This window comes from Magnetospirillum sp. LM-5 (genome assembly GCF_902729445.1).
Lineage (GTDB): Bacteria > Pseudomonadota > Alphaproteobacteria > Rhodospirillales > Magnetospirillaceae > Magnetospirillum.
In genome coordinates this window covers 1-56049 of the sequence record NZ_CACVCE010000007.1, presented here as the reverse complement: position 1 = coordinate 56049, position 56049 = coordinate 1, and the positions used below count along the sequence as shown (strand labels likewise).

The following is a 56049-nucleotide window of genomic DNA, read 5'->3' as shown; positions in this document are numbered from 1 at the left end:
GGATGACCAGATCGATCAGACCATCGCCGTGGCCTTCCTGTGGCATTGGTTCAACAAGCTGGCCAAGCCGGAAGACCGCATCGAAGGCGACGTGGTGCTGATCGAGGACGAGGACGGTTCGGGCGTCACCATCCTGCCGGCCAGCGACGTCATCGAGGAAGAGGGCTGAGCCCGTCTTTTCCCGACACAACGAAAAACGGCGGAAAGGGGCAACCCTTTCCGCCGTTGTCGTTGGTGGCGGAGCAGCGCGCCTCATACATGACGCGCGCTGCCTTGTCTTGATATCGGCCCCTCGCCCTATTCCTCGACGGTGTTGCCGTCCAGGTCACCGGGGGCGCCCGACAGGGCGTCGGCGACCAGGCCGGCATTGGCGCGGATGGTGTTCTCGATCTCGGCGGCCATGGCCGGATTGTCACGCATGAACTGCTTGGCGTTCTCGCGGCCCTGGCCGATGCGGGTCGAGTTGTAGCTGAACCAGGCGCCCGATTTCTCGACCACCCCGGCCTTGACGCCCAGATCGATCAATTCGCCGCTTTTCGACACGCCCTCGCCATACATGATGTCGAAATCGACCACCTTGAACGGCGGGGCCAGCTTGTTCTTCACCACCTTGACGCGGGTCTGGTTGCCCACCACCTCGTCACGGTCCTTGATGGCGCCGACGCGGCGGATTTCCAGGCGGACCGAGGCGTAGAACTTCAAGGCGTTGCCGCCGGTGGTGGTTTCGGGGTTGCCGAACATCACGCCGATCTTCATGCGGATCTGGTTGATGAAGATGACGATGGTTTTCGACTTGGACACCGAACCGGTCAGCTTGCGCAGCGCCTGGCTCATCAGGCGGGCATGCAGGCCGACATGGGAATCGCCCATCTCGCCTTCCAGTTCGGCGCGCGGCACCAGGGCCGCCACCGAATCGACCACCAGCACATCGACCGCCCCCGAGCGGACCAGGGTGTCGGCGATTTCCAGCGCCTGCTCGCCGGCATCGGGCTGGCTGAGCAGCAATTCGTCGATATTGACGCCCAGCTTGCGGGCGTAGATCGGGTCCAGCGCGTGCTCGGCGTCGATGAAGGCGCAGGCGCCGCCCTTCTTCTGCGCCTCGGCGATGACATGCAGCGCCAGCGTGGTCTTGCCCGAGCTTTCCGGGCCGTAAATCTCGATGATGCGCCCGCGCGGCAGGCCGCCGATGCCCAGCCCGATATCCAGGCCCAGCGACCCCGACGAGACCACTTCGGTCTCGACGATGTCGCGGCTGCCCATCTTCATGATGGAGCCCTTGCCGAACGCCCGCTCGATCTGGCTGACGGCGGCTTCCAATGCCTTTTGCTTGTCCATGGTGTCCTTGTCCACGAGGCGCAATACGGTCTGCGACATGGCAGTTTCCCCTTCATCTATCCCGAGACGGGCGGGTGATGCAACGCGGTTCCTTCAGGACAGAGTACACGATGTGTTCCGGAACGCAACATGAATGTTCGCGTTTGTTCCCGTCAGGTTCGCTCGGAGTTCTGGAATTTTCCATGCCCGAGCGCTTTGGTCGGGGGGGCGGCCCGCCTAAAAAAGCGCGCCCTCAGCCTTCCATCACCTGTTTGACCGCGCCGGCCAGCTGTTTCAGCGAGAACGGCTTGGGCAGGAAGGTGACCCCCGAATCGGGGTCGATGCCGTTCCTGGCGACATCTTCGGAATAGCCCGAGATCAGGATGATGCGGATCATCGGGCGTTCCATCGCCACCAACTTGGCCAGGGTGACGCCGTCCATGCCGGGCATCACCACGTCCGAGATCAGCACGTCGATGGCATCCTCGGCCCTGAGCACGTCCAGCGCCTGCTCGCCCGAGCGGGCCTCCAGCACCTTGTAGCCCTTGTTCTTGAGGGCGCGTCCGGCGAACATCCGCACCGCGTCCTCGTCCTCGACCAGCAAGATGGTGCCCGATCCGGTCAGGTCGGTGGTCGAGGTGTCGGAATCGGCGGCGGCGGGGCTGGCCGGCTTTCTGGTTTCATGGGCCGGTTCGGCCTCGATGCGCGGCAGGTAGATCGCGAAGGCGGCCCCTTGGCCGATCTCGCTTTCCACCACCACGAAGCCGTCGGTCTGGCGCAGGATGCCATAGACCGTCGACAGGCCCAGCCCGGTGCCGGCGCCCACTTCCTTGGTCGAGAAGAACGGCTCGAAGATGCGGCTTAGATGTTCCTTGGGGATGCCGGTGCCGGTATCGACGACTTCGATCTGGACGTAATCGCCGGCCGGCATGGTTTCCGGCCCGCGCTGGATGGGGGCGTCGAAGGTGGCGATGCCGGTGCGGATGGTCAGCGTGCCGCCGCCGGGCATGGCGTCGCGGGCATTGACCGCCAGATTGATGATGACCTGGTCGAACTGGCCGGGATCGACGCGGACCAGGCCCAACTGGCGGCCATGCACCATTTTCAGCTCGATGGTCTCGCCCAGCAGGCGGCGCAGCAGGTTGTGCAGGTCGGCCAGGGCGTCGGTGACGTTCAACAGGCGCGGCTGCAGGGCTTGGCGGCGCGAGAAGGCCAGCAACTGGCGCACCAGCGAGGCGGCCCGGTTGGCGTTCTGCTTGATCTGCATGATGTCGGCGAAGCTGGGGTCGCCGGCACCGTGGCGCTGCAGCAGCAGGTCGCAGAAGCCGATCATGGCGGTCAGCAGATTGTTGAAATCGTGGGCGACGCCGCCGGCCAACTGGCCCATGGCCTGCATCTTCTGGCTTTGGGCGAACTGGACTTCCAGGTTTCTTTGGTCGGTGGCGTCGATGAAATGGACGATCAGGCCCGAGATGGCGCCATCCTCGTGAGTCGGGCTGACGAAAAGCTGGGCGATCAGTTCGCGCTTGCCCTTCAGGCGGACTTCCAGATGGGTGCCGGTGACCGAACCCTGCAGCACCTTGGCCAATTGCTCGGCGGCGCTGGTCCGGTGGTCCTCGGCGATGATGGCGGTGAGCGCCCGGCCGCTGATGCCGTCATGGTCGATGCCCAGCATCGATTGAAGGGCCAGGTTGCAGGTGCCGATCGAGCCGTCCAGCTCGACCAGGGCGATGCCGACGGGGGCGTCGTCGAACAGCCAGCGGAAGCGGCGTTCGGCGGCGCGCAGCGCGCGCTCCCATTGATGTTCGGGCACCATGTCGCGCACCACCACCGAGCGGGTGCGGATCTCGCCGCCATCGTCGAACACCGTGTGGGCGACCATGGCCTGGAACACCTCGCCGCCGCGCCCCATCAGACGCAGCTCGACCCGTTCCTCTTCCGGGTCGGGCACGCTGCCCAGCACATCTTCCAGGCTGTGACCGATCAGTTCCGACGGCGTGCCGCCCAGCCACTCGGCCAGGCGGTGGTTGGCCGAGCGGATGATGCCGTCGGAATCGGCCGAATAACAGCCGACCGGCAGGAAATCGACGAAATCGGCCAGCCACTCATTCTCGCGCCGAAGGGTTTCTTCGATGGCGCGCCGGGCGGTGACGTCCTCGACGAACCAGACGACGGCATCGCGGCCAGCCGGGCGGACCTCGGCCGACAGCCATTCGCGCGAGCCGTCGGGTGCGGTCAGGGCGATCTCGGTCTTGCGGGCGGCGCCGACGGCCGCCGCGGCTTCCAGCCGTTCCAGTTCGGTCAGGGCGCGGTCGTCGCTGGCGGCGCGGTCCAGCAATGGCGCCAGTGGGCGCTGGGCCGGACCCAGCAGTCGCCGCGCCGCTTTGTTGCGGTGAATTTCCTGGCCGTCGCGGTGGACCAGCACGCAGGCACGGGTTTCCGATTCCAGGGCGCCGGCCAGATGATCGACATGACCGGCAGCGGCCCGGGCCTGATCCCAGCGCCGGGCCAGCACCCAGGCCGAGGCACAGGCCACCACGGCCGCCGAGGTGGCGGCCACGGTCAGCAGGCCGCCCTCGGCGGCGACCAGGCCGGCCGCGCCCAGCGTCGAAGCCGCCAGGACCCACGGCAGCCCGCCGGTGGTGCGATCAGTGCGCAATGTTGCCCTTCAGACGCATGACGTAGCCGATGACTTCGGCGACCGCCTTATAATGCTCGGGTGGGACTTCCTGGTCCAGTTCGACCGTGGCGTAAAGGGCGCGGGCGAGCGGCGGGTTCTCGACGATGGGGACGTCGTGCTCGGTGCCCAGATCGCGGATGCGCTTGGCCACCAGGTCGGCGCCCTTGGCCACCAGCACCGGCGCGTTCATCGCCTCGGGATCGTATTTCAGCGCCACGGCGTAGTGGGTCGGGTTGGTGACGATGACGTCGGACATCGGCACCGCCGCCATCATGCGCTTCCTGGCGCGCTGCATGCGCAAGGACCGCAGGCGAGCCTTGATCTGCGGGTCGCCTTCCTGGTTCTTGTGCTCGTCCTTCACCTCCTGCTTGGACATCTTCATCTTCATCATCCAGCGCCAGTACTGGAACAGATAGTCGGCCAGGGCCAGCACGACCATCATCAGGACGGTGACGAAGATCATCCAATAGACCTTGTCATGGATGTATTCCATGAGCGCCATCAGGTCGAGGTCGGCCAGGTTCTCGAATTCCCCGACGCTTTTCCAGATCATCCAGCCCAGCACGATGCCCAGCACGATCAGCTTGAACAACTGTTTGACGAATTCGACCAGCTGGTTGGGCGAGAACAGTCGTTTGACGCCTTCCGCCGGGCTGAGCTTGCTGAACTTGGGGATCATGTTCTTGGGGACCCACATGAGTCCCTTGGTCTGGGCGACCTGGATGGCGATCCCCAACACCACCACCACCGCCATCGGCACCAGCAGGACCTTGCCCATGGCCAGGCCCAGCGTGATCATCAGGGGGGGGATGGCATTGCTGTCGAGCGCGATCTCTTGCGGGCGGTCCAGGAACGGGGTCAAGGAAGCCTTGAGGTCCGATGCCATGCCCGGCGCCAGATAGCCGATGATGATCAGCGCCGCGACCAGCGAGGCCACGCCTTTGGCCTCGGATGTTTGGGCGATGTTGCCCTCTTCGCGGGCTTCCGAGAGGCGTTTGCCTGTTGGTTCTTCTGTCTTGTCTTCGGACATCGCTCAAGCCCCGCCGACGAAGGGCAGAAGGCCAGCCTCGAACCAGCGCAGGAACAGGAAGATCATCAGTGGAATGGCCACCATCAGCATCCACAGCCCGCCCAGCAATTGCAGCGGCAAGGCGACGAAGAACACCTGGATCTGCGGCGACAGGCGGCTCATCAGGCCCATCGCCACATAAAAGAACAGGCCGAAGGCCAGGACCGGCGCCGACAGCTTGACCGCAAAGCCGAAACTGTCGGCCATCATGTGCGCCAGGGTCTCGGTGAAGTCGCCCAGCGGCATCGCCATGCCCGGTTGGAAGGTGGCGTAGGATTCGAACATCGCCTGGATCATCAGATGATGCAGGTCGGTGGCGAAGATCGCCACCAGCGCCATGTTGGTCAACAGCGCGGTCAGGGTCGCACTTTGCTGCTCGGCGACGAAATCGAAGGAAAAGGCGTTGGTCAGGCCGACCTGGGTGCCGATGAAGGTGCCGGCCACATGCAGCGAGCTCATCAGGACCTGGGTCACGGTTCCGATATAGATGCCGATCAAGGCTTCCGAGCCGACCATCATCAGCAACGCCCCCAGGTCACGCGGCCTGGGCGGATACATGCCGCCGGCCAAGGGCAGCAGCAGCAGGGTCATGGCCAGGGCCAGCAGGATCTTGACCCGCGCGGGGATCATCTTTCCCGAAAAACCCGGCAGCATCATCATCGCCGCGCCGAGGCGCGAGAAGATCATGAAGAAACGGTAGATGTCGAACGTCAGGATGTCGTTGAGCACCCGGCCCCTCTTCGTTCAATTGCCGCCGGCAATGACGCGGTCGAGGATGGTCTTCCAGAATTCGTTCATGGTGTTCAGCATGAAGGGGAAGAACAAGATCAGCGACCCGAACACCAGCAGGACCTTCGGCACGAAGGTCAGGGTCATTTCCTGGATCTGGGTGATGGTCTGGATGATCGAGATGGCCAGGCCGACCACCAGCCCGGTCAGCAGGGGCGGCGCGGCCACGATCACCAGGGTCATGATGGTTTCGCGGGCGACGTCGATCAGGTCGGCTTCGGTCATGGATGGCGACCGGCGATCAGATCGGCATGCGCATGATTTCGTTATAGGCGTTGATCACCTTGTCACGCACCGTGACCACGGTGTCCAAGGTCATCTGGGCGTTGGCGACGGCGGCCACCACCTCGCGGATGTCGGCCTTGCCGGCGATGGCCGCCGCCGAGGCCTGTTCGCCCTCTTTCAGGGAGCCGACCGCGACCTTGGCGGCATCCTTCAGTACGCTGGAAAAATCGCTGCCCGGCATCGGCGCCGGGGCATCGCGGGCTTCCATCCCACTCTCGCCCAAGGGCTTCGAGAAGGCGGCATAGGCATTCAAGGCGTCGGAGATGCGGGTCATGATCTGTCTTCCCTATGGCTACTGGCGCAGCATATCGACGGTGCGCGACAGCAACTGGCGCGACGAGTTGATGACGGCCATGTTGGCTTCGTACGAGCGCTGGGCTTCCCGCATGTCCATCATCTCGATCAGCGGATTGACGTTGGGGGCCAGCACATAGCCGTCGCGGTCGGCGGCCGGGTGCTTGGGATCGAAGCGGCGCAGGAACTCGGCCGAGTCGGGCCGGACCTTGGCGACCTTGACCCCGGTGACGCCGTTGGCCCGGTCCAGTTCGCTCTTGAACGACACCACCTTGCGGCGATAGGGGCTGGCGTCGGGGGTCTGGGCCAGGGAATCGGCGTTGGCCAGGTTCTCCGAGATCACCCGCAGCCGCTCGGCCTGGGCCTTCATGCCCGTCGTAGCGATGCGCGTGGCTTTTTGCAGTTCGTCCATGGTTCGCGGGCTCCGGCTTACTGACCCTTGGACAGGGCGGTACGCAGCAACTTGAATTGCTTCTCGAACAGGCCGGCCGCCACTTCGTAGGAAGATTTGGCCTGGCCCATCTTGGCCATCTGCTCTTCCAGGACCACGGCGTTGCCGTCGGCCGAGGATTCGAACGTCTTCTTGGTCGAGATCACCTTGGTCGGGTCCTGCATCGGCGGCGAGATGTGGCGCGGGTCGGTGGCCTTGATGCCCACCGACGGCACGCTTTGACCCAGGACGTCCTTGAAATTCCATTCCTTCAGGTCGCGCGGCACGTATTTGGGGGTGTTGGCGTTGGCGATGTTCTCGGCCAGCACTTCCTGGCGCTTGGCGATCCAGTCCATGCGGCCTTTGGTCAGCGAAACCAGGGTCAGTTTATCGAACATCGACGGCCGTTCCCTACGAGAACCCGCGCGGGCGGGCGGTCTAAACCATTGGCCATTGTCGGACCAACCCCTTTAACAAAGGGTGAATCCGATTCGCGATCAAGCACTTAACCGTTCTTTAAGCGCGCGCGGACAGACTCGGGCGACAAGATACGCCCTGGTGGCGCGACAGCTCAATCGGGAACGAAGACAGCATGGGACAGGGGCACGACCTCTGGGACGAACGGGCCGAGGCCGAGGCTGCCCTGCCGGTGGGGCCGGCGGGCGGGCGAACGGTTGCCGTGGCGCTGTCCTACGATCCCGCCGAATCCGATGCACCCAAGGTGGTGGCGTCGGGCAAGGGGGCCATCGCCGAACAAATCCTGCAACTGGCCTTCGCCCACGGGGTCAAGGTCCGCACCGATCCCGACCTGGCCCAGGTCCTGGCGGCGGTTGAAATCGACACGGTGATCCCGCTGGAAGCCTTTGCCGCCGTGGCCGAGATTCTGGCCTATGTCTATCGGGCCAACGGCCACGTGCCGGCCATCGCCAGCGGAGAGACCGCATGACCGACGTGCGCGAGGAACTGGAAAAGGCGGTGTCGCTGGTGACGGCGGCCCGGCGCCTGCTGGTCGGCGGCACCATGGTCGATCTGGCGGCGCTGGAAGGCAAGGTCCAGGGGATTTGTGCCGGCATCGCCGACATGGCGCGTGAGGACGGCCGCACCTTGTTGCCGCTGGTCGAGAAGCTGCTGAACGACCTGGACCGCCTGGCCGAGGCAATCGGCGAGCGGATGGACCCTCCGCCGGCCGACCTGGGGGCTGGCTGAATGGAGCTCGACGCCGCGTCCTATTTGCGCTTCATCGCCGCGCTGGCTTTCGTCGTCGGGCTGATGCTGGCGTTGCTGTGGGCATTGCGCCGGTTCGGTCCGGCCGGCATGGTGACGCGCGCCGGCGCCAAGCGGCGTCTGGGGGTGGTCGAAACCGCGGCTTTGGACGGCCGGCGCCGGCTGGTCCTGATTCGTCGCGACGACACCGAACATTTGCTGCTGGTGGGCGGCGGCAACGATATGCTGATCGAAAGCCGGGTCGCCCCCGCGGCCCAGGAGGACAAGGCATGAGGATGGCTCGCCGAGCCCTGATTTTCACCGTGGCGACCCTCGGCGCCGTGGTCTTTGGCGTCACCTTCGCCGATCCGGCGCTGGCCCAGCAATTCACCCTGGACCTGGGCGCTGGCGGCGGCGGCAACAACCCCAACAGCACGACGCTCAGGGTCCTGCAATTGCTGGCCCTGACCACCGTTTTGTCGGTGGCGCCCTCGATCCTGATGATGGTGACGTCGTTCACCCGCATCGTCATCGTCCTGGGCTTCCTGCGCCAGGCCTTGGGCACCATGCAAAGCCCGCCCAACATGGTGATGATGAGCCTGGCGATGTTCCTGACCGCGTTCGTCATGGCGCCCACGTTCGAGCAATCGTGGAACCAGGGGGTGCAGCCTTATATCGACGGCCAACTGGACGAGGTCGAGGCGTTCGACCGCACCGCCAAGCCGTTTCACTCCTTCATGACCCGCCTGGCGCGCGAGCAGGACGTGCAATTGTTCATGAGCCTGTCGCGGACCCAGCAGGTGAGCAAGTCCGAGGACGTGCCGCTGAAGGTGCTGGTTCCGGCCTTCATGATCAGCGAACTGCGCCGGGCTTTCGAAATCGGCTTCCTGATCTTCCTGCCATTCATCGTCATCGACATGGTGGTCGCCTCGGTGCTGATGAGCATGGGCATGATGATGATTCCACCGGCGATGATCGCGCTGCCGTTCAAGCTGATCTTCTTCGTGCTGGTGGACGGCTGGTTCATGGTGGTGGGCTCGCTGGTGCAAAGCTTCGGCGCGGGCTGATCCCGCCATTTGCGGCGGGTCTGGCATGCATTGAGCACACAGAGGGCGCGCGCCGGGGGGTGGTATAATGCCCCCAAAGGCCGAGCGGTCTTCGGTCTTTGCCCATCGAAGTGAGGAGGGGGCCATGACCGGCAGGGTCATCCGGCGTCCACCCAGGTCCGACAGCCCGGCCGAGTCCACACCCAGCCACCCGCTTCAAGGCTGGCATGGCGAGGTCGATCGCTTGTTCGAAGGGTTCTTTCCGGCCGCCCTCGGCGGCTCGTCCCAGACGGCTTTCGGCCGCGCCCTGCACGAGCTTGATTCCTGGTTGTGCCGGCCGCTCCAGGGCTTCGATCAGCCGGTTCCCAGCGTTGACATCCGGGAACTGGCCGATTGCTACCAGATCACCACAGAACTGCCGGGGCTGGATGCCCAGGATGTCGATGTCACCGTCAAGGACGGTGTATTGATGATCCATGGTGAAAAGACGGTCGAGCGCGGCATCGATCGGTTCGAGCGCTTATTCCGCCTGCCCGAGGATGCCGACGCCGAAGGGATCGGCGCCGAATTCGCCACGGGCATTCTGACGATCACCGTTCCCAAACACGAAAAAGACGCTGTCCGCGACCGCAAGATCGCGGTCAAGCCGCACTGAGTTTCTTCTTGCCGGGCGGCATTCGCCCCCCCAACAGCAGGCCGCCTGGCAAGGCCCCCTCCCGCTTCGGCAATAGCCGGGCGGGAGGGGTTCTTGTCTTCGGGTGTGGGATCGAATCGGTGTTGAATTTCGAATTCGCCCGGCCCATGCTGGCTGGGACGCGATGGCGTCCGGTGCCGTCGAGAATACCAAGAAGAAGGGGGGACAGATGTCCGTCGAAGCCATTTTGAAGACCAAGGGTCATAACATCTTCACCATCCGACCGGAGCATTCGGTGTCCGAGGCGGCCGCGCTGATGGCCTCCAAGCGGGTCGGCGTCGCCATCGTCTGCGACGCCAAGGGGCGCCTGATGGGGGTGGTGTCGGAACGCGATATCGTCTCGGGGATCACCCAATACGGTAAGGGCCTGCTGGAAATGCCGGTTCGCAACATCATGACCAGCCCGGTGGTCACCTGCGCCCCGAACGATTCCATCAAGAAGGTGATGGAAGTGATGACCGAGCGCCGCATCCGCCATCTTCCGGTGCTGGAAGGCGAGGAACTGGTCGGCATGATCTCGATCGGCGACGCCGTCAATTTCCGCCTGCACGAGGCGCAGATGGAAACCGCGGTCCTGCGCGATTTCGCCGCGACCCGCTGATTGCGGTCAAGACCATGCATGGGGCGCCGTCCGCAAGGGCGGCGCCCTTAACTTTTTAAAACGCGCGGCGCCCTTATCTTTTCCAATCGCGCGGCGCCCTGTTTGTTTTAAGAGCGACGCCCCATCAATCTGATGGGGTGTCGCTCCTGCGGCCATTGCGGACGCGCCCGCCCGGCGAGGGCCAACATTAAGATGGCGCGGCGCCCTGTTTGTTGCAGGTGCGAGAAAAAATGGTGCAGTGCAAAATAAGTCTTGGAAAAGCCGTTCGGGATCGGTATGGTGTGCCTATGTTGCATTGCACAACGGTCGCCGTGGGGGTGATCGGGTGCCGATAGAAAGGGTTCCGCCATGAAGATCGATGGTTTCGACAAGTTCGTTTCGCTGGGCAAGGAAAACGCCGACGCGGTGGTCAAGAGCAGCACCGTCGCCATGAAGGGCTTCGAAGAGCTGGCCAAGGCCTCGCAGGCCTATGTCACCACCTCGACCGAGAAGGCCGACGCCATCATGAAGGCGCTGTTCGCCGTCAAGACCCCGGCCGAGTTCTTCGACCTGCAGGGCAAGCTGGCCCGCGAGTCGGTCGAGACCGCCATCTCGGACAGCCGCAAGTTCGCCGAGCTGACCCAGACCGTCGTGACCGCCGCCCTGGAGCCGATCAACGCCCGCGTTGCCGCCTTCCAGTCGCTGGTCAAGCAGGCTGCGTAACAAGACTCGCGCAGTCGCCTTCGGGTGACGCGCCAGCCGGCCGGAACCGGGTCCCTCCTCCCTCCCTGTTCCGGCCGCTCAATGAACGCCCGACCTCTCCCCCCGAGGTCGGGCGTTTTTTTTGAAGATTCCCCCTTTTCTTTCCAATAATTCAAATCTGAGCGGCAGATTCCACCCGGTCGGGCGGGTGGTCTGTACCCACCCGGGCGGCAATATTCCTACATCCTGATACTATTTTATAAGTAACGACTCATTATCCTTTAAATTGCGCTGCAGCATGCGCTAGCCTTTTTCTTGCGCGGACGATGAAGCCGCCAAGCAGGGAGGCGTTCATGACTGTTGGGAGAATTCTAAAGTACAAAGGCGGCGACGTCTTTTCGGTGCGTCCCGACCATACGGTGGCCGAAGCCGCCCAGGTCCTGCATAACCGGCGCATTGGTGCGGCGGTGGTGTGCGACGGCCAGTCTTGTGTCGGCGTCCTGTCCGAGCGCGACATCGTCCGCGGCCTGGTCAGCCATGGCGGCAAGGCCCTGACCATGCCGGTCAAGGCGCTGATGTCCAGCCCGGTGGTGACCTGCGCCCCCAAGGATCGCGTCAAGGACGTGATGGATGTGATGAACACCCGGCGCATTCGCCATCTGCCGGTGGTACGCGACGACACCATCATCGGCATGGTCTCGATCGGCGACGTGGTCGAGCGTCGGTTGGCGGAAAAGCAGTTGGAAGCGGCCGTGCTGCGCGACTTCGCCTTGGCGGCATCCGCCTAACCCATCTTGCCATCGGCGGCCTCCTCCCGCACAGTTCGTGTGAGGAGGCCGTAAGCCGATGACATTCAAGGGAACCGACACCTACATCGCCACCGACGACCTGATGGTCGCGGTCAACGCCGCCCTGGCGCTGGAGCGCCCCTTGCTGATCAAGGGCGAACCCGGCACCGGCAAGACCGTCTTGGCCCAAGAGGTGGCCAAGGCGCTGGGCCGGCCGCTGATCGCCTGGCACATCAAATCGACCACCAAGGCCCAGCAGGGTCTTTACGAGTATGATGCGGTGGCAAGGCTGCGCGATTCCCAGCTGGGCGACGCCCGGGTCCATGACATCGCCAACTACATCGTGCGCGGCAAGCTGTGGGAAGCCTTCGAGGCCGAGGCCACGCCGATCTTGCTGATCGACGAGATCGACAAGGCCGACATCGAATTTCCCAACGATCTGCTGCTGGAACTCGACCGCATGGAATTCCATGTCTACGAGACGCAGCAGGTGGTCAAGGCGGCCAGGCGGCCTTTGGTCATCATCACCTCGAACAACGAGAAGGAACTGCCCGACGCCTTCCTGCGCCGCTGTTTCTTCCACTACATCCGCTTTCCCGACCGCGAGACCATGGAGCGCATCGTCGGGGTTCACTTTCCCGGCATCAAGGCCAACCTGCTGCACGAGGCGCTGACCATCTTCTTCGAATTGCGCGACGTGCCGGGCTTGAAGAAGAAGCCGTCGACCTCGGAGTTGCTGGACTGGATCAAGCTGCTGGTCGCCGAGGATCTGGCCCCCGAGGATCTGCGCGCCAAGGATGCCAAGACCTTGATCCCGCGCCTGCATGGCGCGCTTTTGAAGAACGAGCAGGATGTCCATCTGTTCGAACGCCTGGCGTTCATGCACCGACGCGGGGGCTGATGTTCCTTGACCTGTTCCTCGAGCTGAAGGCTGCCAAGGTTCCCGTATCCTTGCGGGAATATCTGACGCTGCTGGACGCCTTGGACCGGGGTGTCGCCGGCCATAGCCCGGAAACCTTCTACTATCTGGCTCGCGCCGCTCTGGTGAAGGACGAACGCAACCTCGACAAGTTCGACCAGGTGTTCGGCCGGGTGTTCGACGGCATCGTCGGCGCCGACGCCCAAGCCGGCGAGGGTGTCGGCGCCGAGATTCCCGACGAATGGCTGCGCGCCCTGGCGGAAAAGCTGCTCAGCCCCGAGGAGATGGCCGCCATCAAGGCGGCCGGCGGCTTCGACGAATTGATGGAGATGCTGAAGAAGCGCCTGACCGAGCAGAACGAGCGGCACCAGGGCGGCAGCAAATGGATCGGCACCGGCGGCACCTCGCCGTTCGGGGCGTTCGGCTATAATCCGGCCGGGGTGCGTATCGGCCAGCCGACCAACCGCCATAACCGCGCGGTCAAGGTTTGGGATCGCCGCGACTTCAAGAATCTTGATGACGGGCTGGAACTGGGGACCCGCAATTTCCGCCTGGCCCTGCGGCGCCTGCGCCGCTTCGCCCGCGAAGGGGCGGCCACCGAGTTGGATCTCGACCAGACCATCACCCACACCGCCCGCCAGGCCGGCATGCTGGATGTGCGCTTCCGGCCCGAGCGGCACAACAAGATCAAGGTGCTGCTGCTGCTTGATGTCGGCGGTTCGATGGACGCCCACGTCGCCGCCTGCGAGGAATTGTTCTCGGCGGCCCGCTCCGAGTTCAAGCATCTCGAACATTACTATTTCCACAATTGCCCTTACGGCCATCTGTGGCGCGACAACCAGCGGCGCTGGGACGAACGGGTCGCGACCCTGGACGTGCTGCACACCTATCCCCACGACTGGAAGCTGGTGATCATCGGCGACGCGGCCATGAGCCCGTGGGAAATCACCGTGCCGGGTGCCGCCGTCGAGGAATGGAACGAAGAGCCCGGCCAGGTGTGGCTCGAGCGCGTGCTGGCCAACTGGCCCAACGCGGTGTGGCTGAACCCGGCGGCCGAGCGCATGTGGGGCTGGACCGAATCGACCCAGCTGCTGCAGCGGATGATGGGGGGGCGGATGTATCCGCTGACCCTGGACGGATTGGACCAGGCGATGCGCGAGTTGAACAAGGGCGCGGCAGCCGGGGGAGGCACCTCATGGCGGCCTCGGCCCTAGGCAACCTGAAGGACCGCCTGCTGGCGCTGGTGTTGCTGGGGGTGGCCCCGGCGATGATGGGGGTGGCGATCCTGGTGGTGGCGGTGATGTCCCGCGACGCCCGGCACGACATGGCCCAGGCCAACGTCGCCAATCTGGTGCGGATGGTGACCGAACTGCACGATACCGCCCTTGAATCGACTCGGGTCATGTTGGCGTCGCTGGTTACCGAACATGATTTCTACCCCGACCGTTGTGCGGACCATCTGTCGCGCGTCGTCCGCGAGGGTAACGGCATCGAGGGGCTGGTGGTGATCCGGGCCAATGGCTCGGTGCTGTGCGGCAGCGGGCGCGGTGCGGATATCGGCTGGATGACCCGGCTGCCGGCGGTGTTGTCGGCACGGGAAAGCGGCCAGCCGGCGGTCGGTCCCTATCTGGTGTCGGCCGACCAGGGATTGTCCGTGCCGATGGCCATGCCAGTCGATGATCAGGACGGGAAAGGCGGCGCCATCCTGGTGGGCGTGCGCGAATTCCCGTGGTCGACGCACCCTTTGATCGGCGACATCCTGCCCGCCAGCGCGCACATGCTGATCCTCGACCAATCGGGCACGGTGCGTCATGCCCAGGGCGGCGACGCCAGGATCGGCGTGCCGGCTCCGGTCGAGGCCCTGGCCCGCGCGGTGCGGGAAGGCCGATCGGGTGTCCTTTTCGCCGAGGGCGAGGATGGCCGGAGCCGTATTTTCGCCTTCGACCGGCTCAGTCGGTCCATCCCCGACCTGTTCGTCGTGGTCAGCGTTCCCGAGGACGTGGTGGTCGGCCCGATCCGCGACTTCTTCCTGCTGGTGGTCGGCGCCATGGCTTTGGTCGCCGGAACCATGGTGGTGGTTTTGATGGTGGCCGGCCGCCAACTGGTCTTCGCGCCGACCGCCCGGCTGCTGGCGGTGATCCGCGAGGTCCAAGCCGGCAATCGCCAGGCCCGGGCCGGTTCGGTGCGGGCGTTTGGCGAATTGAACCAGATCGCCAATGCCTTCGACGATCTGCTGGACGAACTCGACCAGCGCGAGGCCCGTTTCCGCGACCTATTCGATCAGTCCCCCGACGCCATCTTGGTGCACGACCTTTCCGGAAACTTCGTCGATGCCAACACGTCGGCCTGCCGCCTGACCGGCTTCAGCCGCGCGGCCCTGCTGACGATGGACGTGTTCGCCCTGGTGCCTGCCGCCGACCGCGAGCGTCTTTTTCAGACATGGTCGGCCCTGCAGCCTGGGCGCCCGGTCACCGTGACCGGCGAGCTTCGCCGCGAGGATGGCGTGCTGCTGCCGACCGAAACCTTCCTGGCCCCGCTGGGTAGCGGCGTGGCCCGGCAGGTGGTGGCGGTGGTGCGCGACGTCTCGGCCCAGGCCCGGGCCCGCCGCGCCCTGGAACAGGCCCGAGACCAGGCCGAGCAAGCCAGCCGCGCCAAAAGCGACTTCCTGGCCAACATGAGCCACGAATTGCGCACGCCCCTGAACGCGGTGATCGGTTTCGGCGAGACCATGCGGATGGAAATGTTCGGGCCGCTGGCGCCGAAATACCGCGAATATGCCCAAGACATCGTCGAATCCGGCACCCACCTGTTGGAACTGATCACCGACATCCTGGACCTGGCCAAGATCGAGGCCGGCCGGATGGACCTGGCCGAGGAGCCGGTCAGGCTGGGCCAGGTGGTCGGCGCCGCCGTCAAGCTGTTGCGGGGCCGGGCCGATGCCGGTGCCGTCACCATGGAGGTCCGGCTGCCGGCGACCGAGTTGGTGGTGATGGGCGATCCGCGCCGTCTGAAGCAGGTCCTGATCAACCTGATCAGCAACGCCGTCAAGTTCACGCCATCCGAGGGCTGCGTGACGGTGGCGGTCGGTTTCGACGCCAAGCAGGGAATCGAGATCACTGTGACCGACACCGGCATCGGCATGGCGCCCGAGGACATCCCGCGGGCGATGGAACCGTTCGGTCAGGTTGGGCGCAACGTCACCAGCCCGACCGAGGGCACCGGCCTGGGCCTGGCCCTGGTGCGCGGCATCGTCGAGACCCATGGCGGCTCGATCGCCATCGACAGCGAACCGGGACGCGGCACCGCCGTCACCGTCCGCCTGCCGGCGGCGCGGGTGATCGCCAGTTAGAGCCGCGAGCATAAAATCCGGATCAGCCTTTCTTGGTCGTCATTGCCGGGCTTGACCCGGCAATCCATGGTGGCGAAGCTGCCTCCGGTAGCATGGACCCCCGGATCAAGTCCGGGGGTGACGGCAGAGGGTATGAACCAGATTAAAGGCTCGATGGTCTAAGGCGAAAAAACCTTATGCCGGCCGCGCCGCAAGCGACCAGCGATTGTCGTCGAAACCCAGATTGTGGCGCAGCACTTCGGCTTGCCAGCCCGACTGGCGCAGCAGCGTCACCAATTCGTCCTTGCCATAGGCGGTCAGCCCGAACCGGCGCCGCAGCAAGCCGTATTGGGAAAAGGTGGTGCGGACCAGCCCGAACAGGGCGCCAACCAGAAAGCCGTTGGCGGCGGCGAAGCGCAGCATCGCCGACACGTCCTTGACGACGGAGCCGTCGGGCGAGATGACGTCGCCCAGGATCAGACGGCCGCTGGGCGATAGCAGCGGGGCCAGCCGGCCGAGCAGGGCCGGCAGTTCAGCGCGCGGAATATATTGCAGGACCGACACCATCAAGACGACGTCGCAACTGCCGGGCGCCAACTCGTCCAGCTGGCAATCATCCAGCACCGTGATGCGGTCGGACCCGACATGGCGCCGGTTCAGAACGTCGCGGCGGAAGGGGGCGGCGTCATACAGAAGCACCGATCCGCCTTGGGCGGCGATGTCGTCCGCCATCAGCGCGTCGCCGCAGCCGTAATCAAGCAAGGTGAAGTCGTGCTGCGGCAGCAATGGCCTGACCCGCGCCAGCAGGTGTCTGTAATGCGCCTCGAGGTGGCGGCGATTGACATAGATGGAATTGTCCTGGTTCCAGAAATCAAGCCAGCCCAAGACGCCCCCCAAATCCCAGAGGAAGTTGAGTAAGACCGTAACAAGAGTCTGGTCTTTCGCGATATAGGTGATTACCGCTAGCTATCTTATCCGGATGGTTTCATCTATTTCCCGGCCAGGGCCTCGCCCAGGGCTTCCCGCATCTTGCTGCCTTCCTCGACCCAGTGGCGGATGGCCGGGTCGGCGCTGTCGGGCCAGCGTTCGGCCAGCCGGTCCAGGGTGGCGAAGGTCGCCTCGACCTGGTCCTGGTACAATTGGGCCACCGCCAGTTTGACGTGGGCGGCGGCCAGGATGTGCAAGATCGCCGCCGGTTCGTCGCCCTGGGCCTGGTCGATGGCGAAGGCGAAGCCGTCGGCGGCCTGGGCGTGCTCGTCGCGCGCGCCCAGCAGCTGCGCCGCTTCGTAAGCGGCGACGATGCGCAGTTCGCGGAACACCATGCCGGCATGGCCGCGCACGCGGCTCAGCAGAATGTCCAGCGCCTCCAGCGCCTCGTCTTCCGCCTCGCTGTCGATCAGGGCCATGGCGCGGCCCATCATCGCCCGGCTGACCGCCTCGAAATGGGCGGGGTCCTCGGAATCCTGGAAATGATCGACGATCAGGCTCAGCACCTCCAGCGCGCCGTCGGAAACGCCGGCCCGGCGCAGCGCCAGACCTTGTTCAAGGGCGTCCAGAATCATCGTCTGGTCGGGGCTGGCGTCACTCATGTCGGGCTCCATCAGAAAAGGCTTATCCATGAATAGCATGGCTGATCGCTTTCGGCACGAACCTGTTGGCCCGGTTCGGCATGAACCTGTTGACAACACAGGGCAAGTCGGCCTTCCTAGCGTGCCAAAAGCCCAGCCAACCCTGCGGGACCGTATGGACAACAATCGCGTCATCATCTTCGACACCACGCTGCGCGACGGCGAGCAATCCCCCGGCGCCTCGATGAATCTGGAGGAAAAGGTCAAGATCGCCCTGGTCCTCGAGGAAATGGGCGTCGATGTGATCGAGGCCGGCTTCCCGATCGCGTCCAACGGCGATTTCGAGGCGGTCCACGCCGTGGCCAAGGCGGTCAAGAACGCCACCATCGCCGGCCTGGCCCGCGCCACCAAGGGCGATATCTCGCGCTGCGCCGAGGCGGTCAAGGCCGCACCCCGCCACCGCATCCACACCTTCCTGTCCACCAGCCCGCTGCACATGAAGCACAAGCTGCAGATGGAGCCCGAGGCGGTGCTGGAAAAGGTCAAGGAATCGGTGACCTTCGCCCGGTCGCTGGTGGAAGACGTCGAATGGTCGGCCGAGGACGGCTCGCGCACCGAGCACGATTTCCTGTGCCGCTGCGTCGAGGCGGCCATCGATGCCGGTGCCCGCACCATCAACATTCCCGACACCGTCGGCTATGCGGTGCCCGACGAATACGCCGCCCTGATCGCCATGCTGGTGAACCGGGTGCCCAATATCGACAAGGCCATCTTGTCGGTGCATTGCCACAATGACCTGGGTCTGGCGGTGGCCAACTCGCTGGCGGCGGTCGGTGCCGGCGCCCGCCAGATCGAATGCACCGTCAACGGGCTGGGCGAGCGGGCCGGCAATGCCGCCATGGAAGAGATCGTCATGGCGCTTCGCACGCGCCCCGACCGCATGCCCTTCACCACCGGCATCAAGACCGAGCACATCACCCGGGCCTCGCGCCTGGTCTCGGGCATCACCGGCTTCGTGGTCCAGCCCAACAAGGCGATCGTCGGCAAGAACGCCTTCGCCCATGAATCGGGCATCCATCAGGACGGCATGCTGAAGTGCGCCCAGACCTACGAGATCATGACCCCGGAATCGGTCGGTCTCAACCGTTCGACCCTGGTGATGGGCAAGCATTCCGGCCGCGCCGCCTTCAAGTCGAAGCTGAAGGATCTGGGCTACGAGCTGGGCGACAACGCCATCGAGGACGCCTTCGTCCGCTTCAAGGAACTGGCCGACCGTAAAAAGGACGTGTTCGACGAGGATATCATTGCTTTGGTCGATGAAGCGGTCCATCGTGATAACGACCGCATCCGCCTCAAGTCGCTGGAGGTGCTGTGCGGCACCCGCCACAATCCGCCCAAGGCCGAGCTGGAGCTCGAGATCGACGGCGAGACCCGAAGCGTCAAGGCGGTGGGCGACGGCCCGGTGGATGCGATCTTCAACGCCATCAAGGCCCTTGTCCCGCACGAGACGCGACTGCAGCTCTATCAAGTCCATGCCGTGACGCAAGGAACCGACGCCCAGGCCGAGGTGACCGTGCGGCTGGAAGAAGACGGCAAGACCGTGAACGGGCAGGGCGCCGACACCGATACGATGGTGGCGTCGGCCAGGGCTTACGTGAATGCGCTCAACAAACTTTTCGTCAAGCGGCAAAAAACCGCTCCCGATGCGCGCGCGGGCTGATATAAGACGCGCACATCTTGACCGACGTGACGGACATTGAAGGTGAGAAGCCATGTTTTCTAAGCTGACGGGGTGGATGAGCGCCGACATGGCGATCGATCTGGGGACCGCCAACACCCTGGTCTACGTCAAGGGCCGCGGGATCGTCCTGAACGAGCCGTCGGTGGTGGCCATCGCCGAGGAAAAGGGCAAGAAGAAGGTCCTGGCCGTCGGTGACGAAGCCAAGATGATGCTGGGCCGCACGCCGGGCTACATCCAGGCCATCCGCCCGCTCAGGGACGGCGTCATCGCCGATTTCGAAGTCGCGGAAGAGATGATCAAGCACTTCATCCGCAAGGTGCACAACCGCCGTTCGTTCGCCAGCCCGCTGGTGATCGTCTGCGTGCCGTCGGGCTCGACCGCGGTCGAGCGTCGCGCCATTCAGGAATCGGCCGAAAGCGCCGGAGCGCGGCGGGTGTTCCTGATCGAGGAACCCATGGCCGCCGCCATCGGTGCCGGCCTGCCGGTGACCGAGCCGACCGGCTCGATGGTCGTCGATATCGGCGGCGGCACCACCGAGGTCGCGGTGCTGTCCCTGGGCGGCATCGTCTATTCGCGCTCGGTGCGCGTCGGCGGCGACAAGATGGACGAGGCGATCATCGCCTATATCCGCCGCAATCATAACCTGCTGATCGGCGAAGGCTCGGCCGAGCGGATCAAGAAGGAAATCGGCTCGGCCTGCCCGCCGGAAGACGGCGAGGGCCGGACCATGGAAATCAAGGGCCGCGACCTGATGAACGGCGTGCCCAAGGAATTGCTGGTGAGCGAGCGCCAGATCGCCGAAAGCCTGGCCGAGCCGGTCGGCGCCATCATCGAGGCGGTCAAGGTGGCACTTGAACACACCGCGCCGGAACTGGCCGCCGACATCGTCGACAAGGGTATCGTGCTGACCGGCGGCGGCGCGCTTTTGTCGAACCTGGATTACGTTCTGCGCCACGCCACCGGCCTGCCGGTGTCGATCGCCGACGATCCGCTGTCCTGTGTCGCCCTGGGTACCGGCCGCGCGCTTGAGGAAATGCCCAAGCTGAAGAACGTTCTGACCAGCATGTACTAGTTTTTCGTGCCCCACATGGTGTAGGTTGACGCAGATTCAGCCGCCACACCATGGGGAGAGGCGGAACGTGCTCGTTCAAAGGGGATCCGCGTGAAGCAGTCCGGTGCGGTCGGACGCCTGGCGACCTTGCGGCTTTTGGCCCAGCGCTTCGCGTTCGTGTCGCTGATCGTCGCCGCCGTTGCCCTGATGATCCTGGGCAAGGCCGACATCGTGCTGGTCGAGCGTACCCGCAGCCTGGTGGCCGATGCGGTGGCGCCGATTCTGGACGCCATCAGCCGGCCTGCCGCCACCATCAACGAATTCACCGAAAGCGTGCGCGAACTGGCCTCGTTGCGGGCCGAGAACGCCCGTCTGAAGCTGGAAAACCAGCGGCTTTTGCATTGGCAGATGGTGGCGCGCCGCCTGGATGCCGACAATTCCGTCCTGCATGAACAGCTGAACGTGGTGCCCGGCCCCGATCCGGCCTTCATCACCGCGCGGGTCATCGGCGATCTGGGTTCGGCCTATGGCCATTCGATGCTGCTGGGCGCGGGCGCCCGCGACGGCGTGCGCAAGGGCCAGGCGGTCCTGTCGGGCGAGGTGCTGGTCGGCCACATCGCCGAGGTCGGCGAACGCTCCAGCCGCCTGCTGCTGCTGACCGACCTCAATGCCAAGATTCCGGTGGTCGTCGAGGCGTCTCGCACCCGCGCCATCCTGGCCGGCGACAACAAGGACCGGCCGAAGCTCAGCTATATCGCCGGTTCCGCCTCGGTATCGGTGGGCGACCGGGTGGTGACCTCGGCATCGGGCGCCGCCTTCCCGCCGGGTCTGCCGATCGGAGTGGTCGCCTCGACCCATGACGGCATCGCCCGCGTGCAGCCCTTCGTGCGCCGGCACGAGTTGGAATTCGTCGCCATCGTCGATTACGGCCTGGGCGGCGTCTTGCCGTTCGAGCGCCCGCCGATGCCGGAAAAGCGCCGTCGCGGAGGCGACAATTAATGGCCTCGCGCGGAGCCTTCACGTGAAGCCATCGCTGTGGGTTCAGATGGACGGCTGGGTCCGGCACATCGTGCCGACCGGCGTCACGCTGTTCCTGTTGTTCCTGACCGCCATCCCCACCCATATCCCCGGGCTGGCCGGCATCACCCCGATGCTGCCGATGATAGGGGTCTATTACTGGGCGATCTATCGGCCCGATTTGTTGCCGGCCTGGGCCGCCTTCCTGATCGGCCTGCTGCATGACATCATCGCCGGCACGCCGTTCGGGGTGAACGCCCTGGTGATGGTGCTGGTGCAAGGCGTGTCGGCGTCGCAGCGCAAGTTCTTCCTGGGCAAGTCCTTCATGGTGGCGTGGTGGGCGTTCAGCCTGCTGGCCGGCGGGGCGTCGGCGCTGTCTTGGCTGATGACCTCGATCCTGAGCGGGCGGTTGATCGATCCCGGTCCGGCCTTCTTCCAGTATTTCCTGACGCTTGGCCTGTTCCCGCTGCTGACCCGGGTGCTGGCCCGGACCCAGATGGCCTTCCTGAAAGAGGCCTGAGCGGCGCGATGTATCACGACAGCGATCGCTCGAAGATGTTCACCCGCCGTGCCGCCATGCTGGCGGGCGGCAAGACCGCGTTGTTCGGCGCCCTCGTGGCGCGGATGTATTACCTGCAGGTGATCGAGGCCGACAAATACGAGATGGCGGCGCGCGACAACCGCATCTCGATGCGTCTGCTGGCGCCGCCGCGCGGGCTGATCCTTGACCGCAACGGCGTGGCCATGGCGGTCAACCAGCACAATTATCAGGTCCGCGTCATCGCCGAGCAGGCGCCGTCGCTGGACTATACCCTGGACGCCCTGTCGCAGATCATCACGCTGACCGACCACGACCGCGCCCGCATCCACAAGGAAGCCAAGCGGCGCCGTTCCTTCGTGCCGATCACCGTGCGCGAGAACCTGTCGTGGGAGGAAGTCGCCCGAATCGAGGTCAACGCCCCCGATCTGCCCGGCGTGTTGATCGAAGTCGGCCAAAGCCGGTTCTATCCGCTGGAAAGCCTGGGCGCCCACATCCTGGGCTATGTCGCCGCGGTGTCCGAGGCCGACATGACCGGCGACCCGCTCGAGGAACTGCCCGGCTTCAGGATCGGCAAGGCCGGGGTCGAGCGCATCTACGACCTGGCCATGCGCGGGCAGGCCGGAGCCAGCTCGGTCGAGGTCAACGCCGTCGGCCGCGTCATCAACGAGCTTGAGCGCAAGGAAGGCGAGCCCGGCGTCGACCTGGCCCTGACCCTGGACATCCGCCTGCAGGAATACGCCGCCCAGCGCCTGGGCGAGGAATCCGCCTCGGTGGTGGTGATGGACATCCATACCGGCGACCTGCTGGTGATGGCCTCGACGCCGTCCTTCGACCCCAACGCCTTCAATCGCGGCCTGACCCACGACGAGTGGAAGGAATTGTCGACCAATCCGCGCTCGCCTCTGCAGAACAAGGCGATTTCCGGCACCTTCGCGCCCGGCTCGACCTTCAAGCTGGTGGTCGCCCTGGCGGCGCTGGAGGCCGGCGTCATTACCCCAGACCAGACCGTCTTGTGCAAGGGCCACATGGAACTGGGGCCGATCAAGTTCCATTGCTGGAAGAAGGGCGGCCACGGCTCGGTCGATCTGCACAATGCCATCAAGGGCTCGTGCGACGTCTATTTCTATGAAATCGCCCGCCGCGTCGGCATCGACAAGATCGCCGAGGTGGCCAATCGCTTCGGCCTGGGCACGCCCACCGGCGTCGATCTGCCCAACGAGCGGCCGGGCCTGGTGCCCAACCGCGCCTGGAAGCGCAAGTCGCTGAAGCAGCCGTGGCACCCCGGCGAGACCTTGATCAACGGCATCGGCCAGGGTTATTGCCTGACCACCCCGCTGCAATTGGCGGTGATGACCGCGCGGCTGGCCAATGGCGGTTTCCAGGTGGTTCCCCATGTCGCCCGCGACCTGATCGTCGAGAAAAGCGCCTCGGCCCGGCCCGAGCCGGCCTGGCCCAGTTGCGGCGTGTCGCAGAAGAATCTGGCCCTGGTCAGGAAGGGCATGTTCGCCGTGTCCAACGAACCGGGCGGCACCGCGTTCCGCGCCCGCATCGAGCAGGACGGCATGTGGCTGTCGGGCAAGACCGGAACGGCCCAGGTCCGCCGCATCACCTTGCGCGAACGTGAGCAGGGCGTGAAGAAGAACGAGGAATTGCCGTGGAAGGAGCGCGACCACGCCCTGTTCGTCGCCTACGCCCCGGAAGAGAAGCCGCGTTATGCCATCGCCGTGGTGGTCGAACATGGCGGCGGCGGTTCGGCGGTGGCCGCGCCGATCGCGCGCGACATCATGATCGAAGTGCAAAAGCGTGAACGGGCGCGTGCCGCGGCCCCGACGCAAGGCGGTGCCGGATGATGCGGCCGGCACCAAGATTGTCGTTGCAGCTCAACCGCGCCGAATTGTCGTGGCGCGAGAAGCTGTGGCACATCAACTGGACCCTGATCTCGTTGTTGACCACCATTTCCTCGGTGGGCTTCCTGACCCTTTACTCGGCGGCGGGCGGCTCGCTGGAGCCGTGGGCGGTCAAGCAGATGATCCGCTTCGCCATGGGCATCGGCCTGATGGTGGGCGTGGCGGTGATCGACATCCGGGTGTGGATCCGCCACGCCTATGTCTTCTATGCGGTGTCGCTGGTCTTGCTGGTGGCGGTCGAGATCAAGGGCACCATCGGCATGGGGGCGCAGCGCTGGATCGACCTGGGCTTCATCCAGCTGCAGCCGTCGGAACTGACGAAGATCGCCTTGATCCTGACGCTGGCCCGCTATTTTCACGGCGCGGCGATGCAAGATATCGGCCGGCCGACCTTCCTGATCATTCCGCTGCTCTTGGTATTCGCGCCGATCGCCCTGGTGCTGAAGCAGCCCGACCTGGGAACGGCGATGATGCTGTTGATGAGTTCGGGCGCCATCTTCTTCATGGCCGGGGTCAGGATGTGGAAGTTCGGGCTGGTCCTGGCCGGCGGCCTGGGCAGCATCCCGGTCGCCTGGCAGTTCCTGCGCGAGTACCAGAAGAAGCGGGTGATCATCTTCATGAACCCCGAACAGGACCCGCTGGGCGCCGGCTACCACATCACCCAGTCGAAGATCGCGCTGGGCTCGGGAGGCGTGTTCGGCAAGGGCTATATGAGCGGCACCCAAAGCAAGCTCAACTTCCTGCCGGAAAAGCAGACCGACTTCATCTTCACCATGTTCGCCGAGGAATGGGGGCTGATCGGCGGCTTGGTCCTGTTGTTCCTTTATGGGCTGCTGATCGCCTACGGCTATGCCATCGCGCTTCGCTGCCGCAGCCAGTTCGGGCGTCTGGTGGCGCTGGGCATCACCACCACCTTCTTCCTGTACGTCTTCATCAACACCGCCATGGTGATGGGGCTGGTTCCGGTGGTCGGCGTGCCGCTGCCGCTGATCAGCTATGGCGGCACCGCCATGCTGTCCCTGCTGTTCGGCTGGGGCCTGGTGATGAGCGCCTATATCCATCGAGACACCCCGATCGGACGGCGCGGCGCTCTGGACGATTAGGGGCCGGGACAGGCTATACTGTGCGCACGCGCGGATTTTCGGAGAAGGACGAATGGAGGAGACCAAGACGGTCCGGGTGGTGGTCGAAGGCCGGGTGCAGGGCGTGTGGTATCGCGGCTGGACGGTCCAGGAAGCCAACGCCCATGGACTGGACGGTTGGGTGCGCAATCTGTCGGACGGCCGTGTCGAGGCGATCTTCCACGGCCCGGCCGATCGCGTCGATCGCATGATCCAGGCCTGCCGGGCTGGCCCGCCCTCGGCATCGGTTTCGCGCGTGCTGGCCGAGCCGTGGTCGGAACATCCCGGCCATGGCTTCCATCAACGGCCGACGGCCTGAGATTGCAGCGGCCCGGCAGCCACCGGATGCCAGAAAAATCTTGTTTCACGGGGGGCGTAAATTCCCTTTGCAGGGGCGAACGGTTGGCGCTATAAGGACGCCTCCAAGGCGGACGGAGTGTAGCTCAGCCTGGTAGAGCACTGTCTTCGGGAGGCAGGGGCCGGAGGTTCGAATCCTCTCACTCCGACCATTCTTGGATACCCAAAATCCCAATCAACCCTTCGGGTTGGTTGGGATTTTCGTTTCTGGCCTGGCCATGCGGAGCCGGTCGCAGAAGTGCCTACTCCAAAAGTATTGGGCGAAGGGCGGGGTGCTTCATTCGAACGGGGAAAAGTACCCGTCCGGTCAATATGCACAGGGTGGAGGATGCGCTAGGATCGGATCGTTGAAAAGGTCTGGCGCTCATTCCCCACACCCCATGCGCGCCGGATCGGAAATCGGGTCATCCTTGGCGGTTCGTCATCATCCCCCCCCGACGACGCTCCGCCGATACCGGCCGCCGTTCGCACCCCTCCCCCCCCCACTGGCGAACGGCGGCCACCCCTCCCGCCTTTTTTGCATGGTTTCCAGGCAGATCGCGCATTTGCCTAAAGGCTGTGCGGCTGGCTATGATGTCCGCGCTTCCGCCGAAGCTCCGCATGGGGGAACCATGAGCGACATCGAGACCTTGAAGGCCGAAATCAAGAAGCTGTCGACCCAGGCCGTTCAGGCCAAGATGGATCTGCACGATCTGTCCGAGGAATTGCCAACCAACTGGCAGGCGATCCCCGAGGTGGCGAAGAAGTGCTTCGACCTGCACGCCCGCCTGGACGAGGCCCGTAAGACCCTGAAGTCCCTGGTGCCGTGATTTCGAAGTTCGCATCACCATGCGGACATCGAAATCACGACACGATTCAATAAATGGGCGGCGTGCTCACCCACGAATTTCGCGGTGCAAACTTCGTGGGCAGGGCGCCCGCCGGCTAAACCTTAACCCAGTTCGACCATCTCGACGGTGGCGGCGGCGATGGCCCATGGCACGAAGATGCCGGCGACCCGGGCGAAGCGCTCGGGGGCGTCGGTGGCGAGATAGCGCACGCGCGCCTGCTCGGGCGTGCGGGTGGTGGCCAGGCCGCGATTGTCCAGCAGGTCCTCGACCGCGCGCGCCGTGGTGGTGGCCGAATCGATGATGGCGACGTTGGGGCCGACTACCCGGCGCAGCAGCGGCACCAGGGCGGGAAAGTGGGTGCAGCCCAACAGCAGGCAGTCGCCGGCTTCGCCGTCGCCGGCTTCGGCGAACAGCGGGTCCAGGTAATGCCGGGCCATCTGTTCGGCGATCGGTCCGTCGGTCATGCCTTCCTCGACCATCGAAACGAACAGCGGACAGGCCTTCGAGGTCACCCGTGCCCCCGGCCGGGTGTTGTGGATGGCGCGCGGATAGGTGCCGGCCTGCACCGTGCTTTCGGTGGCGATCACCACGATGCGCCCAGCGGCGCTGGCGACACCGGCGGCGGCGGCACCCGGTTCGACCACGCCCATCACCGGCAGCCCGGGATATCTGGCGCGCAGCGCCTCGAGCGCGTGGGCCGACGAGGTGTTGTCGGCCACCACCAGCGCCTTGATGCCCATCGACACCAAAGCCTGGGCCGCCTGCAGGGCGTAATGGCTGACGGCGGCGGCACTTTTGGTGCCATAGGGCAGGCGCGCGGTGTCGCCCAGATAGACCAGGCTTTCCGCCGGCAACCGCTCGCGCAGCGCCTTCAGCACGGTCAGGCCGCCGACCCCGGAATCGAAAACGCCGATCGGCAAATCGCGGTGCGGGCTCATGATCCTTCCTGTCGCCAGTCTGCCTTTGGCCGGCATCATCGGCAAAAGCGGCCTCAATGCAAGGGCTCACGTGAATGGGGTTGGCGCAAGCCCGCAACTCGTCTACCGTCTGGCTCAGGGAGAAGACGAGGGACCGATGACGGACGGTGAGTCCCAGACGTTCGGCAAGGACGTTCTGTTCCAACTGCAGTTCACGCCGATGTTCTCGGGCCTGAAAGAGGCCGACATCCGCAGCCTGACCGAGGGCGCGCGGGTGGTGACGTTCGGTCATGAACATCACCTTTATGGTGAAGGCGACGCGGTGATCGACGTCTATGTCATCCTGGACGGCCATGTCGAATTGTCGACCGAGGTGGACGGCCGGCGCAGCGTCATCGAGGTGGCCCGCAAGGGCACCGTCATCGGCGACGCCGCCCTGTTCGGGGAAGGTCGCTTCCTGATGACCGCCCGGGTGCTGTCGCAGGCGACCTTGCTGGCCATTCCGGCGGCGTCGTTCCGGGCCAAGCTGGAGCCCAGGATCGACATCATCACCCACATGCTGTCGACCATGTCGTTCCGGCTGCGCATGCTGGTCCGCCAGATCGCCGAACTGAAGCTGAAGACCACCGCCCAACGATTGGGCAGTTTTCTGCTGTCGATGGTGACGGCGGACGAGGGGGCTGCCACGGTCCGCTTCCCCTATGACAAGAAGCTGGTGGCCGACGAACTGGGCATGAAGCCGGAAAGCCTGTCCCGGGCGCTTTCGAAGCTGGCCAAGGTGGGCGTCAATTCCAAGGCCGACAACGTGGTGGTGATCGCCGATGTCGATCGCCTGCGCGAGTTCTGCGCCGAAGACGATTTGGGGTAAGGAAGAATGGCCGGTCTTTCCGCTGCCGATCTGGCTTTGTGCGCCAAGGCGCCGTTGTTCGCCGCCCTGGGGGCGGGCGAATTGGAGATGCTGGTCGGCTCGGCCAGCGTGGTCACCTATCCCGAGACCGAATTGCTGTTCAGCCAGGGCGACCCGGCCGATCGGTTTTTCGTGGTGCTGGCGGGCCGCGTCAACATCTTCGCCCTGACCGAGACCGGCGACCAGTCGATCATCGAGGTGTTCGACGGTATCGCCACCTTCGCCGAGGCGGCGATGTTCTCGTCGGGCAAGTTCCCGTTGAATTGCGAGGTGGTGGCGGGCTCGCGGCTGGCCCATGTGCCGGCGGCGCCGTTCTTGAAGCGGCTGGCCGAAAATCCCAAGCTGGGCTTGCATCTGCTGTCCGGTCTGTCGCGCTGGCAGCTGCGGATGATCCAGGAAATCACCGAACTGAAAAGCAAGTCGCCCGGCCAGCGCCTGGCTTCGTTCCTGCTGGCCCTGGCCAAGGACCAGGAAGGCTCGGCCCAGGTGCGGCTGCCGATCACCAAGGCGGTGCTGGCCAGCCGCATCGGAATCGCCCCGGAATCCCTGTCGCGCGCCTTGGCGCGGCTGAAATCGGTGGGCGTCGAAAGCCATGGCCGCGAGGTGGTGTTGACCGATCTCGACGCGTTGCGCCGCTTGGTCCGCGAAGGGGCCAACGATCTCCCTTAACGAACGTCAAGGATTGGAAACCGGCGCTCCCGCAGGGTCAGGAGAGCTTGGATGAAGGCACGCGCATGGCCGAATTGATGGAGAGTAGCGGACGAGAGGCGGGAGGGCCGCCGGGGTGGCTGGCCCAGGCCCTTGACGCCCCCATCCTCGATGTCCGCCCCTCGCTGGCCGATGGCGAGGACCCCTTGGGCCTGATCCTCGACGCCGCCGAGCGGGTCGAATTCGGCGGCTTCCTGGTGATCGACGCTCCGTTCAATCCGTCCCCCTTGCGTCGCGTGCTGGCCGCGCGTGGCTTCTCGTCCTATGGCCGCAGGCTGACTTCGGCCCATTGGCGGGTGTTCTTCCACATGGATGGCGGCCAGGATTGGGAGCGCGACGCCGAAATCGAGATGCTGCCGGAAGGGGCCTTGACCTGGTCCGAGGAAGACGGCCTGCATGTCGATGTGCGCAAGTTGACGCCACCCCTGCCGATGCTGGCCATTCTGCGCCTGATCGACGGTCACCCCGAATTGGCGGCGCTGGTGGTCCACCACGAGCGTCTGCCGCAATTCCTGATTCCGGAATTGGCCGAGCGCGGCTGGCGGGTGGTCCGCTCCACCGAGGATTTCGCCGACGTTCGGCTTTGGTTGGAGAAAGCGGCCTGATGTTTGCCGGCGCCTTCATGATGGGTGCGAAGGACCGGCTGTTGCCGCCGTCGGTGCCCTTTCGCTTCTTCGCCACCGCCACATTGCTGCATGTGGTCGGATGGGCCGTCCTGGCCGCCGGGGCCGGCGATCTGGCCGGCTTCACGGGCGGGCTTGGCCTGCCGCTGGCCGGACTGCACCTGATCACCCTGGGTGTGCTGGCCATGGCCGGCATGGGGGCCGCCTTTCAGATGCTGCCGGTGGCGACCCGGCGCCAGTTGGGTCCGGTGTGGGCCTGCCGCCTGACCTGGGTGTTGTTCACCCCGGGGGTCCTGGTCCTGTCGCTGGGCCTGGCGACCGGGCTGGCCTGGGCGCTGCATGGCGGTGCCACCCTGACGGTGGCGGGGCTGGCCTTGTTCGGCATCCTGATCGGTCGCAATCTGATGCAGGTTTCGGACCTGCCGGGCGTCACCCGCCATGCCTGGCTGGCGGTGGCGTCGCTGGCGGTGCTGGCCGGTCTGGGGCTGGTTCTGGTGGTCGATATCGACCAGGGCTTCCTGCCCGATCGCGCCGCCTTCGCCGCCGCCCACGCCATGGTCGCGGGCTATGGTTTCATGGGCATGCTGGCCATGGGCTTCAGCTATGTGCTGATTCCGATGTTCGTGTTGTCGCAAGGGGTCCCCGACGTGGTCGGCAAGCGGACCGCGTTGCTGTCGGCCGTGGCCCTGGTGCTGGGTGTCGGCGGCGCGCTGGCCGGATGGGGGCCGATTTCGGCCCTTGGCGCCGTGGTCGGCCTGGGCGCCGTGTTCGTCTATCTGAAGGCCCAGGCCGCGGTGCTGAAGGGGCGGATGCGCAAGCGCCTGGAAACCTTCTTCCGACTGGTCAAGGCCGCCTGGGTCCTGTTGCCGCTCGGGCTGCTGGCCGCCATTGCCCTGGCCTTTGGCCTGGCCCCCGACGTCACCGCCCCGTTATGGGGGCTTTTGCTGGTGTTCGGATGGCTGCTGTCCTTCGTCACCGGCATCTTGCAGCGGATCATGCCGTTCCTGGCCTCGATGCATTCGGGGGCCAATGGTGGAAAACCGGTTCTGTTGTCCCATCTGGTATGGGAGCCGGCGCTGACGGTCCATGTGTTTTGCCACGGCGGGGCGGTCTTGCTGTTGGCCGTGGGTCTGATTGTCAAATCGCCGCCCGTCCTGACCGCCGGGGCCGTTCTGGGCCTGGTGGGGGCGGTGTCGTTCGCGTCGTTTACCTGGGTGATGATGCGTCGCTACCTGGCTTATGAAAACGCAAAGAACAAAGGAACCCCCTGATGTTGAACCAGACCCAGATCGGTGCGCTTCTGCACCAGGATCACATGTCCACCATCGAGACCCTGCAGGGCCTTGAAGAATTGTTGGGCAAGCATCGCAAGACGCCGGTGGTCGATGACGATCTGCGTTTCCATTTGAAGCGGCTGGCGCGTACCTTGAAGGCCGAGGTCGAGAAGCATTTCGGTTTCGAGGAAAACCACCTGTTCCCGGTGTTCGTCGAACAGGGCGAGACCGGCATCGTCATGATGCTGACCCACGAGCACCGCTCGATCCTGCCGCTGGCCCTGCAGGTCGCCGACATCGCCGTGGCCGCGCAGGAGCAGGGCTTCACCGACGAGACCTGGCGCAACTTCCGCGATGCCGGGGGCGAACTGGTCGAGCGCGAGATTTTCCACATCCAAAAGGAAGAGATGGGGCTGCTGGCGGCGATTTCCGCCCTGGTCGAACCCGAGGTCGATGCTCGCCTGGCTGATACCTACCGGCAAGTGGTCGGCTGACATGAACGCGGTCCTGATTTCCATTGATGTGGTCCCGACCTTGACTTTCGGGTAGGATGGGCGGCGACCGCGAAGGGGAACTCCAGGATTGGCCGGCCCGTCACCCAGCGAAGATCAAGCGCTTCCGTCGTCCTTGCGGCCTTTGGCCCTTGCGGCTGTCGCCCTGTTGGTTGGAGTGGCGGTCAGCCTGTTCGCCTGGCGCGCCTCGAAGGACGAGGTCGATCGCCTGGTCGCCAGTCGCTTCGACGCCCGTGTCGCCGAGTTGCAGACCGTGCTGGAACAGCGCATGGTCGCCTATCCCCAGGTGTTGCGCGGGATCCAGGCGATGGTGTCGGCGTCGGGCCATCCCAGCCGCGCCGACTGGGCGCGGGTCAACCAGACCCTGCAGGTCGAAAGCATCTATCCCGGCCTGACCGGCACGGTCTATATCCGCTCGGTCCCGGGCGAGCAGCGGACCGCGCTCGAGCGCGAGGTCGCGACCTTCGAGCCCGGTTTCCAGGTCAAGCCGCCCGGCGAGCGGCCCTATTACACCATCGTCACCAGCGTCGAGCCGCGCACGCCCTCGAATCTGCCGGTGATCGGGTCCGACAGTTGGGTCCACCCGGTGCGCCGCGCCACCTTGGAAGCGGCCAGGGACAGCGGCGCCATTCAGATCACCGGCAAGCTGAATTTGGTCATCGACGACAAGCCGACGCCGGCTTTCCTGATGTATCAGGCGATCTATCAAGGTGCCGCGATTCCCGACACGATCGAGGAACGCCGCGCCCGGCTGCTGGGCTTCGCCACCGCCGGCTGCCGGGTCGGCGTGTTGATGCGCACCATCCTGCCGGCCGATCTGAACGATGTCGAGGTGCGGGTCTATGACGGGGCCGAGGCCACCGCCGACGGGCTTTATTTTGACAGCCATCCCGACATCGAGGTCTCGTTCGCCAGCCATCAGGCCCAGCGCGCCGTGCAGATCGGCGGGCGGACCTGGACGGTGATCTACGCCATGCTGCCGGGATTCGCCCAGGCCGCCGAGGGAGCGCTGCCCCGCCAGACCCTGGTCGGCGGACTTCTGGTCAGCCTGCTGTTGACGCTGATCGTGTGGTCGCTGGCCACCACTCGGGCGCGCGCCCAGGCGCTGGCGGTGGATATGACGCGCTCGCTTCGGGCCAGCGAGGCGCGGTTCCGCGAATTGGCCGAGAACATCGACCAGGTCTTCTTCGTCGCCGACCCGCAATACCGCCATTTCGACTATATCAGCCCGTCCTTCGAGCGCATCTGGGGCCGTTCGCGCCAGGAATTGCTGGAAAATCCCGATCGATGGCTGTCCTGGCTGCATCCCGAGGATGTCGAGTCCGTTCGGGCGGTAGTGGCCGAACATGGCGGCGAAGACGATTACGGCACGGAATTTCGCATCGTCCGGGCCGATGGCGAGGTGCGATGGCTGGCGGCCCACGCCTTCAATGTCGCTCGCGCGGCCTCGGAGCCGGCGCGGGTGGTCGGCTTTCATTCCGACATCACCGACCAGAAGGCGGCCGAGGAAAAGATCGCCCGCTATATCAGCGAGGTCGAGGTGTCGAACAACGACCTCGAACAATTCGCCTATGTCGCCAGTCACGATCTGCGCGAGCCGTTACGCATGGTCAGCTCGTATCTGACGCTGCTGGAGCGGCGCTATGGCGACCTCTTGGACGCCGATGGCCGCGAGTTCCTGGATTTCGCCCGCGAGGGGGCCGTGCGGCTGGATCGGCTGGTGCTGGACCTGCTGGGATTCTCGCGCATTCAGCGTCACGGCAATCCGTTGGCGGCGACAAATTTGGCCCAGGTGATGAGCGACGTGCTGCGCAACCTGACGGTGGCGATCCGCGAAAGCGGGGCGGCGATATCGGTCGACCTTGATCGATTGCCGGTGGTCCGTGGCGACCGCGAGCAATTGGTCAGCGTGTTTCAGAACCTGATTGCCAACGCCATCAAGTACCGCTCGCCGGTCCGCCCGGTGCGGATCGCCGTGACCGCCGAGGCCGACGACGGATACTGGCGGCTATCGGTTGCCGACAACGGCATCGGCATCGAGCCGCAATATTTCGACCGCATCTTCCGCATCTTCCAGCGGCTGCACACCCGGGCGGAATATGACGGCACCGGCATCGGGCTGGCGATGTGCAAGCGCATCGTCGAGCGCCATGGCGGCCAGATCTGGGTGCAGTCGGTGGCGGGCGAGGGGGCGACCTTCACTTTCACGCTGCAGGCGGTTCCGCCCAACCCATCCGAGACTTGAGCCGCATCAGGTCGGGCAATCCCACGAAGGACAGGTCCTCATAGACCGCCAGTGCGCCGGTGACGTCCTCGTCATGGGCATAGGTGCTGCGGGTCACCACCACATCCAAACCGGCGCCCCGGGCCGACAGCACGCCGTTCCTGGTGTCCTCGATCGCCAGGCAGCGAACAGCGGGCAATTCCAGCCGTTCCAGCACGAAGCGATAGACCGCCGGGTCGGGCTTCTTGATCGGCGCGTCGTCGGCGCAGGCCAACACCTTGAACCAGTCATGGCCGGCCCCGCCGGTGGCGCCGTCCAGCAGGGCCAGCAGGTTGGCCCGGGTGGTGGTGGTGGCCACCGCCAGCGTCAGGCCACACTCCAAAGCCTGGGTGATCAGCCGTTCAATTCCCGGCCGCAGCGGCACCGCACCGGTGGCGACGAAGGTCGTGTAGATCTCGGTCTTGCGACGGTGCAGGGCGTCGATCAGCGTGTCGTCAACATTGGCTCCGGCATACGAGCGCATGCGCTCCTTGCCGCCCGACACCTTCAGCAGGCGCCCGTACAAAAGCGGGTCCCAGTGCCAGTCCAGCCCGAACTCGGCGAAGGTCTGGTTGAAGGCCTTGCGGTGGGCTTCCTCGGTTTCGGCCAGGGTGCCGTCGACGTCGAATATCAGGGCGTTCAGCATGGGCCAAGTCTATGACAGGCCGGTGCCCTGCCGCCACGCCCCTGCCGGGTGGGACGGCTCACCCCCCGAAGAGTGCCGGCGCCCAGCCCCAAGCGACGGCCACCACCCCGGCGGCCGCGGGAATCAGCGCCACCAGGCGCCGCAACGGCGGGCAGGGCGCCATCACCCGCCAGCCCAGCCACAGGCTCCAGACGATGCCGGCCAGGAACAACATGCCCTTTGCGGTTCCGGCCCATGGCCCCAGCGGCTGGAACAGCGTGCCGCCCAACCCGACCACCAACGACACCATGGCCACCGGGGCGAACAGATAGCCGACCTGGGCGAAGGGTCGGCCCGACAGCCGGGCGATGGCGGCGGTGAGCGTCGCCAGCACGGCGGTCATCGCCGCCATCACGCCCAGCATGAAGCCCGAGATCATCAGGAAATCCAGCCACAGGAACACTTCGCGCCGCTCGGGGTGCACGCTCATCAGCCAGGCCGGACCGGGAGAGACCAGCCAGTACAGCTCGGCCTCGATGGCCCATTCCGCCAGCGCCTGGCGCCATTCCTGATAGATCGGCAGCACCAGCCACAGGAAACCGCCCAGCGCCACTCCGGTTCCCAGGAACAAGAACCACACCTCGGCGATGTTGGGATGGTGGTGGGCGATCCGTTCGATCTCGGTGCCGGGGCGGCGCAGACGGATTTCCAGCGCGCCCCTGGCCTGGGGGTTGACGCAGCGCAGGCATTGGATGCAATGGCGGCTTTCTTGCTTGCGCGGCAGGTCGATCATGGTCGGGCAGACGCCCTTTTCGGTCCAGGCATCGCCGCCCGGCACCGGGTTCTTGGGGGCGAACTGCACCGCGCCCAGGCGCGAGAACACGCCCAACAGCAGGCCGATCGGGCAGGCGTGACGGCACCAGGCCCGCTTCTTGCGGCCATACAGGAAGCCCAAAAGGATGGCGGCCAGAAGGGTGCCGCCGAACACTTCCAGCGCCGCTTCCGCATGGTCGCGCACGCCGACGGTCTGGCCCAGGATGGTGACGACCAGGAAGCTTGCGACTGGCGTGCCTTCCCAGCGCAGCCAGGCCGGGATGGCCCATTTCGGCCCTTTGGCGTTGGCCCATTCGGCCGCCGCCCCCATCGGGCACAACAGGCCGCACCACGAGCGGCCGGTAAAGATCACCGACAGGAACACCAGCGGGAACCACAGGCCCCACAGGGCGAAGTTGGCGAAGCTGGTCCAGTGGGTCAGCGGCGTGGAATCGCCCGGCGGATCGGGCAGGAAGACCGGAACCAGGATGATCGCGACGAACACCACCGCCATGGCGGCGTGCAGCCAGACCAGGCGGTGGCGATGGGCGACCAGGAAGGCTTCCAGCCCCTTCATGCCGGTCGTCTCTTGCGCCGGGCGGCGTGCCAGACCAGGGCGGCCAGCATCGGCGTCAGCAGCAGCGCCTGGGCGGCCAGTCCCTCGGCGGTGGGGAACAGGCCCAGCCATTCCAGTTTGGGCCAGCCGTCCAGCGGGGTGATCGGCAGCCAGCGACCTTCCTGCAATTCCAGCACGCCCTTGCCGGCGAACGATACCGCCAGCACGAACAGCAAGCCGGCGGTGGCGGTGAAGAACAGCCCCAGCGGCAGGCGAAGCGACAGATGGCGCATGGCGAGGTAAAGGACCGCCAGGGCGATGGCGGCGACGACGAAGCCGCCGACCAGGGCTGGCCCCTGGCCGGGCGATGACAGGGCCAGGGCTTGATAGAACAGCACGGTCTCGGCGCCTTCGCGGAACACCGCCAGGAAGGCGGCCAGGCCCAGGGTCCACAACCGCCCACTTTGCGCGGCACCGACGACCTGGCCTTGGACATAGGCCTGCCAGGCAGCGGCCTCGCGTTTGGACAGCAGCCAGAAGCTGACATGGAACAGCACCATGGCGGCAACCAGCAAGATCACCCCTTCCAGCACCTCCTGTCCCGCGCCCGACAGGTGGATGACCCGGTCGAACAGCCAGGCGGCGACCAGGCTGAACAAGACGGCCAGGCCGACGCCCTGCCAAATCACGCCCATCTTGTCGTCCTGGCCCGACCGGCGCAGCCAGGCGACCAGGGCGGTGACCACCAGCATCGCCTCGATGCCTTCGCGCAGTAAGATCAGCAGCGATTGCAAGAAGGCCTGGAACGGCCCGGTCGGCGGTTCCAGTGCCGCCAGGGTGGCGGTCTCCAGCAAGGCTTTCAGAGTGTTCCACTTGGCCTGCAACTCGGCCGGCGGGCGGCCTTGGCCGGCCAGGCCGATGATCTCGCCGAACAGGGCCTCCAGCGCGGTCTTGTCGCTGGCCGAGCACACCCCGATGGCCTGCTCCAGCCCGGATTCCTCGAACACGTCGAAATAAAGGTCCGAGAAGGCATCGCCGGTGGCGCGGCCCTGGGCCGGGTCATAGGCTGCGATCAATTGGTCGCCGCGGGCGGCCAGGGTGCGGGCGGCGGCGGCCAGATCGGTCTCGGCGGCGCGGACCGGGAAGGCGGTCAGCACCAGCACGGCCAGAATGATCAGGCGGCGGATCATTGGTTCACCGCGAAGACGTCGGGCGGCACGCCCTGGGCGTCCAGCCGGGCCGCGTCGTCCATCAGGCCCGAGCGCAAGGCCAAGATGATGGCGGCGCGTTCGGGCTCCGGCGCGGCACGGGTGATGGCCTTGCGCAGATCGGCGAATCCCTTCTCGCGCAAGATGGCGGCCTTGGCGCCGATTTCCTTGCGGATGGCGGCTTCCATCTTGGAATTCTCGAACAGGTCGAAATAGGCGGCGGTGACCGCTTGCTTGGCGTCCTCGGGCTTTCCGGCCTGGGTCATTGCTTCGGCCCGCGCCAATGCCTGGTCGATGTCGGTGGCGATCTTGCGCCAGTGGTTGGTCTCGGCCGCAAGAGAGGGAACGGCCACCACTATCGCCATCAACAAGGCCAGGCCCCAAGCGGCCACCGCCGCCCGGCCCATCAGTAACCGCCCTTCTTGCCGGTCGAGCCGGCATAGGCGAAATCCCACTCGACGGTGAAGGGCTGCCACCACTTGCCGACGCCGGTTTCCTTGTCGGTGTGGCGCAGGAAGCCGTGGGCGCCCGGCGCGATGCGATAGACGACGTGGTACTTGCCGGCCCCGTCCATCTTGACGTTATCGCCGTAATGGGGGCCGTCGGAAGCCACCATCGGCACCAGCTTGCCGGTCTTCTTGAAGGCGCCGCCCTTCTTGGTCAGTTCGTATTCGACCTCGAGATAGGGCACCCACTCGCCCTCGCCGAAGCCGTTATTGTTGCCCTTGATGGCCTTGATGTCTGCTTCCAGATGGATGTCGGTCTGGGCGTGGTGGGCATGCGCCGGTTCCATGGTCACCGCCTGCAGATAGACGCCGGCGATCGACATGCCGTTCTTCTCGACCGGATCGCCGATCGGCTGCTCGCCGGCCAGGGCCGGAACGGAAAGCGCCAGGGCGCAGGCAAGGACGGCGGGAACGGCCAGGGCGGTCATCGTCTTCATGAATATCCCCATTTCGGTACAGCGAATGAGAACCACTCGCAACATATGACCAATAACAAGTCCGGACGGGGAATGCAAATGCGAATCACTATCGCATACGGAGGGGTGTGCCCATACCATATGGATCATTCGTAAGCGGGGCATAAGTCCGGGCACGCAGATGCAGCATAACCCTCGCCCCTTTGTGGGAGAGGGTGGCCGCGAAGCGGCCGGGTGAGGGGCGCGCGCGTCGGCGCGCCATATGATCTGTTTGATATAATGACGTTTTTTACGCGCTCGCCGCGCGTAAGCCCCCTCACCCCCGCGCTTCGCGCGGACCCTCTCCCACAAGGGGCGAGGGTTATGCTGCGCTTGAGTGCCCGGACTTTTGCCCCGCTTACGATCATTCGAATCAGGGCTCAGAAATCGTTGGTCTTCTCGATGCGGTCGAGAACCGGCCAGAATTCCAGGAAGATCCGTTCCTTGTCGGAATCTCCGCGTCCGCCCTGGTCGGGGTGGAAGTGGCGGGCGAACGCGCGCTTGGCGTCGCGGAAACGATTGTCCGCCGCGCCCGGACCCGGCGACACCGCCCGGGCCTTGGCGGCATCCAGGGCGTCCTTCAGCAATTCCAGCTTGTTGTTGGCGATGCGCAGTTCGTCCTCGGCCATCATGGCGCGGGCCAGGGCGGCGTTCAGGCGGGCGTCGGTGTCTGATCCGCCCCCCCGGGGCGATTGCCCGGCCTGGTGCATCTCGATGCTGGCAAGCTGGGCCCTGAGGTCGGCCACAGTGCGTTCCGATGCGGCAAGGCTGGCCCGGTGTTCGCTGTCCAGCGTCTGGCGCAGGCGGGTCAGCGCGTCGGAATGGTCGGCGCCCTGGCGTTCGAGATCGCGGGCATGGTTCAGGCGCAGGCGGGCCAGGTCGGCCTCCAGCTCGCCGATGCGGCCGGTCGCCTCGATCAGGCGGCGGTCCAGTTCGCCCCGCTGCTGGTCGGCCTCGCGGTGCAGACGTTCGATGTCCTGGCGGTGCTGGTCGGCCAGTCGGGCGCGGTCGTCGGGAGGGGCGCCGGTCTGCCCCTTATCCCTTTGGCGGGCCAATTCGTCGGCCAGCGCCCCAATCCGGGCGTCGGCCTCGGCGGTGGCGCGGGCAAGCGCGCGGGTGTGGCGCTCGTTCAATTCGGTGATTTCGCGCAGATTGGCGATGCGCAGGCGGGCCAACTCGGCGTCTTGTTCCTGAATCCTGGCGGTCAGCGTCGAATTGTCGGCCTGGGGACTTTGCTCCTGCGACCGGGCCAGGCGCTCGGCAAGCTCGCGGCGTTCGGCCTGGACGGCGGCCAGGCTGTCCAGCGCCTTGCGCAGGCGGGCGTCGGCGCCGGCCTCGGATTGGCTGCGGGTCTGGTCGATCTGGTCGGCCAGCTCTTGCTTTTCGGCGGCATGCTGTAGGGTCAGACGCTGATGCTCGGCCTGCAGGGCGGCCAACTGGTCCAGCACGCTGCGCAGATTGGCATCGGCGATGGCGGTGACCTCTTCGCGGACACGCTCCAGGTCGGCGGCCTGGCAGGCCCGCTCGGTGGCGGCCTGTTGCTGCAGAAGGGCGATCTCGGCCTGGGCTCGGCCGATCTCGCGTTTGATGAACTCGGCCTGGTGGACCGCCAGGTCCTGCAGCTTGCGCTTGGTGTCGGCCTTGGTCTGCTCGAGCTGGCTGGTCAGGGCGTTGATCTGGGTGCGGGCGTCGGCCAGTTCGGCGTCGGTCTGGCGCTGGCGGCTATCGGCGCTGGCGGCGATGGCCGCCCGGGCCGCATCCATTTCGCGGGCATGGTTTTGTTCGCGTTCGGCCAGCTCGGCTTCCAGCAAGGCGACACGGTCCAGGCCGCGTTGGATATGGCCGTCGGCCTCGACCTCGGCCTCGCGCCGTTCGCGGGTCAGTTCCTCGGCATGGCGCTCGGCGATGCGGCCCAGTTCGCGTAAGTAGCCGTCGCGCTCCTCCTTCAGGCGGATTTCCAACTGACGCCGGTCGGCCTGGGCCTGGGTCAGTTGATCCAGGGTCTGGCGCAAGTGGGCGTCGCCGGTTTCGGCCATGGCGGCGCGGGTCTTTTCCAGTTCCGTCGCATGCCAGCGGGCGGCGGTTTCCTGTGCGGCCTCCAGGCTGGCGATGCGGTCCAGCGCCTGCTGCAGGGTTTCCTGGGCCTGCGCCGACAATTCGGTGCGCAGACGGATCTGTTCCTCGGAATGGCGATCGGTCTGTTCGCGCATTTCCTGGGCGTGGGAGTGCAGCAACTCGCCGACACGCTCTTCCAGCAGCGAGCGGTGGCGGCCGGCCTCGGCCAGGGCGGCAGCATGTTCGGCGGTCAGTTCGGCCAGGTGGGTCCGCGCCGCCTGTTCGGCGGCCTGGCGGTCGCTCTCGGCCTGGTGGATGGTCTGGCGCAGCTTGTCCTCGGCCTCGCGCAGGCTTGCGGCCAGTTCGCGGGCATGGGCGTCGGCGGCCCGACCGCTTTCATCCTCGTGGGCCATCAGCAGGTCGCGGATGCGATTTTCCAGCAAGCCCTGGCGGCGATGGGAGTCTTCCAGTTCCGCCTGATGGGCGACCAGCAGATCGACGCGCCGGCCTTCCTCGGCCCGGGCGCTTTCGGCCATGGCGGCCTGGAGTGCCGCCTGGTGGGCGGCTTCCTGCTCGGCCACCTCCTGGGCGTGGGTACTGGCCATCCGCTCGATCTCGGCCTTCAGGCTGGCGCTCTCTCTCGCCCCTTCGGCCAGCTTCTGCTCGGCCTCCTGCAGGGCAGCGTCCAGGGCGGCGCGGGTGGCGGCGATCTTGGCCTGTTGTTCGGCTTCCAGGTCCAGCCGCAGACGGTCGAACTCGGTGCGATGGGCCAATTGCGTCTCGGCCGCCTTGCGCACGCTGGCCTCGTCCTTGTGGGCCGCCTCGGCCCGCAATTGCTGGGTCTCGGCCTCCCACCGGGCAATTTGCGCGGCGTGGTCGTGGCGGGCCCGCTCTTCGGTCGCGGCCATTTCGGCGATCAGGATTTCCGCCGCCTGCTGCTGCCGGGCCATTTCGGTGCGCAGCTGGGCCACCGCCTGGGCCTGGGCCTCCTGCGCCTGGTTCAGCGTTTCTTCCAGGGTGCGGGCATGCTCGGCCTGCTGGGCCTTCAGGCGGCGCTCCAGCTCCTCGACCCGGTCCAAGGCCTTCTGCAGCGGACCTTCCGAGATGGCGGCCGCCTCGTTCCTGGCCCGCGCCACCTCGGTCTCGCAGGTCTGCTGCAACTGGTTGGTCAGCTGTTCCAGCTTGCTGGTCCGCTCGCGCGAGGCGGCCAGTTCGCGCTGGATCTCCAACAGCGAGCGTTCGGCATCTTGTTGCAGCTCGGCGCGCAGCTTGGCGACATCGACGCCCTTTTCCTGGCGGACGCGGTCGATGTCCTTGGCGTGCTGGGCGGCCAGGCTTTCCAACTGGGCGGCATGGTCCTTTTGCAGCCGGCTCAGTTCGCGTTCGTAATTGTCGAAGATCTTCGACAAATGGCCCATGTCGGCCAATTCCGGCCGCTTGCGCCCGCCCATGCGCCACATCCAATAGCGCAAATTCTGCCCCAGCCCGTCCTTCTCGACGGGCAGCGCGGGAATCACACCATCCTCGGCGCCGGGCGTCAGCAGACGCTCGGTCAGCGCAAGGGCGGTGGAAAGGTCGGCATCCTTGCCGGCTTTATAGGGCGGTGGCTCGCTCATGGAATGAAAGAATGACAGGGACCGCACCAACGCGAAAGTGTGTGCGTAACCGTAGGCCTTGCTGTTGGCGCGGCAAGTCCTATACTTCGGCCCTTCCATTATCCCAAGTTCAGGGGCGTTACCCATGAAGGGCGAAGTCAAGAAGGTCGTTCTGGCCTATTCCGGCGGTCTCGATACCTCCATCATCCTGCGCTGGCTGCAGGACCAGTATCAATGCGAGGTGGTGACCTTCACCGCCGACCTGGGCCAGGGCGAGGAGCTCGAACCGGCGCGCAAGAAGGCCCAGCTGATGGGCATCAAGGACGAGAACATCTTCATCGACGACCTGCGCGAGGAATTCGTGCGGGACTTCGTCTTCCCGATGTTTCGCGCCAACGCCCTGTACGAGGGCGTCTACCTGCTGGGCACCTCGATCGCCCGGCCGCTGATCTCGAAGCGCCAGATCGAGATCGCCAACCTGGTCGGCGCCGACGCGGTCAGCCACGGCGCCACCGGCAAGGGCAACGATCAGGTCCGCTTCGAGATGGGCTATTACGCCCTGAAGCCGGACATCAAGGTGATCGCGCCGTGGCGCATCTGGGACCTGAGCAGCCGCACCAAGCTGCTGGACTTCGCCGAGAAGCACCAGATTCCGATCGCCAAGGACAAGCGCGGCGAGGCGCCTTATTCCACCGACGCCAACCTGTTGCACATCTCGTACGAGGGCAAGGCGCTGGAAGATCCGTGGGTCGAGCCGTTCGAGGACATGTTCACCCGCTCGGTCAGCCCGGAAAAGGCCCCCGACAAGCCGACCTATGTCGAGGTGGAATTCGAAAAGGGTGATGCGGTGGCCATCGACGGCGTGCGCATGACGCCGGCCCAGCTGCTGACCAAGCTGAACGAGTTGGGCGGCGCCAACGGCATCGGCCGGCTGGATCTGGTGGAAAACCGCTTCGTCGGCATGAAGAGCCGCGGCGTGTATGAAACCCCCGGCGGCTCGATCCTGATCGTCGCCCACCGCGCCATGGAAAGCCTGACCCTGGATCGCGGCGAATCGCACCTGAAGGACGAGATCATGCCGCGCTATGCCGAGCTGATCTATAACGGCTTCTGGTTCAGCCCGGAACGCATCGCGCTGCAGCAGATGATCGACCATATCAGCCTGAACGTCTCGGGCGTGGTGCGGCTGAAGCTGTACAAGGGCAACGTCACCGTGGTCGGCCGCAAGTCCGAAAAGAGCCTGTATCGTTTGGACTACGTCACCTTCGAGGAAGATTCGGTCTATGACCAGCGCGACGCCCAGGGCTTCATCAAGCTGAACGCGCTTCGCATGCGTCTGGCCAAGATGGCACGCGGCTGACGCTCGTTGTTGGTGACAGGCTCGAGTGAAGAGGGGCCGGCGGGCGATCCGCCGGCCCCTATTGCTTTTGTCTCTCTCGTGAAGGGCGTCATGGCAGCCCACGTTTCCTCTGTCACCGGGCGCGTCGATCCGGGATTTTGATGGAGGTTGCCATGATTGGCCGAATGATGATCCTGGCCGCTCTATTCCTGCTGTCCGCGACAACCGCCGGCGCCGGAGGAATATCCGAGCGCGCCACCCCGATGGGCGCGATATTGACCGATGCCGCCGGAATGACCCTTTACGTCTTCGACAAGGATGAGCCCGGCAAGTCCAATTGCCTCGACACCTGCGCGGCCAACTGGCCGCCAGCCCTGGCCGACACGGCCGACATGGCCAAGCCGCCTTATTCCATCATCACCCGTGCCGACGGATCGAAGCAGTGGGCCCATGGCGGCAAGCCGCTCTATCGCTGGGCCAAGGATGCCAAGCCGGGCGATGCCACCGGCGACGGCTTCCGCGATATCTGGCACGTTGCCAAGCCGATGGCGGCGCCGGTGATGGTGCCCGAGCCGGCTTCGCCGATGAAATCGGGATACTGAGATCTACTCGGCCGGCGGCAGCTTGTCGCGCCACGCTGGCGGCAGCGCGGCCAGAACCTTGCGCCGCCCTCGTTGCCACAGCGACGACAGCAGCAAAAGGGCGGCGCCGACCACCAGTCCGATGATGGCGAAGGCTTCCCCGCCGCTGGTGCCGGCCTTCAAAAGCGCAATCAGCGCACCTAGGACATAGGCCAGCGCCGACACCAGCATGGCGCGGCGATCGATGGCGATGGCCACCAGGGTCATGGCGATGTAAAGGGTGACGGCGGCCCCGGCTTCCCATGCCTTGGACGGATTGGCGTTCAACAGGCCCAACAGGCTGAACAGCGGATGGGCGATCATCGGGGCGGCGGCCATGTGCAGCCAGAAGGCGACGTCCGAACGCCGGGTCTGGCGGGTCCGGTCGCTGGAATCCCAATGCATCGCCAGGGCGAAGATGGCGATGCCGCCGGCCAGCATCACCCAGGTCCAATGCTCGAGCACGGCGGCTCCAAGCGCCAGTGTCACCAGCGAATAGACCGCCGCCAGCACGAACAGCGCGATGCCGGCGATGGCGGCGGGAATCTTGAACCGTCGCCAATGCAGGTAGGTCCCGGCGGCGACGGCCAGCGCGATGGCCACCGCCTTGACGGTCGCGGCCGGTGGGTTGTGGGCGGCGAAGGGATCGACCACCGTCAAGCTGGCCATCGACAAGCCCAGGCAGAAGGTCAGCAGCAGCACCAGGCTGGGCAGCGCCATCCGGCGGCGCCGCGAGAAATACTCGGCCAGGACCCAGCTCAGGCCCGCGATCAACAGGCCGCCGACCACCGAATCCTCGGACCCGGTCAACTGGCTGACCGAAATCAGCACCAGGCCGATGGCGATGGTGACAAAGACGTCGTTGAAGCCCGAAACCAGGCGAAAGCGTTCGTCGTCGGGGGTGGCGGTCTGATGCCGGTCGGCCATGAAGCGGCGAAAGGCGGCGGCGATGTCGGCCGGCATCACGCCGGCACTCACCGCCGCATTCAAATCTTCGTCATCGTACAAGAAAACCGTCCTTTGGTGATGGCTGCGGACGGCTTTCGCGTCCGCTCGTCTATTGGCTCAGCTCTTCCCGCCAGGTAAGAAAACATATGGGCTCGGGGCTCATCCATTGGCTGGGCGACGCATGGTCCGTTCGCGAACCTTGGCTCGATCTTGATGTGCAGGGTCATTCCCTCGGGGGTGAATGCCAATCACGTCCAGAATGAAGCGCGCGGTATCGCTATGATCCGCGCAAAGCCGCGCGACGGGCCGGCATAGCACCGGAATTCCGTCGATTTCGAATGTTTCGCTGTGGGTCTTGCTGGAAATGACCGCCGCTCTGAGACTATGGCGCTTTGCAAAGGATATCAAATTACCCACAACGGAACGGTCACGCGCCACGCGGTCGCTCCACTTGAATTCTTCGGCCCGAAGGGGCTTCCCGCTAGTTCCGTTCACCAAGACCAGATCGATCTCGCCGTCTCGCCAACGAGCATAATAGCAATCGTGGATCATCGACGACTGCACCACCTGCGCCATCACCGCCGTCTCGACCATTGCCCCGACTACCTTGGGGTCGTCGCCGTCATGCACAGGGCTGAACATCGCGGCGCGGAGGCATGGATTGGTCAGGTAGACCTTGAAGCCCATCTCGCGCCGTGGGCGCTGACCATGCTCGTCGATTCGGTACAGTCGATGCACCAGGAAAGCGGCCTCCAGGAACTGGAAATATTTGAGGACGGTGTTCTTAGGGATGCCGGTCTCCTTCGACAGCTCGCCCAGGCTGACTTCCTGGCCGCTGTTGTAGGCCATGCTGGCGAAGAACCGGTAGAGTTCGTTGGGGTTGTCGATGCCGTACAGGCTGGGCAGGTCGCGCAGCAGCGCCTTCTCGACGATATCTTCGGCCACGTAGCGGGCCATGTCGCCCTGGATGGCCGGGTTCAGAACCGCTTCCGGGAAACCGCCGAAATTGATGTAATCGAAGAAGTGGCGGTTCAGGATATCGATATCGCCTTCGGCGGCCTCGGTCTCGCCGATGAAGTCCAGATACTCGGCGAACAGCAAGGGCGGCAGCAGGAAGTCGGTGAAGCGGCCAGCTCCCGATTCCAGACTCTTCATCCGTAAGGCGGCTGCCGCCGAGCCCGACACGATGATGCGCAGATTGGGGTAATCATCGACCATCACCTTCAGGTGGGCTTCCCATTCCTCGAGATACTGGATTTCATCGAACACCGCCCAGAATTCGGCAAAGCGGTCGAGGCCGCGATCTCGCATGAAAATTTGCAGGATGCGGTCCAACGACCAGCCTCGATAGATCGGGTTTTCCAGCGAGGCGAAGAAGATGGCCTTTGGATCGACACAGTCGTCCTGAATCAGGGCGCGGATGGTCTGGCGAAGAAGGATGGTCTTGCCGACCCGGCGCGGTCCCATCAATACGACCGCGCGCCGAACCTCGGTCTTGCGCACCAAGTCCAGGAACAGTGGCAGATAGGCGCGATCACGCTTGCCATCCAGCAGACGGTCAAGCGTGTCGGGGTTGCTCCACCACGGGTTCTCGAATCCGAAGCGGGTCAGCAATTCCTTCTCATTGACGCGCAACATCGGACGCCTCCGTCAAGATCATGATCTTAGGTCGGCGTGTGTCGCAGTGTCAAGATCGTGATCTTATTCGCTCAGCTCTTCCCGCCCGGCATACAGATCCAGCGCTTCCGGGTTGGCCAGGGCTTCCTTGTTCTTGACCGGGCGGCCGTGCACCACGTCGCGGACCGCCAGTTCGACGATCTTGCCGGACTTGGTGCGCGGGATGTCTTCCACCTGGACGATCTTGGCCGGCATGTGGCGCGGCGTGGTGTTGTCCCTGATCTTCTTCTTGATGCGGTCGCTCAAGGCCTGGTCCAGTTTGATGCCCGGCCGCAGGCGCACGAACAGCACCACGCGGACGTCGGCCTGCCAGTCCTGGCCGATCACCAGGCTTTCCAGCACCTCGTCGATCTGTTCGACCTGGCGATAGATCTCGGCGGTGCCGATGCGCACGCCGCCGGGATTCAAGGTGGCGTCCGAGCGGCCATAGACGACGATGCCGCCATGGGGCGTCAATTCGACCCAGTCGCCATGGCACCAGACGTTGGCGTACTTGTCGAAATAGGCGGCATGGTACTTGGCGCCGTCGGCATCGTTCCAGAAGCCCACCGGCATCGACGGGAAGGCTTGCGTGCAGACCAGTTCGCCCTTGGTGCCCTCGACCGGCTGGCCGTTGTCGTCGAACACCTCGACCTTCATCCCCAACCCGCGCGCCTGGATCTCGCCGCGCCAGACCGGGGCGGTGGGGTTGCCCAGCATGAAGCACGAGATGATGTCGGTGCCGCCCGAGATCGAGGCCAGTTGCACGTCCTTCTTCACCTTGTCGTAGATGTAGTCGAAGCCCTCGGGCGCCAGCACCGAGCCGGTCGAGGCGACCACGCGGACCGATGTCAGCTTATGGGTCTTGGCCGGCTCGAGGCCCATTTTCGAGATGGCGTCGATCCACTTGGCCGAGGTGCCGAAGAAGGTCATCGCCTCGGCATCGGCGAAATCGAACAAGATCGCGCCGTCCTTGGCCGACGGGTTGCCGTCGTACAACAGCAGCGTCGCCTGGCAGGCCAGGGCCGACACCAGCCAGTTCCACATCATCCAGCCGCAGGTGGTGAAATAGAACACCCGGTCGTTCGGCTTGCAGTTGGAATGAAGCAGATGCTCCTTCAGGTGCTGGATCAGGGTGCCGCCAGCCGAATGGACGATGCATTTGGGCACCCCGGTCGTGCCCGACGAGAACATGATGTAAAGCGGATGGGCGAAGGGCAGGCGGACGAATTCCAGCTCCTTGGCCGGGAAGGGGGCGATGAAATCGGCCAGATGGACCGAGCCGGGAATGGCCGAGATGTCGGCCCTGTCCTGGGTGTAGGGGACCACCACCACCGTCTGGACGCTGGGCATGCCGGCCTTGATGGCGGGCAGCTTGTCGGTCGAGGGATGGGCCTTGCCGGAATAGAAATAGCCATCGGCCGAGACCAGCACCTTGGGCTCGATCTGGCCGAAGCGGTCCAGCACGCCCTGGATGCCGAAATCGGGCGAGGCCGACGACCAGATGGCCCCCAGCGAGCTGGCCGCCAGCATGAAGGCCACGGTTTCCGGCATATTCGGCATATAGCCGGCGACGCGGTCGCCCACGCCAATCCCAGCCGCCTTCAGGGCCTGCTGCAGGCGAGACACCAACTGGCCCAGTTCCTTGCGGCTTAAGCGGCGCTTGACCTTGTCCTCGCCCCAGAACACCACGCCATCACGGTCGTCCAGGCCACAGAGCAGGTTCTCGGCGTAATTCAGCCGGCTTTGCGGGAACCATTGGGCGCCCGGCATCTTCTTGATGTCATCGACCGCCACCGTGCCGGGACCGTCGCCGATGATGGCGCCGAATTCCCACATCGAGGTCCAGAAGCGGTCGGGCGAGGCGTTCGACCACCGCCACAGACCGTCATAATCCGAGACGGCGGCGCCCCAGCGGGCGTTCACCTCGGTCATGAAGCGGGTCAGGTTGGCGCTGGCCACCTGATCGGGCGTGGGCTGCCACAGCGGCATGGTCATGTCGGTCTTCCCCCCTGGATGGGTACGGGTCAGTTGTTCTTGAGGTCCTGCGCCACCTGGCGGGCGCGGCCCAGTTGGCGCTGGCTCATGCCCTTGGCCAGGCGGTCGCGGGCCTCTTCCGCGGCCTTCAGGCCCTGGCCGGCGACGATGTCATAGCTGACCCAGGCCCGTACCGGGTCGGCATTGGGCAGGCCGTGGCCCTTGGCCGACAGGTCGGCCAGCACCATCATCGCTTCGCCATGGCCGGCCCAGGCCGCGCCCGACAGCCATTCGACGGCGCGGTTCAGGTCCAGCGGCAGGTTCAGGCCGTTCAGGTGGGCCATCCCCAAGACAAAGCGCGCCTCGGCGTGGCCGTGGCGGGCGGCCTCGATCAGCCAGGTCTCGGCCTCGATCATCCCCGGCCGCATCATGTCGGGCTGGAAGTCGCCGCCCGCCGCCTGCAGCGCCTGGGCCTTGGTCGGGTACAGGCGGTCGCGTTCGGTATTGTCCTTCTCGCGGGCCGGGTCCTTGTACAAAAGCCGCCATTGTGCCGGTTCGGCCAGCAGCATGCGGCCCAATCGGAACTTGGCCTCGACATTGCCGGCGATGGCGGCGTCGGTGTACCAGCGCCGCGCCTTGGCGCGATCGACCAGCACGCCTTCGCCGGTTTCGTAAAGCTTGCCGACCGCCAGCACCAATTCTGCGGTGCCCAGGGTGGCCGCAGCACTTTCCAGCCAACGGGCGGCAGCGGGGCCGCCGATGCCGTCGCTCTTGCCGGCCATGTAGAGGTCGATGAAATGGGCGCGTGCCGCCTCGTCCCCCAGGTCGCCGGCGCGGTACCACCATTGCGCCGCCTGAATCGGGTCCTTGGGCAGGCCCTCGCCGGTCTCGTGCGCCTGGGCCAGCGTCAACGCGGCGCCGACATGGCCGTTGCCGGCGGCGGCGGTCAGCCAGGCAGCGGCCTCGGCCGGGCTTTTCTTGACGGCCTTGCCCGACAGATAGGCCATGCCCATCTCGAACTGCGCCGACGGGTCGCCTTGGGCGGCGGCCTGCAGCGGCAGGGTCAAAGCGGGGGTGGCTTTCTTGGCAGCCGGCTTGGTCGGCTTGCTTTGCGCCAGGGCCGGACCCGCGACCAGAAGGGCGAGCAGGGCGGTGGCGGCGGCGATCCTCATTGGGCGGGGCTTTCCGTGTGACGGGGCGAGTTTATGGCCGCATGATTCCACAGGGGGACCGGGCTGTAAACTCTCAGCCCTTCGCCGCCCGTTCGATCGCTTGCGCCAGGGCGATATCCTTGGCGGTCACGCCGCTAAAATCATGGGTCGACAGGGTGATATCGACGCGGTTCCACACATTGGTCCATTCGGGATGGTGGTCCATCTTCTCGGCCACCAGGGCGACATGGGTCATGAAGGCGAAGGCGGCGGGGAAGTCCTTGAACTTGAAGCTTTTGGCGATGGCGTCGCGGCCGGCGACCTCGCCCCAGCCGGGCAGGCCGTCCAGCGCCTGGGCGCGTTCGGAACCGGAAAGTTTGGCACTCATGGCAGGGTCTCCCTGGTAAAGGCGAAGATCGCACCCATGAGAGTCTTAATGGGCGCCCTTCACGCCCACATCAAGGCAGGGTAAGGTGGTGCCCATGTCCCGACTCATCCCTCCCCATTCCGTTCCGCCGTCGCTCGACGATCTCGAAACCATCGCCCAGGCCGCCTTTGCCGAAATTCCGGCCGAGCTGCGGGCCTATGCCGCCGACATCATCATCCGCGTCGAGGACTTTCCCGACGAGGAGGTCGAGCAGGAGATGGAGCTGGAATCGCCGTTCGACCTTCTGGGCCTTTATCGTGGCGTGTCGATGGCCGACCAAAGCTTCACCGAGACGCAGCCCAGGTCGGACGTCGACATGATCTTCCTCTATCGCCGACCGCTGCTGGACTATTGGTGCGAGACCGGCGAGGATTTGTCGGGCCTGGTCAAGCATGTGCTGATCCACGAGATCGGCCACCATTTCGGCCTGAGCGACGATGACATGGAGCGCATCGAGGACGAGGCATAAGGGGGGGGGGAACCGTGGCCGAAAGCACCGTGACTGCGCTCGAGCCCGAACGGCTTTATACCGTTTGCGATCCCGACCAGCTGAATTTCGCCAGCACCGCCGACCTGGAAGACACCGACGAGCCGATCGGCCAGGACCGCGCCGTCCAGTCGATCCGCTTCGCCATCGGCATGGCCCATCGCGGCTTCAACCTGTTCGCCCTGGGGCCGGAGGGCACCGGGCGGCGCTCGCTGGTGATGCAGTACCTGCTGCAGGCGGCGGCCGATCAGCCGGCGCCCGACGACTGGGTCTATGTCAACGATTTCCAGAACGCCCACCGTCCCAATCCGTTGCGCCTGCCGCCCGGGCGCGGTCCCGGCCTGAAGAAGGACATGGCCGACCTGATGACCGAGCTGGGCCAGGCCCTGCCGGCCGCCTTCGAGGCCGAGGAATATCGCGCCCGGCGCCAGGCCATCGAGGCCTCGCTGAAGGAACACCAGGACGAGAACTTCCAGAATGTCGGCGCCGAGGCGGCGGAAAAAAGCGTCGCCCTGATCCGCACGCCGGTCGGCCTGGCCTTGGCGCCGATGCGCGACGGCGAGGTGCTGTCGCCCGACGAGTTCCAGAAACTGTCCGAGGCGGACCAGGAGCACTTCAAGGCCGAGATGGAGCGGCTGCAGGAGAAGCTGGAAGCCACCATCAAGAAGGTGCCGGTGTGGGAGCGCGAAACCCGCGCCAAGATCCGCGAACTGGACCAGGAGGTCGCCAACTTCGCCATCAGCCACCTGATGGACGAGGTCAAGGAGAAGTACGCCGATCTGCCCGAGGTCCTGGCCTATCTGGATGCCGTCGCCGCCGACGTCGCCGAGAACGTCGCCGATTTCCTGGGCGACGGCGAGGATGGCCGCTCGAAGCCGGCCAAGCCCGGCCCGGCCGGCGAAAGCTCGATCCGCCGCTATCGCGTCAACGTTCTGGTCGATCACGGGTCGACCACCGGCGCCCCGGTGGTGTTCGAGGACCACCCGACCCAGCCCAACCTGTTGGGCCGGGTCGAACATGTCGCCCAGTACGGCGCCCTGATCACCGATTTCAACCTGATCAAGCCGGGCGCGCTGCACAGGGCCAATGGCGGCTATCTGGTGATGGACGCCCGCAAGGTGCTGCTGAACCCCTTCGCCTGGGAAGATCTGAAGCGCGCCCTGAAAACCCGCGAGCTGCGGCTGGAAAGCCCCGGCCAGAGCCTGGGGCTGCTGTCCACCGTCAGCCTGGAGCCCGGCCCGATCCCCATCGACGTCAAGGTGGTGCTGATCGGCGACCCATCGCTTTATTACCTGCTGTCGCACTACGATCCCGAATTCACCGAACTGTTCAAGGTCGCCGCCGATTTCGACTGGCGCATGGACCGTTCGCCCGCCAACATCGTCGGGCTTGCGCGCTCGGTGGCGACGCTGACCCGCAAGGAAAACCTGAAGCCGCTGGATCGCACCGCCATCGCCCGTCTGGTCGAACAGGCCAGCCGCGAGATCGAGGATTCGGCCAAGCTGTCCACCCACATGGCCAGCCTGGCCGACCTGGTGCGCGAGGCCGACCATTGGGCCGGCCAGGCCGGCGCGGGGCTCATCACCGCCAGCCATGTCCAACAGGCCATCGATTCCGCCATCTATCGCCAGGACCGGGTGCGCGAGCATGTGCAAGACGAAATCCGCCGTGGAACCGTCCATGTCGCGACCGAAGGGTTCGAAATCGGCCAGATCAACGGACTGGCGGTGCTGCAATTGGGGCGCTTCGCCTTCGGACGGCCCAGCCGCATCACCGCCCGGGTTCGGTTCGGCAAGGGCGAGGTGATCGATATCGAGCGCGAGGTCGATCTGGGCGGGCCGCTGCACGGCAAGGGGGTGATGATCCTGTCGTCGTTCCTGGCCTCTCGCTTCGGCGCCGACGGCCCGTTGACTTTGGCCGCCAGCTTGGTATTCGAACAATCCTATGGCGGCATCGAGGGCGATTCGGCGTCGTCGACCGAGCTTTACGCCCTGCTGTCGGCCCTGGCCGAACTGCCCATCGACCAAGGTCTGGCGGTGACCGGTTCGGTCGACCAGTTCGGCCGCGTCCAGGCCATCGGCGGCGTCAACGAGAAGATCGAGGGCTTCTTCGACCTGTGCGCGGCGCGCGGCCTGACCGGTCGGCAAGGCGTGCTGATTCCCGCGACCAACGTCGCCCACCTGATGCTGCGCGCCGATGTGGTCGAGGCCTGTCGTCAGGGGCGCTTCGCGATCTATCCCATCCAGACCATCGACCAGGGCATCGCCTTGTTGACCGGCAAGCCGGCCGGCACCGCCAATGCGGCGGGGCGCTATCCGCCGGGCAGCGTCAACGCCCGGGTCCAGGCCCGGCTGAAGGCCTTCCTGCGTGCCGCCGAGCGCCTGCAGGGGCGGTCCGAGCCCCCCAGGCCGAAGCCCAAATCTCGGCCCTAGCCCTGTTGCGGCGATGCAACAGTGTGATTCGAATGATTCAGCCCGGTCGGAACAGGGCTTCCAATTCGCAGTCGCGGGACTATATCTAGGGTGATGAACGTCACCTGCCGTTGGTTCCCATGCGTTTGCTGACCGTCCTTTGTGTGTGTGCCCTTGCCGCCGCCCCGGCTTTTGCCGAGGATGCGGCGTCGTCGCGCCCGCGCCTGGTCGGTGGCGGCATCGATCTCTTGACGGCCGATTTCGCCCGTGGCGCCGGCATGGGCGAGAACCAGGCCGAAATCTTCGGCAAGGGCGCGTTCAGCGCCGGTGCGGTTTCGGGGCCCGAGCGCATGGCCATCGGCGGCTATACCTCGTACATCTTCAACGATGTCCGTCTGTCCTCGTCGCTCAAGGGCGACCCGGTGGGCCAGTCGGCCGACGTGTCGGCGGCCTATTCCGGCGCCTTCATGGGCATCGACGGCACCGCTTTGGTGCGGTTGGGCTATGAATGGGGCAATGCAGGCTCGTTCAGCCCGAACCCGGCGCAGATGGGTGTGACCGCCTTTGATGGTTACCGTCCGGGCAGCGACCTCTCCTTGTCCTTGTCCTTGACCCACGACATCACCCCGGGCTTTTCCTTCGGGGGCTTCGCCGCCGCCAATCGCGGCGAGGTCGAGGCCGAGCGCGCCCAGTCCGGCTTCTCGCTGGGTGCCGGCCTGGGGCTTAAATTCTAAGATGGACCACGGCACTCTTCAGCGCTTGGCCCGCTATAACCAGTGGGCCAACGACCGGCTTTATGCCGCCTGCGGACAGCTCAGCCAGGACGAGTTGGCGCGCGAGCGGCCCAGCTTCTTCGGGTCGATCCTGGCGACGCTGAACCACATCTTGCTGGCCGACCGTGTGTGGATGGGGCGCTTCGAGGGCCAACCCGCCCAAGGCATCGTCTCGCTGGGGCAGATTCTTCACCCGGATTTCTCGGGCTTGAAAGAGGCTCGTGACCAGTTCGACCAACACATCGTCGCCTGGTGCGATGGGCTGAGGGGCGATCTGGCGCGGCCGCTGGCCTATCGCACCATCGCCGGTGTGGCGGCGGAGACTCCGCTGGGTTGGTCCTTGTTTCACTTCTTCAACCACCAGACCCACCATCGCGGCCAGGTGCACGGACTGCTGTCGCACGCCGGCACCGAGCCGCCGCCGCTGGACCTGATCTACTATTTGCGCGAAGTGTGACGGCTGGGCGCCTTTGGTGCCGGAATTCGGCGCGAAAGGGAAAAGCGAAACGCCTGGATCGTCGGGCGATCCGGGCGCCGGGTCAGTTCTTTCGGTCGAGGACGCCCTGATTTTCGGGGGCGTTCATGTCCAGCAGCCGCATTTCCTCGGGCACGCGCGGCTTGTCCTTTCGATAGCCGTCATCCCAGACAACCCAGATATTGTCCTCACCCTTCCATGGATTCAGATTGTAGGGGCCGAAGCGACGCTGGATGGAAACGCCGAAGCCGAAATCTGGGGCGGCCACCGGGCCGATCAGGGCGATTTCGTGGGCAAGACCGGTGGTTGAGGAACATTCGACGCGGTAGTGGGCGCCATTGTCCGGGAAGGCCACCATCTTGCGGTCCTTGCCGACCTCGTCGGTCCACACCGCACCGCGTGCGGCCGTCCGCGCCTCAAGCTCGGCCCGGGATTTCCGCAACATCAGGCCATCCAACTCGGTCTGCGGGGTGAGCCGCTCCACTACCGAGAGCGGCGGCACCGGAGCCTTGCCGGGCGAGCAGCTGATCGAGGTGATATAGGCTGCCTTTGGCGTATCACGATATTCGGCATGGCATGTCTTCGAATCATCTGAGACCGGGACGACCACCGCAGTCTCGGGATTCAGGGCCAAGCCATTGCCGTACATGCAATACAGGAATGCTGGCTTCTTGAAGCTACCCATTCCCCAGAACACCTCATCGACATCGCGCCGGCCTTCTGGTTCCTGCCAATCCTTTCCCTCCCTGGTCCGCCCTTCGATAGGGGCGAGCGCCTCCCAGCCCACGTAAATCTTGGCCCAACGCAGTTTCAATCTTTGTCCGTCGAAGGTCCATGCGGCCGGGCAGGTGGGGCCGCCCAGCGACTTTGCTTCCGCGCCCCCCATGGTCAGCGCCAGAATGGCAAAGAGCAGCACGATTCGCTTCAGCATGAAAAGGATCCCCGGCGGGCTGATGCACCGCCGGGGAGCATACGCTACTTCTTGATCGCGGAATAGTTACCCGCTTGGTAGATGAACTTCCCGCCCGTGCTGAACGGAATGAATTTGCGAGTGACGGACTGGTCTCTTGATTGCTCAAGGACTTCCATGCCCTGCTGGCCATTATTGGTCTCGTCGCCGATACCGGAACCGGTTCGGTCGGAGCTGAGCGCTTATCACTTGAAATTAAAATTTGTGCCAACCTTCAAACAATATACGCCATCAATGACCCACCTGCCTGTCACGAGAACTAATCTGTACAAGCTAGTTGGGGGACTATTTTCGCCCCAGGCGGCAACGATAATGGCTCGGTTGTCCGATAAGCTCTCGGTCTTGAAAAAATAGCCAAGTTCTGAATTTGACTGCGCGCAATTGAGTGCACTTGCGTTATACCCACACACCTCCCCTTGCAGATATGTTCCGCCGCAATCTGATTTTACCATTTTCATTTCAACGGCTCTGGCCGAACTAAGGTAGTGGTTGGAAAATAACGTATTAAGATGTCGATGTCTTTTGGCTGCTCCATTTCTATCTAATATGAAATTATTTATGGTCGGATCGCTGTCTGCTGAGGCAAGAATGCTGTCGAGCGCTTTTTCGACAATGCTTTCCGCTCGGTGAAACGAGGCAGGGGCTCGAAGCCCCTGCTCGGCCGGAGCTGCCAAGACGTTTCCGGCAAGAAGAACGTTAATTGCCCCGGCGATACACGCGGAACGATGGCTGGTGGTCACGATATCCTCGCCCTCCCCACATATCCTTTTGTCGCGCATCGGAAATCCAGGATTTACCATCATACATGGCGATATGTCCATGAGGGCTTCCGCCTGGATAAGGCTGAATGACGACCACATCACCTTTCTGTGGAGAATAGCTCTTGGGATCGACAGAACCAAACCCGCCCCCTTCCAGGGCCGGCCCCATATCCTTGGCGGATTCGACGCCAACCCCAACATTCAAGCCCCCGGCCCTCAGCGCTCCTTTAACAGCTTTGCCGCAATTTCCTTCTGGCGACGACTTCGCCCCGACCTGTAACGCAGCTATGCTTTTGTCGACATCAAGCGATTGAGACTTGGGCACAGTGGAGGTCTCTGGCGGCTGCGTCGGTTCCGGTGTCGGAGCGGGCGTGGTCACGGGAGGTTCGGTGGTGGGCGCCTGCGTCGGTTCCGGTGTGGTGGTTTCCGGCGGATTGTTGACCGGGGCCTGCGTCACCGGCGGCAAGGTGGGGGCCGGCGGTTCCGGGGCCGCATCGGCCATGGCCAGGCCGGCGTCACGCATCTGGGTGGCGAACTTCATCGCCGCCATCGGGTCCTTGTCGCGCATCTGCTCGTGCACGGCGGCGAGATAGGGCATGGTGGCTGAGGTGTCGGTGCGGAAATGCGTCACCGCGTCGGCATAGTCGGTCTTGCCAAGCAAGACATCGGCCATGTTGCCGGCCGCCCAGCGATCGGCGCCCTCGGGGCTGCCGAACGGGGATTGGGGCGCCTTGGCTAGTTTGTCCTCGTCGGTCGGTTCGGCGAAGCCTTCGCCCAGGGGGG

56 protein-coding genes, 1 tRNA gene and 1 pseudogene (1 of these 58 only partly in view) are annotated in these 56049 nt (G+C 65.1%); 33 read left to right on the top strand and 25 right to left on the bottom strand.

The annotated features are described in order from the left end of the window. Positions 1-169: the end of a hypothetical protein gene (locus MTBLM5_RS04815; protein WP_173974658.1), read on the top strand. 179 nt of this gene lie to the left of the window's left edge; the window shows 169 of its 348 coding nt (coding positions 180-348); its start codon lies off the left edge, out of view; its stop codon occupies positions 167-169. Between the two features lie 128 nt (positions 170-297). Here MTBLM5_RS04815 and recA read toward each other — a convergent pair whose 3' ends face one another. From recA to flgB, 8 genes are all read right to left on the bottom strand, one after another. After that, the gene (recA, locus tag MTBLM5_RS04810; protein ID WP_173974657.1) at positions 298-1374 is read right to left on the bottom strand and encodes a recombinase RecA; all 1077 of its coding nucleotides are present in this window, start codon (positions 1372-1374) and stop codon (positions 298-300) included. A gap of 193 nt (positions 1375-1567) precedes the next feature. Then, positions 1568-3973, bottom strand: a complete 2406-nt coding sequence (locus tag MTBLM5_RS04805; RefSeq protein ID WP_173974656.1) for a PAS domain-containing sensor histidine kinase — start codon at positions 3971-3973, stop codon at positions 1568-1570. After that, positions 3963-5024: a flagellar biosynthesis protein FlhB gene (gene flhB / locus MTBLM5_RS04800; protein WP_173974655.1), complete on the bottom strand. Its 1062-nt coding sequence runs from the start codon at positions 5022-5024 to the stop codon at positions 3963-3965. Before flhB ends, MTBLM5_RS04805 begins: the two co-directional genes overlap by 11 nt. A 3-nt stretch (positions 5025-5027) precedes the next feature. Next, positions 5028-5792, bottom strand: a complete 765-nt coding sequence (gene fliR, locus MTBLM5_RS04795) for a flagellar biosynthetic protein FliR (RefSeq protein ID WP_173974654.1) — start codon at positions 5790-5792, stop codon at positions 5028-5030. Positions 5793-5807: 15 nt separating this feature from the next. Then, positions 5808-6077 carry a flagellar biosynthesis protein FliQ gene (gene fliQ / locus MTBLM5_RS04790; protein ID WP_173974653.1) on the bottom strand — a complete coding sequence of 90 codons (270 nt, stop codon included), beginning with the start codon at positions 6075-6077 and terminating at the stop codon, positions 5808-5810. Positions 6078-6093: 16 nt separating this feature from the next. Further along, positions 6094-6411, bottom strand: coding sequence for a flagellar hook-basal body complex protein FliE (locus MTBLM5_RS04785; protein WP_173974652.1), 318 nt, complete (start codon positions 6409-6411; stop codon positions 6094-6096). A gap of 18 nt (positions 6412-6429) precedes the next feature. Continuing rightward, positions 6430-6843 (bottom strand): flagellar basal body rod protein FlgC, encoded by a 414-nt coding sequence (flgC, locus tag MTBLM5_RS04780; RefSeq protein ID WP_173974651.1) that lies wholly within the window; start codon positions 6841-6843, stop codon positions 6430-6432. Positions 6844-6860: 17 nt separating this feature from the next. Further along, positions 6861-7259 carry a flagellar basal body rod protein FlgB gene (flgB, locus tag MTBLM5_RS04775; protein WP_173974650.1) on the bottom strand — a complete coding sequence of 133 codons (399 nt, stop codon included), beginning with the start codon at positions 7257-7259 and terminating at the stop codon, positions 6861-6863. 194 nt (positions 7260-7453) lie between these two features. On the opposite strand from flgB, the gene MTBLM5_RS04770 reads away from it, so the two are divergent. The 11 genes from MTBLM5_RS04770 to MTBLM5_RS19095 all read left to right on the top strand — a co-directional run bounded on the left by MTBLM5_RS04770 (position 7454) and on the right by MTBLM5_RS19095 (position 16142). Beyond that, positions 7454-7807 carry an EscU/YscU/HrcU family type III secretion system export apparatus switch protein gene (locus tag MTBLM5_RS04770; RefSeq protein ID WP_173974649.1) on the top strand — a complete coding sequence of 118 codons (354 nt, stop codon included), beginning with the start codon at positions 7454-7456 and terminating at the stop codon, positions 7805-7807. After that, positions 7804-8067: a hypothetical protein gene (locus MTBLM5_RS04765; RefSeq protein WP_173974648.1), complete on the top strand. Its 264-nt coding sequence runs from the start codon at positions 7804-7806 to the stop codon at positions 8065-8067. Before MTBLM5_RS04770 ends, MTBLM5_RS04765 begins: the two co-directional genes overlap by 4 nt. Further along, on the top strand, positions 8068-8358 hold the full coding sequence (locus MTBLM5_RS04760; RefSeq protein ID WP_173974647.1) for a flagellar biosynthetic protein FliO: 291 nt from the start codon (positions 8068-8070) through the stop codon (positions 8356-8358). Next, the gene (fliP, locus tag MTBLM5_RS04755; protein ID WP_173974646.1) at positions 8355-9131 is read left to right on the top strand and encodes a flagellar type III secretion system pore protein FliP; all 777 of its coding nucleotides are present in this window, start codon (positions 8355-8357) and stop codon (positions 9129-9131) included. The genes MTBLM5_RS04760 and fliP overlap by 4 nt, the downstream gene beginning before the upstream one ends. Before the next feature lie 124 nt (positions 9132-9255). Then, positions 9256-9765 carry an Hsp20/alpha crystallin family protein gene (locus MTBLM5_RS04750; protein ID WP_173974645.1) on the top strand — a complete coding sequence of 170 codons (510 nt, stop codon included), beginning with the start codon at positions 9256-9258 and terminating at the stop codon, positions 9763-9765. Between the two features lie 208 nt (positions 9766-9973). Further along, positions 9974-10405, top strand: coding sequence for a CBS domain-containing protein (locus tag MTBLM5_RS04745; RefSeq protein WP_173974644.1), 432 nt, complete (start codon positions 9974-9976; stop codon positions 10403-10405). Between the two features lie 348 nt (positions 10406-10753). Further along, complete coding sequence (locus MTBLM5_RS04740; protein ID WP_173974643.1) at positions 10754-11107, top strand: phasin family protein; 354 nt, start codon at positions 10754-10756, stop codon at positions 11105-11107. A gap of 332 nt (positions 11108-11439) precedes the next feature. After that, positions 11440-11874: a CBS domain-containing protein gene (locus tag MTBLM5_RS04735; protein WP_173974642.1), complete on the top strand. Its 435-nt coding sequence runs from the start codon at positions 11440-11442 to the stop codon at positions 11872-11874. A 58-nt stretch (positions 11875-11932) separates the two neighbouring features. Then, positions 11933-12775, top strand: a complete 843-nt coding sequence (locus tag MTBLM5_RS04730) for a MoxR family ATPase (RefSeq protein WP_173974641.1) — start codon at positions 11933-11935, stop codon at positions 12773-12775. Then, the gene (locus MTBLM5_RS04725) at positions 12775-14007 is read left to right on the top strand and encodes a VWA domain-containing protein (protein ID WP_173974640.1); all 1233 of its coding nucleotides are present in this window, start codon (positions 12775-12777) and stop codon (positions 14005-14007) included. Before MTBLM5_RS04730 ends, MTBLM5_RS04725 begins: the two co-directional genes overlap by 1 nt. Next, positions 13989-16142 carry an ATP-binding protein gene (locus MTBLM5_RS19095; protein WP_173974639.1) on the top strand — a complete coding sequence of 718 codons (2154 nt, stop codon included), beginning with the start codon at positions 13989-13991 and terminating at the stop codon, positions 16140-16142. The genes MTBLM5_RS04725 and MTBLM5_RS19095 overlap by 19 nt, the downstream gene beginning before the upstream one ends. A 174-nt stretch (positions 16143-16316) precedes the next feature. On the opposite strand, the gene MTBLM5_RS04715 is transcribed toward MTBLM5_RS19095, so the two are convergent. Both MTBLM5_RS04715 and MTBLM5_RS04710 read right to left on the bottom strand, forming a co-directional pair. Beyond that, on the bottom strand, positions 16317-17006 hold the full coding sequence (locus MTBLM5_RS04715) for a methyltransferase domain-containing protein (protein ID WP_254430911.1): 690 nt from the start codon (positions 17004-17006) through the stop codon (positions 16317-16319). A gap of 104 nt (positions 17007-17110) precedes the next feature. Further along, positions 17111-17710, bottom strand: coding sequence for a tetratricopeptide repeat protein (locus tag MTBLM5_RS04710; protein WP_173974637.1), 600 nt, complete (start codon positions 17708-17710; stop codon positions 17111-17113). A gap of 154 nt (positions 17711-17864) precedes the next feature. Here MTBLM5_RS04710 and MTBLM5_RS04705 point away from each other — a divergent pair, with 154 nt between their 5' ends. The 9 genes from MTBLM5_RS04705 to MTBLM5_RS04665 all read left to right on the top strand — a co-directional run bounded on the left by MTBLM5_RS04705 (position 17865) and on the right by MTBLM5_RS04665 (position 26233). Further along, positions 17865-19409, top strand: a complete 1545-nt coding sequence (locus MTBLM5_RS04705) for a 2-isopropylmalate synthase (RefSeq protein WP_173974636.1) — start codon at positions 17865-17867, stop codon at positions 19407-19409. Positions 19410-19461: 52 nt separating this feature from the next. After that, positions 19462-20502 carry a rod shape-determining protein gene (locus tag MTBLM5_RS04700; RefSeq protein ID WP_068499063.1) on the top strand — a complete coding sequence of 347 codons (1041 nt, stop codon included), beginning with the start codon at positions 19462-19464 and terminating at the stop codon, positions 20500-20502. A 90-nt stretch (positions 20503-20592) separates the two neighbouring features. Further along, positions 20593-21480, top strand: a complete 888-nt coding sequence (gene mreC / locus MTBLM5_RS04695; RefSeq protein WP_173974635.1) for a rod shape-determining protein MreC — start codon at positions 20593-20595, stop codon at positions 21478-21480. Positions 21481-21502: 22 nt separating this feature from the next. After that, positions 21503-22018 carry a rod shape-determining protein MreD gene (mreD, locus tag MTBLM5_RS04690; RefSeq protein ID WP_173974634.1) on the top strand — a complete coding sequence of 172 codons (516 nt, stop codon included), beginning with the start codon at positions 21503-21505 and terminating at the stop codon, positions 22016-22018. 8 nt (positions 22019-22026) lie between these two features. Then, on the top strand, positions 22027-23889 hold the full coding sequence (gene mrdA, locus MTBLM5_RS04685; RefSeq protein WP_173974633.1) for a penicillin-binding protein 2: 1863 nt from the start codon (positions 22027-22029) through the stop codon (positions 23887-23889). Continuing rightward, entirely contained in the window at positions 23886-25049 is a 1164-nt protein-coding gene (gene rodA, locus MTBLM5_RS04680; RefSeq protein WP_173974632.1) for a rod shape-determining protein RodA, read from the top strand. Before mrdA ends, rodA begins: the two co-directional genes overlap by 4 nt. A 52-nt stretch (positions 25050-25101) precedes the next feature. Next, complete coding sequence (locus MTBLM5_RS04675) at positions 25102-25386, top strand: acylphosphatase (RefSeq protein ID WP_068499076.1); 285 nt, start codon at positions 25102-25104, stop codon at positions 25384-25386. Between the two features lie 113 nt (positions 25387-25499). Further along, a tRNA-Pro gene (locus MTBLM5_RS04670) sits at positions 25500-25576 on the top strand. Positions 25577-26035: 459 nt separating this feature from the next. After that, a complete protein-coding gene (locus MTBLM5_RS04665; RefSeq protein ID WP_173974631.1) occupies positions 26036-26233 on the top strand; it encodes a CCE_0567 family metalloprotein in 198 nt (65 codons plus the stop codon). A 122-nt stretch (positions 26234-26355) separates the two neighbouring features. Here MTBLM5_RS04665 and murI read toward each other — a convergent pair whose 3' ends face one another. Beyond that, positions 26356-27192 carry a glutamate racemase gene (gene murI, locus MTBLM5_RS04660; protein WP_173974630.1) on the bottom strand — a complete coding sequence of 279 codons (837 nt, stop codon included), beginning with the start codon at positions 27190-27192 and terminating at the stop codon, positions 26356-26358. 136 nt (positions 27193-27328) lie between these two features. On the opposite strand from murI, the gene MTBLM5_RS04655 reads away from it, so the two are divergent. From MTBLM5_RS04655 to MTBLM5_RS04630, 6 genes are all read left to right on the top strand, one after another. Next, complete coding sequence (locus MTBLM5_RS04655; RefSeq protein WP_173974629.1) at positions 27329-28039, top strand: Crp/Fnr family transcriptional regulator; 711 nt, start codon at positions 27329-27331, stop codon at positions 28037-28039. Positions 28040-28045: 6 nt separating this feature from the next. Then, on the top strand, positions 28046-28747 hold the full coding sequence (locus MTBLM5_RS04650; RefSeq protein WP_173974628.1) for a Crp/Fnr family transcriptional regulator: 702 nt from the start codon (positions 28046-28048) through the stop codon (positions 28745-28747). 47 nt (positions 28748-28794) lie between these two features. Continuing rightward, positions 28795-29391, top strand: coding sequence for a DUF2249 domain-containing protein (locus tag MTBLM5_RS04645; RefSeq protein ID WP_254430910.1), 597 nt, complete (start codon positions 28795-28797; stop codon positions 29389-29391). Then, entirely contained in the window at positions 29391-30680 is a 1290-nt protein-coding gene (locus MTBLM5_RS04640) for a hypothetical protein (protein WP_173974627.1), read from the top strand. The genes MTBLM5_RS04645 and MTBLM5_RS04640 overlap by 1 nt, the downstream gene beginning before the upstream one ends. After that, positions 30680-31177: a hemerythrin domain-containing protein gene (locus MTBLM5_RS04635; RefSeq protein ID WP_173974626.1), complete on the top strand. Its 498-nt coding sequence runs from the start codon at positions 30680-30682 to the stop codon at positions 31175-31177. The genes MTBLM5_RS04640 and MTBLM5_RS04635 overlap by 1 nt, the downstream gene beginning before the upstream one ends. Before the next feature lie 142 nt (positions 31178-31319). After that, positions 31320-33440 carry a CHASE domain-containing protein gene (locus MTBLM5_RS04630; protein ID WP_173974625.1) on the top strand — a complete coding sequence of 707 codons (2121 nt, stop codon included), beginning with the start codon at positions 31320-31322 and terminating at the stop codon, positions 33438-33440. Here the strand turns inward: MTBLM5_RS04630 and MTBLM5_RS04625 are convergent. The 6 genes from MTBLM5_RS04625 to MTBLM5_RS04600 all read right to left on the bottom strand — a co-directional run bounded on the left by MTBLM5_RS04625 (position 33400) and on the right by MTBLM5_RS04600 (position 41292). Continuing rightward, a complete protein-coding gene (locus tag MTBLM5_RS04625) occupies positions 33400-34104 on the bottom strand; it encodes an HAD-IA family hydrolase (protein WP_173974624.1) in 705 nt (234 codons plus the stop codon). The genes MTBLM5_RS04630 and MTBLM5_RS04625 overlap by 41 nt on opposite strands. 58 nt (positions 34105-34162) lie before the next feature. Continuing rightward, positions 34163-35473: a 4Fe-4S binding protein gene (locus MTBLM5_RS04620; RefSeq protein WP_173974623.1), complete on the bottom strand. Its 1311-nt coding sequence runs from the start codon at positions 35471-35473 to the stop codon at positions 34163-34165. Then, positions 35470-36642, bottom strand: coding sequence for an FTR1 family protein (locus MTBLM5_RS04615; protein ID WP_173974622.1), 1173 nt, complete (start codon positions 36640-36642; stop codon positions 35470-35472). The genes MTBLM5_RS04620 and MTBLM5_RS04615 overlap by 4 nt, the downstream gene beginning before the upstream one ends. Continuing rightward, positions 36639-37067 carry a hypothetical protein gene (locus tag MTBLM5_RS04610; RefSeq protein WP_173974621.1) on the bottom strand — a complete coding sequence of 143 codons (429 nt, stop codon included), beginning with the start codon at positions 37065-37067 and terminating at the stop codon, positions 36639-36641. Before MTBLM5_RS04610 ends, MTBLM5_RS04615 begins: the two co-directional genes overlap by 4 nt. Then, on the bottom strand, positions 37067-37585 hold the full coding sequence (locus MTBLM5_RS04605) for an iron transporter (protein ID WP_371813999.1): 519 nt from the start codon (positions 37583-37585) through the stop codon (positions 37067-37069). Before MTBLM5_RS04605 ends, MTBLM5_RS04610 begins: the two co-directional genes overlap by 1 nt. 416 nt (positions 37586-38001) lie before the next feature. Beyond that, positions 38002-41292 (bottom strand): hypothetical protein, encoded by a 3291-nt coding sequence (locus tag MTBLM5_RS04600; protein WP_173974619.1) that lies wholly within the window; start codon positions 41290-41292, stop codon positions 38002-38004. 124 nt (positions 41293-41416) lie between these two features. On the opposite strand from MTBLM5_RS04600, the gene MTBLM5_RS04595 reads away from it, so the two are divergent. Both MTBLM5_RS04595 and MTBLM5_RS04590 read left to right on the top strand, forming a co-directional pair. Further along, on the top strand, positions 41417-42631 hold the full coding sequence (locus MTBLM5_RS04595; protein ID WP_173974618.1) for an argininosuccinate synthase: 1215 nt from the start codon (positions 41417-41419) through the stop codon (positions 42629-42631). 152 nt (positions 42632-42783) lie between these two features. Continuing rightward, on the top strand, positions 42784-43212 hold the full coding sequence (locus MTBLM5_RS04590; protein ID WP_217424971.1) for a hypothetical protein: 429 nt from the start codon (positions 42784-42786) through the stop codon (positions 43210-43212). Positions 43213-43215: 3 nt separating this feature from the next. Here the strand turns inward: MTBLM5_RS04590 and MTBLM5_RS04585 are convergent, their stop codons facing one another. The 5 genes from MTBLM5_RS04585 to MTBLM5_RS04565 form a co-directional block, all read right to left on the bottom strand. Then, on the bottom strand, positions 43216-44238 hold the full coding sequence (locus MTBLM5_RS04585; protein WP_173974617.1) for a hypothetical protein: 1023 nt from the start codon (positions 44236-44238) through the stop codon (positions 43216-43218). 99 nt (positions 44239-44337) lie between these two features. Then, entirely contained in the window at positions 44338-45792 is a 1455-nt protein-coding gene (locus tag MTBLM5_RS04580) for an ATP-binding protein (protein ID WP_173974616.1), read from the bottom strand. Between the two features lie 87 nt (positions 45793-45879). Then, positions 45880-47832 (bottom strand): acetoacetate--CoA ligase, encoded by a 1953-nt coding sequence (locus tag MTBLM5_RS04575; protein ID WP_173974615.1) that lies wholly within the window; start codon positions 47830-47832, stop codon positions 45880-45882. A 29-nt stretch (positions 47833-47861) separates the two neighbouring features. Continuing rightward, positions 47862-48983: a tetratricopeptide repeat protein gene (locus MTBLM5_RS04570; RefSeq protein ID WP_173974614.1), complete on the bottom strand. Its 1122-nt coding sequence runs from the start codon at positions 48981-48983 to the stop codon at positions 47862-47864. Positions 48984-49056: 73 nt separating this feature from the next. Continuing rightward, positions 49057-49350: a 4a-hydroxytetrahydrobiopterin dehydratase gene (locus MTBLM5_RS04565; protein ID WP_173974613.1), complete on the bottom strand. Its 294-nt coding sequence runs from the start codon at positions 49348-49350 to the stop codon at positions 49057-49059. Positions 49351-49444: 94 nt separating this feature from the next. Here MTBLM5_RS04565 and MTBLM5_RS04560 point away from each other — a divergent pair, with 94 nt between their 5' ends. The 4 genes from MTBLM5_RS04560 to MTBLM5_RS04545 all read left to right on the top strand — a co-directional run bounded on the left by MTBLM5_RS04560 (position 49445) and on the right by MTBLM5_RS04545 (position 53517). Beyond that, positions 49445-49858 carry a metallopeptidase family protein gene (locus MTBLM5_RS04560; RefSeq protein ID WP_173974612.1) on the top strand — a complete coding sequence of 138 codons (414 nt, stop codon included), beginning with the start codon at positions 49445-49447 and terminating at the stop codon, positions 49856-49858. 14 nt (positions 49859-49872) lie between these two features. Then, positions 49873-52308: a Lon protease family protein gene (locus tag MTBLM5_RS04555; protein WP_173974611.1), complete on the top strand. Its 2436-nt coding sequence runs from the start codon at positions 49873-49875 to the stop codon at positions 52306-52308. Between the two features lie 119 nt (positions 52309-52427). Next, positions 52428-53021 (top strand): hypothetical protein, encoded by a 594-nt coding sequence (locus MTBLM5_RS04550; RefSeq protein WP_173974610.1) that lies wholly within the window; start codon positions 52428-52430, stop codon positions 53019-53021. Position 53022: 1 nt separating this feature from the next. Then, positions 53023-53517 (top strand): DinB family protein, encoded by a 495-nt coding sequence (locus MTBLM5_RS04545; protein WP_173974609.1) that lies wholly within the window; start codon positions 53023-53025, stop codon positions 53515-53517. Between the two features lie 82 nt (positions 53518-53599). Here MTBLM5_RS04545 and MTBLM5_RS04540 read toward each other — a convergent pair whose 3' ends face one another. The 3 genes and pseudogenes from MTBLM5_RS04540 to MTBLM5_RS04530 all read right to left on the bottom strand — a co-directional run. After that, a complete protein-coding gene (locus tag MTBLM5_RS04540; protein ID WP_173974608.1) occupies positions 53600-54466 on the bottom strand; it encodes a hypothetical protein in 867 nt (288 codons plus the stop codon). Between the two features lie 224 nt (positions 54467-54690). Then, positions 54691-55245: a hypothetical protein gene (locus MTBLM5_RS04535; protein WP_173974607.1), complete on the bottom strand. Its 555-nt coding sequence runs from the start codon at positions 55243-55245 to the stop codon at positions 54691-54693. Then, positions 55202-56049, bottom strand: a pseudogene (locus MTBLM5_RS04530) (hypothetical protein); the annotation flags it as partial. The gene MTBLM5_RS04535 and the pseudogene MTBLM5_RS04530, both read right to left, overlap by 44 nt.

Bases quoted from the DNA above. Each gene is read 5' to 3' on its own strand.
- recA (WP_173974657.1), bottom strand. From the start codon at position 1,374: ATGTCGCAGACCGTATTGCGCCTCGTGGACAAGGACACCATGGACAAG.
- flhB (WP_173974655.1), bottom strand. From the start codon at position 5,024: ATGTCCGAAGACAAGACAGAAGAACCAACAGGCAAACGCCTCTCGGAA.
- fliQ (WP_173974653.1), bottom strand. From the start codon at position 6,077: ATGACCGAAGCCGACCTGATCGACGTCGCCCGCGAAACCATCATGACC.
- MTBLM5_RS04785 (WP_173974652.1), bottom strand. From the start codon at position 6,411: ATGACCCGCATCTCCGACGCCTTGAATGCCTATGCCGCCTTCTCGAAG.
- flgC (WP_173974651.1), bottom strand. From the start codon at position 6,843: ATGGACGAACTGCAAAAAGCCACGCGCATCGCTACGACGGGCATGAAG.
- flgB (WP_173974650.1), bottom strand. From the start codon at position 7,259: ATGTTCGATAAACTGACCCTGGTTTCGCTGACCAAAGGCCGCATGGAC.
- MTBLM5_RS04770 (WP_173974649.1), top strand. From the start codon at position 7,454: ATGGGACAGGGGCACGACCTCTGGGACGAACGGGCCGAGGCCGAGGCT.
- MTBLM5_RS04765 (WP_173974648.1), top strand. From the start codon at position 7,804: ATGACCGACGTGCGCGAGGAACTGGAAAAGGCGGTGTCGCTGGTGACG.
- MTBLM5_RS04760 (WP_173974647.1), top strand. From the start codon at position 8,068: ATGGAGCTCGACGCCGCGTCCTATTTGCGCTTCATCGCCGCGCTGGCT.
- fliP (WP_173974646.1), top strand. From the start codon at position 8,355: ATGAGGATGGCTCGCCGAGCCCTGATTTTCACCGTGGCGACCCTCGGC.
- MTBLM5_RS04750 (WP_173974645.1), top strand. From the start codon at position 9,256: ATGACCGGCAGGGTCATCCGGCGTCCACCCAGGTCCGACAGCCCGGCC.
- MTBLM5_RS04745 (WP_173974644.1), top strand. From the start codon at position 9,974: ATGTCCGTCGAAGCCATTTTGAAGACCAAGGGTCATAACATCTTCACC.
- MTBLM5_RS04740 (WP_173974643.1), top strand. From the start codon at position 10,754: ATGAAGATCGATGGTTTCGACAAGTTCGTTTCGCTGGGCAAGGAAAAC.
- MTBLM5_RS04735 (WP_173974642.1), top strand. From the start codon at position 11,440: ATGACTGTTGGGAGAATTCTAAAGTACAAAGGCGGCGACGTCTTTTCG.
- MTBLM5_RS04730 (WP_173974641.1), top strand. From the start codon at position 11,933: ATGACATTCAAGGGAACCGACACCTACATCGCCACCGACGACCTGATG.
- MTBLM5_RS04725 (WP_173974640.1), top strand. From the start codon at position 12,775: ATGTTCCTTGACCTGTTCCTCGAGCTGAAGGCTGCCAAGGTTCCCGTA.
- MTBLM5_RS19095 (WP_173974639.1), top strand. From the start codon at position 13,989: ATGGCGGCCTCGGCCCTAGGCAACCTGAAGGACCGCCTGCTGGCGCTG.
- MTBLM5_RS04710 (WP_173974637.1), bottom strand. From the start codon at position 17,710: ATGAGTGACGCCAGCCCCGACCAGACGATGATTCTGGACGCCCTTGAA.
- MTBLM5_RS04705 (WP_173974636.1), top strand. From the start codon at position 17,865: ATGGACAACAATCGCGTCATCATCTTCGACACCACGCTGCGCGACGGC.
- MTBLM5_RS04700 (WP_068499063.1), top strand. From the start codon at position 19,462: ATGTTTTCTAAGCTGACGGGGTGGATGAGCGCCGACATGGCGATCGAT.
- mrdA (WP_173974633.1), top strand. From the start codon at position 22,027: ATGTATCACGACAGCGATCGCTCGAAGATGTTCACCCGCCGTGCCGCC.
- rodA (WP_173974632.1), top strand. From the start codon at position 23,886: ATGATGCGGCCGGCACCAAGATTGTCGTTGCAGCTCAACCGCGCCGAA.
- MTBLM5_RS04675 (WP_068499076.1), top strand. From the start codon at position 25,102: ATGGAGGAGACCAAGACGGTCCGGGTGGTGGTCGAAGGCCGGGTGCAG.
- MTBLM5_RS04665 (WP_173974631.1), top strand. From the start codon at position 26,036: ATGAGCGACATCGAGACCTTGAAGGCCGAAATCAAGAAGCTGTCGACC.
- murI (WP_173974630.1), bottom strand. From the start codon at position 27,192: ATGAGCCCGCACCGCGATTTGCCGATCGGCGTTTTCGATTCCGGGGTC.
- MTBLM5_RS04655 (WP_173974629.1), top strand. From the start codon at position 27,329: ATGACGGACGGTGAGTCCCAGACGTTCGGCAAGGACGTTCTGTTCCAA.
- MTBLM5_RS04650 (WP_173974628.1), top strand. From the start codon at position 28,046: ATGGCCGGTCTTTCCGCTGCCGATCTGGCTTTGTGCGCCAAGGCGCCG.
- MTBLM5_RS04640 (WP_173974627.1), top strand. From the start codon at position 29,391: ATGTTTGCCGGCGCCTTCATGATGGGTGCGAAGGACCGGCTGTTGCCG.
- MTBLM5_RS04635 (WP_173974626.1), top strand. From the start codon at position 30,680: ATGTTGAACCAGACCCAGATCGGTGCGCTTCTGCACCAGGATCACATG.
- MTBLM5_RS04625 (WP_173974624.1), bottom strand. From the start codon at position 34,104: ATGCTGAACGCCCTGATATTCGACGTCGACGGCACCCTGGCCGAAACC.
- MTBLM5_RS04620 (WP_173974623.1), bottom strand. From the start codon at position 35,473: ATGAAGGGGCTGGAAGCCTTCCTGGTCGCCCATCGCCACCGCCTGGTC.
- MTBLM5_RS04615 (WP_173974622.1), bottom strand. From the start codon at position 36,642: ATGATCCGCCGCCTGATCATTCTGGCCGTGCTGGTGCTGACCGCCTTC.
- MTBLM5_RS04610 (WP_173974621.1), bottom strand. From the start codon at position 37,067: ATGGGCCGGGCGGCGGTGGCCGCTTGGGGCCTGGCCTTGTTGATGGCG.
- MTBLM5_RS04600 (WP_173974619.1), bottom strand. From the start codon at position 41,292: ATGAGCGAGCCACCGCCCTATAAAGCCGGCAAGGATGCCGACCTTTCC.
- MTBLM5_RS04595 (WP_173974618.1), top strand. From the start codon at position 41,417: ATGAAGGGCGAAGTCAAGAAGGTCGTTCTGGCCTATTCCGGCGGTCTC.
- MTBLM5_RS04590 (WP_217424971.1), top strand. From the start codon at position 42,784: ATGATTGGCCGAATGATGATCCTGGCCGCTCTATTCCTGCTGTCCGCG.
- MTBLM5_RS04575 (WP_173974615.1), bottom strand. From the start codon at position 47,832: ATGACCATGCCGCTGTGGCAGCCCACGCCCGATCAGGTGGCCAGCGCC.
- MTBLM5_RS04570 (WP_173974614.1), bottom strand. From the start codon at position 48,983: ATGAGGATCGCCGCCGCCACCGCCCTGCTCGCCCTTCTGGTCGCGGGT.
- MTBLM5_RS04565 (WP_173974613.1), bottom strand. From the start codon at position 49,350: ATGAGTGCCAAACTTTCCGGTTCCGAACGCGCCCAGGCGCTGGACGGC.
- MTBLM5_RS04560 (WP_173974612.1), top strand. From the start codon at position 49,445: ATGTCCCGACTCATCCCTCCCCATTCCGTTCCGCCGTCGCTCGACGAT.
- MTBLM5_RS04550 (WP_173974610.1), top strand. From the start codon at position 52,428: ATGCGTTTGCTGACCGTCCTTTGTGTGTGTGCCCTTGCCGCCGCCCCG.
- MTBLM5_RS04545 (WP_173974609.1), top strand. From the start codon at position 53,023: ATGGACCACGGCACTCTTCAGCGCTTGGCCCGCTATAACCAGTGGGCC.
- MTBLM5_RS04540 (WP_173974608.1), bottom strand. From the start codon at position 54,466: ATGCTGAAGCGAATCGTGCTGCTCTTTGCCATTCTGGCGCTGACCATG.